Source organism: Burkholderia sp. AU30198 (genome assembly GCF_020419825.1).
Taxonomy (GTDB): Bacteria; Pseudomonadota; Gammaproteobacteria; order Burkholderiales; family Burkholderiaceae; genus Burkholderia.
The window spans coordinates 111,416-169,086 of sequence record NZ_JAIZSA010000014.1; the positions used below are offsets into that span (position 1 = coordinate 111,416).

The 57,671-nt window shown below is 66.2% G+C and carries 48 protein-coding genes (2 of these 48 running past the window's edge); 9 read left to right on the top strand and 39 right to left on the bottom strand.

Translation table 11 applies throughout. From position 1 onward, the window contains the following. The 4 genes from eutC to LGN19_RS27255 form a co-directional block, all read right to left on the bottom strand. A protein-coding gene (gene eutC / locus LGN19_RS27240) for an ethanolamine ammonia-lyase subunit EutC (protein ID WP_122944090.1) crosses the window boundary here: on the bottom strand, window positions 1–487 show its 5' portion. The gene continues 308 nt to the left of window position 1, outside the view; 487 of the gene's 795 nt are visible here — the first part of the coding sequence; the start codon lies at window positions 485–487; its stop codon lies beyond the left edge, outside the window. Continuing rightward, entirely contained in the window at window positions 484–1,881 is a 1,398-nt protein-coding gene (locus LGN19_RS27245; RefSeq protein WP_226218137.1) for an ethanolamine ammonia-lyase subunit EutB, read from the bottom strand. The genes eutC and LGN19_RS27245 overlap by 4 nt, the downstream gene beginning before the upstream one ends. A 100-nt stretch (window positions 1,882–1,981) precedes the next feature. Beyond that, complete coding sequence (eat, locus tag LGN19_RS27250; protein ID WP_174960120.1) at window positions 1,982–3,394, bottom strand: ethanolamine permease; 1,413 nt, start codon at window positions 3,392–3,394, stop codon at window positions 1,982–1,984. A 347-nt stretch (window positions 3,395–3,741) separates the two neighbouring features. Then, window positions 3,742–5,205 carry a mechanosensitive ion channel gene (locus LGN19_RS27255; RefSeq protein WP_089449663.1) on the bottom strand — a complete coding sequence of 488 codons (1,464 nt, stop codon included), beginning with the start codon at window positions 5,203–5,205 and terminating at the stop codon, window positions 3,742–3,744. Window positions 5,206–5,479: 274 nt separating this feature from the next. Between LGN19_RS27255 and LGN19_RS27260 the strand changes: the two genes are divergently transcribed. Further along, entirely contained in the window at window positions 5,480–6,358 is an 879-nt protein-coding gene (locus LGN19_RS27260; RefSeq protein ID WP_226218140.1) for an AraC family transcriptional regulator, read from the top strand. Between the two features lie 84 nt (window positions 6,359–6,442). On the opposite strand, the gene LGN19_RS27265 is transcribed toward LGN19_RS27260, so the two are convergent. Together LGN19_RS27265 and LGN19_RS27270 are read right to left on the bottom strand one after the other, a co-directional pair. Further along, a complete protein-coding gene (locus tag LGN19_RS27265; protein ID WP_174960114.1) occupies window positions 6,443–6,808 on the bottom strand; it encodes a zinc ribbon domain-containing protein in 366 nt (121 codons plus the stop codon). A gap of 10 nt (window positions 6,809–6,818) precedes the next feature. After that, window positions 6,819–8,927, bottom strand: coding sequence for a heavy metal translocating P-type ATPase (locus LGN19_RS27270; RefSeq protein WP_226218142.1), 2,109 nt, complete (start codon window positions 8,925–8,927; stop codon window positions 6,819–6,821). Window positions 8,928–8,931: 4 nt separating this feature from the next. Between LGN19_RS27270 and LGN19_RS27275 the strand changes: the two genes are divergently transcribed. The 4 genes from LGN19_RS27275 (at window position 8,932) to LGN19_RS27290 (ending at window position 10,642) form a co-directional block, all read left to right on the top strand. Further along, on the top strand, window positions 8,932–9,084 hold the full coding sequence (locus tag LGN19_RS27275; protein ID WP_226218144.1) for a hypothetical protein: 153 nt from the start codon (window positions 8,932–8,934) through the stop codon (window positions 9,082–9,084). Further along, on the top strand, window positions 9,039–9,509 hold the full coding sequence (locus tag LGN19_RS27280; RefSeq protein WP_226218145.1) for a hypothetical protein: 471 nt from the start codon (window positions 9,039–9,041) through the stop codon (window positions 9,507–9,509). Before LGN19_RS27275 ends, LGN19_RS27280 begins: the two co-directional genes overlap by 46 nt. Before the next feature lie 60 nt (window positions 9,510–9,569). Next, complete coding sequence (gene cadR / locus LGN19_RS27285; protein ID WP_011350541.1) at window positions 9,570–10,001, top strand: Cd(II)/Pb(II)-responsive transcriptional regulator; 432 nt, start codon at window positions 9,570–9,572, stop codon at window positions 9,999–10,001. 68 nt (window positions 10,002–10,069) lie between these two features. Next, window positions 10,070–10,642 carry a PadR family transcriptional regulator gene (locus LGN19_RS27290; protein WP_122944084.1) on the top strand — a complete coding sequence of 191 codons (573 nt, stop codon included), beginning with the start codon at window positions 10,070–10,072 and terminating at the stop codon, window positions 10,640–10,642. Between the two features lie 45 nt (window positions 10,643–10,687). Here LGN19_RS27290 and LGN19_RS27295 read toward each other — a convergent pair whose 3' ends face one another. The 4 genes from LGN19_RS27295 to LGN19_RS27310 all read right to left on the bottom strand — a co-directional run bounded on the left by LGN19_RS27295 (window position 10,688) and on the right by LGN19_RS27310 (window position 15,039). Continuing rightward, window positions 10,688–12,130 carry an FAD-binding oxidoreductase gene (locus LGN19_RS27295; protein ID WP_226218146.1) on the bottom strand — a complete coding sequence of 481 codons (1,443 nt, stop codon included), beginning with the start codon at window positions 12,128–12,130 and terminating at the stop codon, window positions 10,688–10,690. 15 nt (window positions 12,131–12,145) lie between these two features. After that, window positions 12,146–12,934, bottom strand: coding sequence for an ABC transporter substrate-binding protein (locus tag LGN19_RS27300; RefSeq protein WP_122946576.1), 789 nt, complete (start codon window positions 12,932–12,934; stop codon window positions 12,146–12,148). A 71-nt stretch (window positions 12,935–13,005) separates the two neighbouring features. Next, the gene (locus LGN19_RS27305) at window positions 13,006–14,160 is read right to left on the bottom strand and encodes a pyridoxal phosphate-dependent aminotransferase (RefSeq protein ID WP_226218148.1); all 1,155 of its coding nucleotides are present in this window, start codon (window positions 14,158–14,160) and stop codon (window positions 13,006–13,008) included. Window positions 14,161–14,370: 210 nt separating this feature from the next. Further along, window positions 14,371–15,039 carry a TetR/AcrR family transcriptional regulator gene (locus LGN19_RS27310; RefSeq protein ID WP_226218150.1) on the bottom strand — a complete coding sequence of 223 codons (669 nt, stop codon included), beginning with the start codon at window positions 15,037–15,039 and terminating at the stop codon, window positions 14,371–14,373. Between the two features lie 121 nt (window positions 15,040–15,160). Between LGN19_RS27310 and LGN19_RS27315 the strand changes: the two genes are divergently transcribed. Both LGN19_RS27315 and LGN19_RS27320 read left to right on the top strand, forming a co-directional pair. Then, the gene (locus LGN19_RS27315; protein ID WP_226218153.1) at window positions 15,161–16,813 is read left to right on the top strand and encodes an acyl-CoA dehydrogenase family protein; all 1,653 of its coding nucleotides are present in this window, start codon (window positions 15,161–15,163) and stop codon (window positions 16,811–16,813) included. 63 nt (window positions 16,814–16,876) lie between these two features. Continuing rightward, window positions 16,877–18,385, top strand: a complete 1,509-nt coding sequence (locus LGN19_RS27320; RefSeq protein WP_226218262.1) for a class I adenylate-forming enzyme family protein — start codon at window positions 16,877–16,879, stop codon at window positions 18,383–18,385. Between the two features lie 118 nt (window positions 18,386–18,503). Here the strand turns inward: LGN19_RS27320 and LGN19_RS27325 are convergent, their stop codons facing one another. From LGN19_RS27325 to hemE, 4 genes are all read right to left on the bottom strand, one after another. Further along, window positions 18,504–19,643, bottom strand: a complete 1,140-nt coding sequence (locus LGN19_RS27325; protein WP_122944079.1) for a branched-chain amino acid ABC transporter substrate-binding protein — start codon at window positions 19,641–19,643, stop codon at window positions 18,504–18,506. 84 nt (window positions 19,644–19,727) lie between these two features. Beyond that, window positions 19,728–23,660, bottom strand: coding sequence for a trifunctional transcriptional regulator/proline dehydrogenase/L-glutamate gamma-semialdehyde dehydrogenase (putA, locus tag LGN19_RS27330; protein ID WP_226218155.1), 3,933 nt, complete (start codon window positions 23,658–23,660; stop codon window positions 19,728–19,730). Window positions 23,661–24,043: 383 nt separating this feature from the next. Continuing rightward, the gene (locus LGN19_RS27335; protein ID WP_226218157.1) at window positions 24,044–26,305 is read right to left on the bottom strand and encodes a primosomal protein N'; all 2,262 of its coding nucleotides are present in this window, start codon (window positions 26,303–26,305) and stop codon (window positions 24,044–24,046) included. 454 nt (window positions 26,306–26,759) lie between these two features. Continuing rightward, window positions 26,760–27,854 (bottom strand): uroporphyrinogen decarboxylase, encoded by a 1,095-nt coding sequence (gene hemE, locus LGN19_RS27340; protein ID WP_319000663.1) that lies wholly within the window; start codon window positions 27,852–27,854, stop codon window positions 26,760–26,762. Window positions 27,855–28,003: 149 nt separating this feature from the next. Between hemE and LGN19_RS27345 the strand changes: the two genes are divergently transcribed. Next, window positions 28,004–28,783 (top strand): transporter substrate-binding domain-containing protein, encoded by a 780-nt coding sequence (locus LGN19_RS27345; RefSeq protein ID WP_226218163.1) that lies wholly within the window; start codon window positions 28,004–28,006, stop codon window positions 28,781–28,783. A gap of 722 nt (window positions 28,784–29,505) precedes the next feature. On the opposite strand, the gene LGN19_RS27350 is transcribed toward LGN19_RS27345, so the two are convergent. The 19 genes from LGN19_RS27350 to LGN19_RS27440 all read right to left on the bottom strand — a co-directional run bounded on the left by LGN19_RS27350 (window position 29,506) and on the right by LGN19_RS27440 (window position 50,733). Next, complete coding sequence (locus LGN19_RS27350) at window positions 29,506–31,233, bottom strand: AMP-binding protein (RefSeq protein WP_174960093.1); 1,728 nt, start codon at window positions 31,231–31,233, stop codon at window positions 29,506–29,508. 252 nt (window positions 31,234–31,485) lie between these two features. Further along, on the bottom strand, window positions 31,486–31,911 hold the full coding sequence (locus LGN19_RS27355; protein ID WP_006477288.1) for a F0F1 ATP synthase subunit epsilon: 426 nt from the start codon (window positions 31,909–31,911) through the stop codon (window positions 31,486–31,488). Between the two features lie 156 nt (window positions 31,912–32,067). After that, the gene (gene atpD / locus LGN19_RS27360; protein WP_226218165.1) at window positions 32,068–33,462 is read right to left on the bottom strand and encodes a F0F1 ATP synthase subunit beta; all 1,395 of its coding nucleotides are present in this window, start codon (window positions 33,460–33,462) and stop codon (window positions 32,068–32,070) included. A 66-nt stretch (window positions 33,463–33,528) separates the two neighbouring features. Next, window positions 33,529–34,404, bottom strand: a complete 876-nt coding sequence (gene atpG / locus LGN19_RS27365; RefSeq protein ID WP_011350526.1) for a F0F1 ATP synthase subunit gamma — start codon at window positions 34,402–34,404, stop codon at window positions 33,529–33,531. Between the two features lie 69 nt (window positions 34,405–34,473). Beyond that, on the bottom strand, window positions 34,474–36,015 hold the full coding sequence (atpA, locus tag LGN19_RS27370; RefSeq protein WP_011350525.1) for a F0F1 ATP synthase subunit alpha: 1,542 nt from the start codon (window positions 36,013–36,015) through the stop codon (window positions 34,474–34,476). A 44-nt stretch (window positions 36,016–36,059) separates the two neighbouring features. Beyond that, the gene (locus tag LGN19_RS27375) at window positions 36,060–36,599 is read right to left on the bottom strand and encodes a F0F1 ATP synthase subunit delta (RefSeq protein WP_174960091.1); all 540 of its coding nucleotides are present in this window, start codon (window positions 36,597–36,599) and stop codon (window positions 36,060–36,062) included. Between the two features lie 2 nt (window positions 36,600–36,601). Further along, window positions 36,602–37,072, bottom strand: a complete 471-nt coding sequence (locus LGN19_RS27380; protein WP_011350523.1) for a F0F1 ATP synthase subunit B — start codon at window positions 37,070–37,072, stop codon at window positions 36,602–36,604. Between the two features lie 129 nt (window positions 37,073–37,201). After that, window positions 37,202–37,474, bottom strand: coding sequence for a F0F1 ATP synthase subunit C (gene atpE / locus LGN19_RS27385; protein ID WP_021160442.1), 273 nt, complete (start codon window positions 37,472–37,474; stop codon window positions 37,202–37,204). Window positions 37,475–37,549: 75 nt separating this feature from the next. Beyond that, on the bottom strand, window positions 37,550–38,401 hold the full coding sequence (atpB, locus tag LGN19_RS27390; protein ID WP_226218168.1) for a F0F1 ATP synthase subunit A: 852 nt from the start codon (window positions 38,399–38,401) through the stop codon (window positions 37,550–37,552). Window positions 38,402–38,510: 109 nt separating this feature from the next. Further along, window positions 38,511–39,035, bottom strand: a complete 525-nt coding sequence (locus tag LGN19_RS27395) for an ATP synthase subunit I (RefSeq protein ID WP_174960087.1) — start codon at window positions 39,033–39,035, stop codon at window positions 38,511–38,513. Window positions 39,036–39,604: 569 nt separating this feature from the next. Then, on the bottom strand, window positions 39,605–40,735 hold the full coding sequence (locus LGN19_RS27400) for an SLC13 family permease (protein ID WP_226218171.1): 1,131 nt from the start codon (window positions 40,733–40,735) through the stop codon (window positions 39,605–39,607). A gap of 12 nt (window positions 40,736–40,747) precedes the next feature. After that, window positions 40,748–41,641: a ParB/RepB/Spo0J family partition protein gene (locus LGN19_RS27405; RefSeq protein WP_226218172.1), complete on the bottom strand. Its 894-nt coding sequence runs from the start codon at window positions 41,639–41,641 to the stop codon at window positions 40,748–40,750. Window positions 41,642–41,672: 31 nt separating this feature from the next. Beyond that, window positions 41,673–42,452, bottom strand: a complete 780-nt coding sequence (locus LGN19_RS27410; RefSeq protein ID WP_226218174.1) for a ParA family protein — start codon at window positions 42,450–42,452, stop codon at window positions 41,673–41,675. Between the two features lie 56 nt (window positions 42,453–42,508). Beyond that, entirely contained in the window at window positions 42,509–43,195 is a 687-nt protein-coding gene (gene rsmG, locus LGN19_RS27415; RefSeq protein ID WP_226218176.1) for a 16S rRNA (guanine(527)-N(7))-methyltransferase RsmG, read from the bottom strand. Continuing rightward, window positions 43,192–45,162, bottom strand: a complete 1,971-nt coding sequence (gene mnmG / locus LGN19_RS27420) for a tRNA uridine-5-carboxymethylaminomethyl(34) synthesis enzyme MnmG (RefSeq protein ID WP_226218179.1) — start codon at window positions 45,160–45,162, stop codon at window positions 43,192–43,194. Before mnmG ends, rsmG begins: the two co-directional genes overlap by 4 nt. A gap of 600 nt (window positions 45,163–45,762) precedes the next feature. Further along, window positions 45,763–46,518 (bottom strand): ABC transporter ATP-binding protein, encoded by a 756-nt coding sequence (locus LGN19_RS27425; protein WP_122944067.1) that lies wholly within the window; start codon window positions 46,516–46,518, stop codon window positions 45,763–45,765. Continuing rightward, window positions 46,518–48,302 (bottom strand): ABC transporter permease subunit, encoded by a 1,785-nt coding sequence (locus LGN19_RS27430; protein ID WP_226218182.1) that lies wholly within the window; start codon window positions 48,300–48,302, stop codon window positions 46,518–46,520. The genes LGN19_RS27425 and LGN19_RS27430 overlap by 1 nt, the downstream gene beginning before the upstream one ends. A 4-nt stretch (window positions 48,303–48,306) precedes the next feature. Further along, complete coding sequence (locus tag LGN19_RS27435) at window positions 48,307–49,362, bottom strand: branched-chain amino acid ABC transporter permease (protein WP_043184875.1); 1,056 nt, start codon at window positions 49,360–49,362, stop codon at window positions 48,307–48,309. A gap of 213 nt (window positions 49,363–49,575) precedes the next feature. Beyond that, entirely contained in the window at window positions 49,576–50,733 is a 1,158-nt protein-coding gene (locus LGN19_RS27440) for an ABC transporter substrate-binding protein (RefSeq protein WP_122944063.1), read from the bottom strand. 118 nt (window positions 50,734–50,851) lie between these two features. On the opposite strand from LGN19_RS27440, the gene LGN19_RS27445 reads away from it, so the two are divergent. Then, on the top strand, window positions 50,852–51,046 hold the full coding sequence (locus LGN19_RS27445) for a hypothetical protein (protein WP_226218183.1): 195 nt from the start codon (window positions 50,852–50,854) through the stop codon (window positions 51,044–51,046). Window positions 51,047–51,862: 816 nt separating this feature from the next. On the opposite strand, the gene LGN19_RS27450 is transcribed toward LGN19_RS27445, so the two are convergent. The 6 genes from LGN19_RS27450 to LGN19_RS27475 form a co-directional block, all read right to left on the bottom strand. Further along, window positions 51,863–52,837, bottom strand: coding sequence for a branched-chain amino acid ABC transporter permease (locus tag LGN19_RS27450; protein ID WP_039351467.1), 975 nt, complete (start codon window positions 52,835–52,837; stop codon window positions 51,863–51,865). After that, window positions 52,837–53,721: a branched-chain amino acid ABC transporter permease gene (locus LGN19_RS27455; RefSeq protein ID WP_122944059.1), complete on the bottom strand. Its 885-nt coding sequence runs from the start codon at window positions 53,719–53,721 to the stop codon at window positions 52,837–52,839. Before LGN19_RS27455 ends, LGN19_RS27450 begins: the two co-directional genes overlap by 1 nt. Window positions 53,722–53,849: 128 nt before the next feature. Continuing rightward, on the bottom strand, window positions 53,850–55,049 hold the full coding sequence (locus tag LGN19_RS27460) for an ABC transporter substrate-binding protein (protein WP_226218186.1): 1,200 nt from the start codon (window positions 55,047–55,049) through the stop codon (window positions 53,850–53,852). A 76-nt stretch (window positions 55,050–55,125) separates the two neighbouring features. Beyond that, a complete protein-coding gene (locus tag LGN19_RS27465) occupies window positions 55,126–55,881 on the bottom strand; it encodes an ABC transporter ATP-binding protein (protein ID WP_122944057.1) in 756 nt (251 codons plus the stop codon). Beyond that, the gene (locus LGN19_RS27470) at window positions 55,878–56,657 is read right to left on the bottom strand and encodes an ABC transporter ATP-binding protein (protein ID WP_021160426.1); all 780 of its coding nucleotides are present in this window, start codon (window positions 56,655–56,657) and stop codon (window positions 55,878–55,880) included. Before LGN19_RS27470 ends, LGN19_RS27465 begins: the two co-directional genes overlap by 4 nt. A 458-nt stretch (window positions 56,658–57,115) precedes the next feature. Further along, window positions 57,116–57,671: the final stretch of a GMC family oxidoreductase gene (locus LGN19_RS27475; RefSeq protein WP_226218189.1), read on the bottom strand. The gene runs 1,130 nt beyond the window's last position; 556 of the gene's 1,686 nt are visible here — the last part of the coding sequence; the start codon falls outside the window, past its right edge; its stop codon occupies window positions 57,116–57,118.

The window sequence follows — 57,671 nt, forward strand, 5'->3', positions numbered from 1 at the left end:
CGAGCGCGACGCGTGCCTGCGTCGCGACCACCACCGGGCCGATCCGCCAGCCGTCCGCGTCGAGCCGCGGCCGCACGGCCTGCAGCAACGGCAGCGCCTGCTTCGCGGCCGCGAACGCCGACAGCCCGTCACCGATCACGAACACGACGTCGGGTGCGTCGTCGAGCGCCGCGCCGTAGCCGGCCAGCAGCCCGCGGCTGTCATCCGACAGCTTGCGGCCAAGGTCGGGCCGGCGCAGATAGTGGTCGCGGTCTGGCGCGGCGCTCTGCACGCCGAGCGTCGGCAGCAGGCCCGCCGCCTCGATCTCGCGCCGCAGCGCGTCCGCGTCGAGCGGCTGGTGCACCGCGTCGCGCGCCTGTGCATGCGACAGGTTGAACGCGAGCAGCGGCGCGGTCGGCAGGCTGTTGCCCGCGCGGCCGAGCGCGATTCGCGCATTCGTGAACGACTTCAGCTGCGCCCACGGGTTCTTCTCGACGGCGTCGCTCATGACGAAATCCCCATCCAGTCGTTCGCGCCCGCGAGCAGCGGCACGCGTGACGTCGCGGCGCGCAATGCGCCGTGCGCATCGGCGATCTCCATCGTCTCCAGCCACTCCTCGAATTCCGGTGCGCGGCGCAGGCCGAGCACCTCGCGCACGTAGAGCTGGTCGTGGAACGACGTGCTCTGGTAGTTCAGCATCACGTCGTCCGCGCCCGGAATCCCCATGATGAAGTTGATGCCGGCCGCACCCAGCAGCGTGAGCAGCGTGTCCATGTCGTCCTGGTCGGCTTCCGCGTGGTTCGTGTAGCAGATGTCGCAGCCCATCGGCACGCCGAGCAGCTTCCCGCAGAAGTGATCCTCGAGCCCCGCGCGGATGATCTGCTTGCCGTCGTACAGGTATTCGGGGCCGATGAAGCCGACCACCGTGTTCACGAGGAACGGCTCGAACTTGCGCGCGACCGCATACGCGCGCACTTCGCAGGTCTGCTGGTCGACGCCGAAATGCGCGTTCGCCGACAACGCGCTGCCCTGGCCCGTCTCGAAGTACATGAGATTGTTGCCGACCGTGCCGCGCTTGAGCGACAGCGCCGCCTCGCGCGCCTCGCCGAGCAGTGCGAGCGAGATCCCGAAGCTCGCGTTCGCCTTCTCGGTGCCCGCGATCGACTGGAACACGAGATCCACCGGCGCGCCCTTCTCGATCGCCGCGATCGTGTTGGTCACGTGCGTGAGCACGCACGACTGCGTCGGCACGCCGTAGCGTTCGCGGAAGCCGTCGATCATCGCGAGCAGCTTCACGATCGCCGCGAGGCTGTCGGTGGCCGGGTTGATGCCGATCATCGCGTCGCCGCAGCCGTACATCAGCCCGTCGAGCATCGACGCGGCGATCCCCTTCACGTCGTCGGTCGGGTGGTTCGGCTGCAGCCGCACCGACATCCGGCCCGGCAGCCCGACCGTGTTGCGAAAGCGCGTGACCACGCGGCGCTTCCTCGCCGCCGCGATCAGGTCCTGGTTGCGCATCAGCTTCGACACGGCCGCGACCATCTCGGGCGTGAGGCCCGCCGCGATCCGTTCGAGCGCCGCGCCGTCGGCCGCCGGCGACAGCAGCCAGTTGCGGAAATCGCCGACGGTGAGGTGCGAGATTTCCGCGAATGCCTGCGCGTCGTGATCGTCGACGATGAGGCGCGTGACCTCGTCGTCTTCATACGGGATCACCGCTTCGTTCAGGAATGCCTTCAGCGGCACGCCCGCGAGCGCGATCTTCGCGGCGACGCGCTCCTCCTCGCTCGCCGCCGCGACACCGGCGAGCTGGTCGCCGGAACGCAGCGGGCTCGCCTTCGCGAGCAGCGTCTTCAGGTCCGCGAAACGGTACGTGCGCGGACCGATCGTCTCCGTATAGGACATCTGCGAGTCTCCTTGCCCATCCTTGCCAAAAGCCGACGGCGCGCCCGTTCGACGGGGCGCGCCGGATGCCGTCAGGAACGGCCGTTCACCTTCACCCTGCTCATTCTTCCAGCAGCACGTCGCCCGGCGCACTCGCACGCTGCGAACGCGTCGCGAGGAAGTACGCGTAGCCGAACGCGAGGAAGCCGAGGAACACCAGCGCGACCAGCCCGTTGAAGTACACCATCGTCCCGAGACAAATAAGTGCTGCCAGGATCGCGAACGCCGGGAAGATCGGGTACAGCGGTGCGCGGAACGGCCGTTCGAGATTCGGCTGCGAGCGGCGCAGCTTGAACAGCGACGCCATGCTCACGATATACATCACGATCGCACCGAATACCGACATCGTCACGATGTTCGCGGTCAGCGTCTGCCCGCCGAACTGGATCAGCTCGTCGCTGTAGATCGCCGCGATGCCGACCACGCCGCCCGCGAGGATCGCGCGGTAAGGCGTCTTGAAGCGCGGATGCACCTTCGCGAGCCATTCGGGCAGGTAGCCTTCGCGGGCCAGCGCGAAGATCTGGCGCGAATAGCCGAGGATGATCCCGTGGAACGACGCGACCAGCCCGAACAGCCCGAGCCACACCAGCATGTGCATCCAGCCGCTGTTCGCGCCGACGATGTACTTCATCGCCTGCGGCAGCGGGTCGTTGATGTTCGCGAGCTTGGTCCAGTCGCCCGCGCCGCCGGCGAACACCATCACGCCGACCGCAAGCGCCACGAGGGTCAGGATCCCGGCCACGTACGCGATCGGAATCGAGCGCTTCGGGTTCTTCGCCTCCTCGGCGGCCATCGCAACCCCTTCGATCGCGAGGAAGAACCAGATCGCGAACGGGATCGCCGCGAACATCCCGTGGAACGCGCCGAGGCTGAAATGATCGGCGCCCGACCAGCCGCCCTTCATGAAGTTGCTCCACGCAAAGCCCGGCGACACGACGCCCATGAACACCAGCAGCTCGAAGATCGCGAACAGCGTAACGACGAGCTCGAAGGTCGCCGCGATCTGCACGCCGACGATGTTCAGCGCCATGAACACGAGATACGCGCCCATCGCCGCATGTTTCGGCTCCAGCCCCGGAAACTGCACGTGCAGGTATGCGCCGATCGCAAGCGCGATCGCGGGCGGCGCGAACACGAACTCGACGAGCGTCGCGGCACCGGCGAGATAGCCGCCGGTCGGGCCGAACGCTCGACGCGCATACGCAAACGGGCCGCCCGCATGCGGGATCGACGTCGTCAGCTCGGTGAAACTGAAGATGAAGGTGGTGTACATCGCCGCGACGAACAGCGCGGTGACGACGAAACCCAGCGTGCCGGCGCTCGCCCAGCCGTAACTCCAGCCGAAGTATTCGCCGGAAATCACGAGGCCGACCGCGATGCCCCACAGTTGCCAGGTCCCGAGCGTCTGCTGCAGCGCGGGCTGGCCGGACGACTTGGCGCCGGCGGCGGGCCGGCCATTCGACTCTGCTTTCATCGGACTCTCTCCTCAAAGGCGCCGGGCCTGCCGGCCTGCGCGACTGAGAATCGATGCTAGAGAGTCATTAAACGACGTGTTATCGAAATTCGGCAAAGATCGCGGCTGACATTTCGCTGACGGAAACGCGGACGCGGCGCGACGGCCGACGCCGATCGGCAAGGGGCCGGCGCGCAGCGGAAGACACCGTTGCGGCCTTGGCCGGTTCCGGCGTAGTGGTCGTACGCGCGAGACGACACGCGAACGGACGCTGTCGCGTGCCATTCGCGCGCCATCGGATGCAAGCGCTCGCGCGTACAACACCCTCCGGCCGCACGACGCGACCGGACGGCTGCGCGAGCGTGGCGTTACTGCCCGCCGCTGCGCTGGTTGAACCAGCGGTCGAGCAGCTTGCCGGCAGCTTCGCGGCCGCCGAGGCCGAACGACAGCGCCACCGCCACCGCGATCGCGCCGAGCACGAGGCCGAATGCGAGCTGGACGATCTCGTTCGCGATGCCCATCGCGCGCAGCCCCATCGCGAACACGAGGCCCAGGATCGCGAATTGCGCGATGCGCGCGAACAGCACGCTGTGCTCGCGGTCGGCCTGCTCGATCACGCGGCGCGCGAGGCCCGCGAGCCACACGCCGATCACGAGGATCACGCCGCCCATCAGCACGTGGCCGCCGAATTCGATGAACAGCGTGACGACGTCGCGCACCTGCGAGAAGCCGAGCCGGTTCGCCGCTTCGACCGATGCGAACAGCATCGCGAAGAACACGATCAGCCGCGCGACCAGCACCGACGGCTGCAGGATCCCCGAGAACACGCGCTCGACGCCGAGCACGGCCGGCAGCCCGTCGGCGCCCGCGGCTTCCAGCAGCTTCTGCGCGAGCGACGCGACGAAGCGCGCGAAGTAGAACGTCACCAGCACGATCACGATCGCCGCGACGATGTCCGGCACCGCGCCGAGGAACTGGTTCAGCATGTTGGTGGCCGGCACCGAGATCGCGTCGATCTTCAGCGCGTCGAGCGCGGAGATCAGCGTCGGCACGAACACGAACACGTAGACGATCGTGCCGATCAGGCTCGACACGCGCACGGGCGTCGGGCTGTCGAGGCGCTGCGTGAGGCGATCGGCGCCGGCCGCGACCAGCAGGTTCGTCACGAGGCCGCGCAGCACGCGCGCGACGATCCAGCCGACGATGCCGATCACCGCGGCCGCGAACAGGTTCGGCACGATCGCGAGCAGCTTGTCGACCATCCCCTGCACCGGCGACAGCAGCCCCGACAGCGCGAACGACGCGAGGATCGCCGGCAGGAACATCAGGATCACGAGCCAGAACAGCACGTCGCCGAGATAGCCGCTCATCGGCTGCATGCCGGCGCCTTCGGACAGTTTGTCGTCGATCTTGCTCGCCTTCAGCGCGCGGTTCGCGAGGCTGCGCAACAGCGACGCGATGAGCCACGCGATCAGCGTCAGCGCCGCGCCGCCGATCAGGTTCGGCAGGTAGTTGACGATGTGCGTGACGAGCAACGAGAACGGGTTGGAGACCGCGTACAGGTTGAGCACGTTGAAGATGCCCACCGCGGTGACGAGCAGTACGAGCCAGAACAGCCCGCCCGCGATGATGCGTTCGACGTACGCGCCCTGGCCAGTGCTTTCGTTGATCCGCTGATCGACCTTCAGCGCGCCGAGCAGGCGCATCGCGCCGGCCCGCACCACGACGGCGATCAGCCAGCCGATCACCAGGATGCCGATCGCGCCGGCGATCTTTGGCAGATACCCCCCTAGCGTGGTCTGCAGCGACGTGATGAAGCTGGAAGCATCCATTTCTTCTTCTCCCGAAAACGTGGTGTTGCGATTGAACATCGACGAACTACCTGCGTACTTCGAAAAGCGTGCTGCCCCGACGGAGCAACTTACCCGAGAAAAATGACGCGATCACCCGATTTCACCGTCTTTAACTTTAGACATAGATCGCGGAGGGGCAAGACCCCATTTCGTCAAAATTAAAAAGGGGCGGATGGATAGCCCTACGCATTTCCGCAAGATTTGTCCATTCGGGCCGTGCTACCGTGGCGTCGGTTCCTGCCCGTACACGCCGATGACCGTCGAAACGAAAACCGACCAACCCGCGTGGATCCGCTATGCGGCGAGCGTGGCTCGCGTCCACGAATACATCCGCACGCACCTCGACGGCCCGCTCGACCTGAACCGGCTCGCCGAAGTCGCGTGCCTGTCGCCGTATCACTGGCAGCGCGTCTATCGCGCGCTGTATGGCGAGTCGATCGTGCTGACGGTGCGGCGGATGCGGATCGTGCGCGCGTCCGAGGATCTCGTGTGCACGGCGCGGCCGATCGACGAGATCGCGCGGCGCGCGGGCTACGGTTCGACGCACGCGTTCGCGCGGGCGTTTCGCGACGCATACGGCGTGCCGCCCGCGCAGCACCGGCGCACCGGCAGCCACCGACCCATCTATCCGCTACAACGAGGAGAAGGAGACATGTTCAAGCATGAAGTCGAAATCCGGCGATTGCCGGATCTGCACGGCTATGCCGTGACGCACACCGGGCCGTACATGAAGGTCAGCGACGCATTCATGCGAATCGGCGCGTGGGTCGGGCAACACGGGCTGATCGGCCCGGGCGCGAAGGTAATCGGCATCTTCTACGACGATCCGGACACGACGCCCGAAGCGCAGTTGCGTGCAAAAGCCTGCATCATGCCGGCCGACGGCGCGCCGGACGTCGAACCCGCGCCGCCAGTGGAGCGCGCGACGGTGGCAGGCGGCGAATACGCGGTGCTGTTGCATACGGGGCCGTATGCGGACCTGAAGACGGCCTACCAGTGGCTCTACGGCGACTGGCTGCGCCATTCGGGCCGCGAAGCCGCCAACGCGCCGCCGTTCGAGCTGTATCTCAATTCGCCGATGGATACCGCGCCGGCCGATCTGCGCACCGAGCTCTACCTGCCGCTGCGCTGATCGAAGGGCCGTGCGCCGGCCCTGAAACGAAGCGCGCCGGCCGGCGTTCACACGCCGCCGGCGCGAATGCGCGGACAAACTTGCTTATGCAGCCTGCGTCCCGCACCCGGGGCAAAACCGCGCGTCGTCCGCCAGCGCCGAGTGGCAGCGGCTGCAGGACTTGCCGCGTTGCGCGGCACCGCACTGCGCGCAGAAACGCGCATCCGTCGCATTGAGTGCGCCGCAGCCCGCACAGGCAAGCTGGCTCAGCGGCACGTTCCCGCCCTGCCCGCTTCGACTGTCGGCCGGCGCCTGCCAGCCCCAGCCGTGGCGATCGCGGCCGCGCGCATCGTGGCCGCCATGCCCGTCCTGGCGCTGCCCGCCATGATGCCCGCCACCGTGGCCGCTGTTGCCGTGCCCGCCGCCATGGCCACCTCCGTGGCCGCCCAGGATTCGTTTCAGAAAGCTCATCGCCTGCTCCTCAACGCTTGGCCTGCGCGCTGCCGAACGCCCCCGAGGACGACAACAGCCGCAAACCGTTGGCCACGACGATCAGGCTTGCGCCCGCGTCCGCGAAGACCGCCATCCACATCGTGCCGAGCCCCGCGACCGTGAGGCCGAGGAACACGATCTTCACGCCGAGCGCGAAGCCGATGTTCTGCACCAGGACGCGATGCGTCGCGCGCGACAGCCGCACGAACGCGGGAATCTTGCGCAGGTCGTCGTCCATCAGCGCGACGTCGGCCGTCTCGATTGCCGTGTCGGTGCCCATCGCGCCCATCGCGAAGCCGATATCGGCGCGCGCGAGCGCCGGCGCATCGTTGATCCCGTCGCCGACCATCCCGACCGCACCCGCGCCGCCGGCCGCCAGTTCCTCGACCGCCGCGAGCTTGTCTTCCGGCAACTGGTTGCCGCGTGCGTCGTCGATGCCGGCCTGCTGCGCGATCGCCTGCGCGGTATGCGGGTTGTCGCCCGTCAGCATCGCGGTGCGGATGCCAAGCGCATGCAGATCCGCGATCGCCTCGCGGCTCGTGTCCTTGATCGTGTCGGCCACCGCGAAGATGCCGAGCACGCGCGCTTCGTCGACCAGCACCACAACGCTCTTGCCCTGCCGTTCGAGCGCATCGAGCTTCGCTTCGAGGGCCGTCGAGCAGCGCTCGAGTTCCTCGACGAGGCGGTGATTGCCGAGCCAGTAGCGCGTGCCGTCGATCGTGCCCTGCACGCCGCGCCCGACGATCGCTTCGAAGTCCTGCACATCGTCAAAGGCCGTCGTGCCGGCATCGCGCGCTGCAGTTGCGATCGCCTGCGACACCGGGTGATCGGAACGCGCCGCGAGGCTCGCGCCGAGGTGCCGCACACGTGCCTCGTCGGCATCGGCCGCATGCAGGTCGAAGTCGGTCTGCACCGGCTTGCCATGCGTGATCGTGCCGGTCTTGTCGAGCGCGAGCCACACGAGCTTGCGCCCTTCTTCCAGATAGACGCCGCCCTTCACGAGAATCCCGCGCCGCGCCGCGGCCGCGAGCCCCGACACGATCGTCACCGGCGTCGAGATCACCAGTGCGCACGGGCACGCGATCACGAGCAGCACCAGCGCGCGGTAGATCCAGTCGTGCCACGCACCGCCCATCACGAGCGGCGGCACCACTGCCACCAGCAGCGCGACCGCGAACACGATCGGCGTGTAGACGCGTGCGAACTGGTCGACGAAGCGCTGCGTCGGCGCCTTCGCGCCCTGGGCTTCCTCAACCGCGTGGATGATCCGCGCCAGCGTCGAGTTGGCCGCGACGGCCGTCACGCGGTATTCGAACGAACCCGATTCGTTGATCGTGCCCGCGTACACGGCGTCGCCGGTCGTCTTTTCGACGGGCAGGCTCTCGCCGGTGATCGGCGCCTGGTTCACCGTCGAGCGGCCCGCGACGACTTCGCCGTCCAGCCCGATCCGCTCGCCCGGCTTCACGCGTACGACCGCGCCGAGCGCCACCTGCGCGGCCTCGATCGTGCGCCACGACCCATCGGCGTCCTGCACGGTCGCCGTATCCGGCGCGAGTTGCATCAGGCCCTGGATCGCATTGCGCGCCCGGTCGAGCGACTTCGCCTCGATCAACTCGGCAATCGTAAACAGCACCATCACCATCGCGGCTTCCGGCCACTGGCCGATCGCCATCGCGCCCGTCACCGCGATGCTCATCAACGCGTTGATGTTCAGGTTGCCGTTGCGAATCGCGATCCAGCCCTTCTTGTACGTGGTGAGCCCGCACGCAAGCACCGCAGCGAGCGCGAGCGCCGCCGCGAGCCACACCGGCAGGCCGGCCCAGGTCGCGCCCTCGGACGCGATCGCGGCGACGCCGGCCAGCGCCAGCGGCCACCACGGCTTCGCGGGCGCGTCGGCGACGCGCGCAGCCGGCGCGCCGGGCGCTGCTGCCTCGGGCGTCATCCCGAGCGAGCGGATCGCGCTTTCGATCGCCGGCTGGGCGTTCGGCACGTGCTCGACCGTCAGCATCCGCTGCATCAGGTTGAACTCGAGCGCCGACACTTCGCTCATCCCGCCGAGCTTCTTGCGGATCAGCGTTTCCTCGGTCGGGCAGTCCATCTGCATGATCCGGAACGCGGAACGCACGTGGCCCGACGCAGTCGCCTGGGCGACCGGCAGCGGCGCGAGCGTCAGCGCGGCAGGCGCGCAGCAATCGCCGGCCGCGTGGTCGTGGTCGTGGTCGTGGTCGTGGTCGTGGTCGTGGTCGTGGTCGTGACCGGCATGGTCGTGCGCGGCGCTGCCGTGTGCACAGGCGGCGCCGTGGACATGCCCGTCGCCGTCCTCGTGCTCGTGCTCGTGCTCGTGCTCGTGCGCATGGTCATGACCATGGTCGTGGTCGTGTTCCTTGCCGCTGCCGTGGCTGCAACCGGCGCCGTGGACGTGACCATCTTCACGACCCGCGTGCCCGTGATCATGTTCATGTTCATGATCGTGGTCGTGGCTATCGGCGCGCGACTGCGCGCCGCGCGCTGCGGCGACCTCGCCGTGCGCGTGCTCGCCGGCCGCCGGCGCCGCATCGGCGACGGTGGCCGTATCCGTATCGTGCGCGTCGGCGCAGCACGGAGCGGCGCCGCCGGCATGACGGTGTCGTGGGTCGTGGGTACGCTGGGCGTCGGTCATGACAACCTCCTCAATGGCTAACGGTGTAGAGTTAACACCCTGAAGCCACTACAAGGTCAACCCCTTACAGGGAGAAAGGTCATGAAGATCGGCGAACTGGCCAAAGCGGCCCGCTGCACGCCCGAGACGATCCGTTTCTATGAGAAAGAGGGTCTGATGCCGGATGCGGAGCGCACCGACTCGAACTACCGCAACTACACCGACGTGCACGTCGAACGGCTGCGCTTTATCCGCAACTGCCGCGCGCTCGACATGGCGCACGACGAAATCCGCGCGCTGTTGCAGCTCACCGACACGCCGGCCGATCCGTGCGATTCGATCAATTCGCTGCTCGACGAACACATCGGGCACGTCGATGCGCGCCTCGCGGAACTCACGCATCTACGCGACCAGCTCACCGAATTGCGCCGCCAGTGCGTCGGCGAGCATTCGGTCGAGGATTGCGGCATCGTGCACGGTCTCGCGACGATGGAAACCGTCGCGCCGGCCGCGAAGCGCTCGCACCTCGGCTGAAACCCTTGTGAAATATGATAGTCTGGTTGAGAATAGTTATATTATTACTAGATACATCATAACTATTCATGTCAGCTAGTCGCCCATCCCCGCTCGCGCTGGCCGTCCTCGCGACGCTCACCGAAACGCCGATGCATCCATACGGGATGCTGCAGCAACTGAAGGCTCGCGGGTACGACGAAGTCGTCAACGTGCGGCAACGCACGAGCCTCTATCAGACGATCGACCGGCTGCTGCGCGACGGGATGATCGCCGTGCACGACACCGAGCGCGACGGCGCGTTTCCGGAGCGCACGCTGTATGCGCTGACCGAGGCCGGGCACACGGCCGGGCAGGCGTGGCTGCATACGCTGCTCGCGGAGCCCGCGCGCGAATTCCCGGCGTTCGGCGCCGGTCTCGCGTTCCTGCCGCTGCTCGACGCCGAAGATGCACGCCACCAGCTCGAGCTTCGGATCGCGCGGCTCGACGCCGAGCGCGAGCGCCTCGAAACGCTGCGCGCCAACGCGCAGGCCGATCAGGTGCCGCGCCTGTTCCTGCTGCAGAACGAGCACGCGCTCGTCCTGCTCAATGCCGAACTCGAATGGGCACGCAGCGTCGTCGAACACCTGAAGATCGGCGCGCTGCGCTGGGTGAACGGCTGACGCGTGATGCGGGCCGGCTCCCGCCGGCAACGCGCATCGGCCCGATCAAAGCACCTTGCCGGGATTCAGGATGCCGAGCGGATCCAGCGCGGCCTTCAGGCGTCGCATCAGCCCGATTTCCGCGTCGCTGCGCGTATGCGCGAGATAAGCGCGCTTGAGCACGCCGATCCCGTGCTCAGCCGACACCGAGCCGCCCATGTCCCGCACCACCGCGTACACGCAGTGATCGAGCGCGTCGAGCTCCGCGTCGGTCATCCCGGCCAGCGACACGCCGATATGCGCGTTGCCGTCGCCGACATGGCCGAAGAACAGGCACGTGACGTCCGGCCAGTGCGCCCGCAGCGCCGCCTCGCAGCGCTCGGCGAATTCGCCGAGTTCGCCCGTCGGCAGACTCACGTCGAAGTTGACGAGATGCGGCAACGCATCGATCGCGAGACCTTCGCGCAACGTCCACAGGTCGCGCGCCTGCCGCTCCGATGTCGCGAGCACCGCATCCTCCACGAGCCCTGTGTCGAACCCCGCCGCGAGACCGGTTTCCAGCGCCTGGTGCGCGTCGCCGCCCGGTGCGCTCGTCGCGCATTCGATCAGTACCGTGAAACCATCGTCGCCGACAAACGGCGCTGAAACACCCGGCGTATGACGCGCAACGTAATCGTAGAACGCCGGCCACATCGCCTCGAAGCTGACGACCTCCGGCAGCATGCGCACGCGGTTCCACAGCGCGACCACCGCGTCGTAGTCGCGCACGCGGCAGAGCGCCGTGGCCGGCGCGGCGAGCAACGGGTGCAGTCGCAGCACGGCGCGCGTGATGACGCCAAGTGTTCCCTCGCTGCCGATGAACAGTTGCTTCAGGTCGTAACCCGCGTTGTTCTTCAGCATCCGGTTCATCGACGACACCACCGTGCCGTCCGCGAGCACGGCCTCGAGCCCGAGCACCTGCTCGCGCATCATCCCGTAGCGGATCGCGCGCGTGCCGCCCGCATTGGTCGCGAGCATGCCGCCGATCTGGCATGAGCCACGCGCGCCGAGATCGACGCCGAACGTGAAACCGGCCGCTTCCGCGGCTTCCTGCACCGTCTGCAGCGGCGTTCCCGCGCGTACCGTCATCGTGCCGGCCGCCGCGTCGAGCGCTTCGATGCCTGCGAAGCGCTCCATCGACAGCACGACCTCACCACCGAGCGCGACGCCGCCACGTGCGAGCCCCGTCAAACCACCCTGCGGCACGACCGGCTGGCCGAGCCGCGCGCACAGCGCGAGCGTGCGCGACACGTCGTCGACACTGCGCGGGCGCACCAGCGCGCGCGGCCGCACGCCGGCCGGCTCGTTGTACGCGGTGAAGTAACGCGGATCGATGTCGGCCGGGCGCGTGACGAGCGCCTCGCCCAGTTCCGCGGCGAGCGCGGCTTCGAGCGCGGCTTCGAGTGCGTCACCCGACAGCGATGCGCCGCCCTGTTCGCCGCCCGTGGCGGCCGTGTTCCGGTTCTGCATCGCGCGCGGCCCCGCTTACTTCGCCGAGATGTCGATATCGCCGAAATACTTCAGGCCGAGCGACTTCACCGTGCCGTCCGCCTTCAGCTTGTCGATCGCCGCATCGAGTTTCGCCTTCAGCGCGCTGTCGCCTTTACGCAGCCCGAATGCGATGCCGCTGCCGAGGATCTTGTCGTCGTGCACCGGCTGGCCGACGAACGAGAAGCCCTTGCCGTCCGGACGCGACAGGAAGCCACGCTGGCCGGACGGCGCGAGCACGAGCGACGCGTCGAGACGGCCCGACACGAGATCCGCGTACGCCTGGTTCTGGTCCTGGTACGCGACGATCGCGACGCCGGCCGGCTCCCAGTGCGCCTTCGCGAAGGTTTCCTGGATCGACGCCTGCAGCACGCCGACGCGCTTGCCCTTCAGCGATTCCGGCGTCGGCAGCAGGCCGCTGCCGGTGCGCGCGATCAACTGGGTCGGCACGCGATAGATGATCGTCGTGAAATCGATCGCCTGGCGGCGCTGCTCGGTCGCGTTCATCGCCGAATTGATCACGTCGAACTTGCGGCCCTTCAGCGCGGGAATCAGGCCGTCGAACGACGTCTCGACCCATTTGCACGACAGCTTCGCCGTCTGGCAGACGGCATTGCCGACGTCGATGTCGAAGCCCTGCAGGTCGCCGTTCGGCGCCTTCGATTCGAACGGCGGATATTGCGCCTCGAGGCCAAAGCGCAGCGTCTGCGCATCGGCGAGCGCCGCGCCCGAGCCGATGGCGCACGCGAGTGCGAACGCGAGTTTCAGAGTGGCCGTGTGCTTCATCGTGATCTCCTGTGTCTGGTCGGTGCGACGCTCCCGTCGCCGGATGCCCGTCGCCAATTTCCGTACGGGCCTTACAGCGAACGCAGCCGCCGCGCGCCTTCAACCAGCGTCGCGTCGTCCTTCGAAAAACTGAGCCGGATCACGCCGGCATCGGTGCCGTCGGTATAGAACGCCGACAGCGGAATCGTCGCGACGCGCGCGTCGCGGATCAGGCGCAGCACGAAATCGCTGTCGCTTTCATCCGAGAAGTGCCGGAAGCGCGCGAGCATGAAGAACGAGCCTTCGCTCGGCAGCAGCTCGAAACGGGAATCGGCCAGCTCGCGCGCGAGCAGGTCGCGCTTGGCCTGGTAGAACGCCGACAGGCCGAGATAGCTGTCCGGCCGCGCGAGGATTTCCGCGAACGCGACCTGCATCGGCGTGTCGGCCGCGAACACCATGAACTGGTGCACCTTGCGGATCTCGTCCATCAGCTCGGCCGGCGCGAGGCAATGCCCGACCCGCCAGCCCGTCACGTGGAACGACTTGCCGAACGACGACACGATCACGCTGCGCTCGACCAGCTCGCGATGGCGCGCCACGCTCTGGTGCTGCGCGCCGTCGAACACGACGTGCTCGTAGACCTCGTCGGACAGCACCACGATGCCGGTGTCGCACGTGAGCTGCGCGAGCCGTTCGAGATCGTCGGCGGAAAACACGGTCGCGGTCGGGTTGTGCGGTGTGTTGACGATGATCATCCGCGTGCGCGGGTTGATCGCCGCGGCGACTTCGTCCCAGTTCACGCGGAAATGTTCGGGCGACAGCTTGATCGCCACCGGCGTCGCGCCCTGCAGCCGCACGATCGGCGCATAGCTGTCGAACGACGGCTCGAAGTAGATCACCTCGTCGCCCGGATGCACGAGCGCGCTGATCGCCGCGTAGAGCCCTTCGCTCGCGCTCGCGATCACCGTGATCTCGGTGGCCGGGTCGTAGCGCGCGCCGTACAGCGCCTCGGTCTTCTCGGCGAGCCGCTCGCGCAGCGCCATGACACCGGCCATCGGCGCGTACTGGTTGTGCCCGTCGCGCATCGCGCGCGTGACGCCTTCGACGAGCGCCGGATCGGGCGCGAAATTCGGCGCGCCCTGCGACAGGTTCAACGCATCGTGCTGAGCAGCCAGTTGGCCGATCACCGTGAAGATCGTCGTCCCGACGTCGGGCAGTTTCGAACGGGGCGCGGTGGCGCTTCGCATGACTCCTCCTTCTGATGTCCTTCGGGCAGCCCCGCGCGACGCGCGCGGCCTGCATCTGCCGCATGATTTAGCCCGAGCCAATATCGGCGAACAATCGAAAGTTCGTCATGGCGGCCATGCATTTTTCTCATGGCTCGTGAAGAGGAGCATGCAACGGCAAGGCTCGCCTGCCAGGCTGACATGCGAATCCGGCATTTCCCCTAGGGGATGTTACTGACCGGCCGCCGTCAGGTAGGCGAGCAGCACCGCCCGCAGTTCGCCGCGCAACGCGGCGAGGTCGAACGCGGGCCCGAGCGTCAGCAACGCCTGCGAGAGACCGCCGTAGCAGATCGTGTGAGCCATCCGCGCGAGCCCGTCGAGCCGTGCGGCGGGCGGCGGATCGGCCGCGTGCGCGAGCGCGTCGCGCCACAGCGCGACATACGCGTCGTAATGCCGGCGGTAGGCGGTGAGCGGCGACACCTGCCGCTCCAGCGCGAAGAGCGCGCCCCACAACGCCGCGTCGGCGCCGATCGCCTCGACCTGCAGGTCGACGAACGTGGCGGCGAGTTCGGCCCGTGGCGCACCGCGCAGTCGCGTCGCGGCATCGCGCAGCCGGTCGGCCAACGCCAGCACGTGCCGGTGGATGCAGAGCGCCGCGAGGCTCTGCTTGTCGCCGAAATACTCGTAGAAGGTGCCGATGCTGACGCCCGCGACGGCCGCGATCTCGCGGATCGTCGCTTTCGCGTAGCCGCGTTCGAGCAAAAGCTGAACGAACGCCTGCTGCAGCGCGTCGGAACTCGCCTGCGCGCGCGACTGGCGCGGCCGGCGGCGCAACGCTGGCGCGGGTTGCGCCGCCGGCTGGCCGGGCGGCGCCGGAACCTGAACATGTCGCGGCGGCATATTTGCTACTCTGGAAATCAGCAGGGAATGCGTTTTACCGGGGGCCGGAACCGGCGCCGCAGCGCCATCCGTGCGGCATGGCGCCGGCCGCCCGCGCAGCATGAGACCGGAGACAACCTCGATGACCGAATCGACTCACGCCGTCACGAACCAGTTCGACGAACTGGTCGACTATAACCTCTTCGCGACGGACATCGCGCTGCGCGACGCGCTCACCCGCGCGGGCGCCGACTGGGCCATGCCGCAGCTCGATGCGTACGGCGCGCGGCTCGGCAGCGCCGACACCGCGCGGCTCGCCGACGAAGCGAACCGCCACACGCCGGAACTGAACACGTTCGACCGGCGCGGCCGGCGCATCGACCTCGTCGAATTCCACCCGGCCTGGCACGCGCTGCTCGGCCAGTACCGCAACGAAGGCTTCGTGTCGCTCGCGTTCCGCGAGTCGCGCCGCGGCCGCTGGGCCGCAACCGCGGCCGGCTTCTACCTGCATGGCCAGATCGAGGCCGGCTCGCTGTGCCCGGCGACGATGACGCAGGCCGCGATCCCGGTGCTGCAGAAGGAGCCCGCGCTGTGGGAACTGCTGCGCGACAAGCTCTACAGCAACGATTACGATCCGCGCGACGTACCGGTCGCCGACAAGCGCTCGATCTGGTTCGGCATGGGCATGACCGAGAAACAGGGCGGCTCCGACGTGCGCGCGAACACGACGCTCGCGACCGCGGTCGGCGCGGGCGGACGCGGTGGCGAATACCGGCTGCGCGGCCACAAGTGGTTTTTCTCGGCGCCGATGTGCGACGCGCATCTCGTCGTCGCGCGCACCGAAGCCGGCAGCCCGTCGTGCTTCTACGTGCCGCGCTGGCGCCCGGACGGCACGAAGAACGCGGTCGAGATCCAGCGGCTGAAGGACAAGGTCGGCAACCGCAGCAACTCGAGCAGCGAGATCGAGCTGAACGACGCGTGGGGCATCATGCTCGGCGATGAAGGCCGCGGCATTCCGACCATCATCGAGATGGCCACCTACACGCGGCTGAATTGCGTGCTCGGCAGCGCGGCGATGCTGCGCCAGGGTGTCGTGCAGGCGATCGCGTACACGCGCCAGCGCCATGCGTTCGGCCGCGCGCTCGCCGAGCAGCCGCTGATGCGCACCGTGCTCGCCGATCTCGCGCTCGAAAGCGAAGCGGCGCTGTCACTGTCGATGCGTCTCGCCGACGCGTTCGAGCGCGACGACTCGCCGCGCGAACGCGCGTGGAAACGCATCGTCACGCCCGCCGCGAAATTCTGGGTGTGCAAGCGCGCGGTCGAACTGACCGGCGAGGTGATGGAAGTGTTCGGCGGCAACGGCTATGTCGACGACGGCCCGATCGCGCGGCTGTTCCGCGAGGCGCCCGTCAACTCGATCTGGGAAGGCTCGGGCAACGTGATGTGTCTCGACGTGCTGCGCGCGATATCGCGCGAGCCCGACGCGGCCGCCGCGCTGTTCGCCGAGCTCGCCGACCTCGGCGCGGGCGAACCGCGCATCCGCGCGGCGCTCGATACGCTGCGCGCGATGCTCGCGGCGCCGGCCGACACGCTCGAGGCGTCCGGCCGCGTGTTCGCGCAGCGGCTCGCGGTGGTCGCGCAGGCGTGCCTGCTGCGCCGCGACGCGCCGGCGGCCGTCGCCGACGCATTCGTCGCGACGCGGCTCGCCGCGCCTGACTGGGGCCGCATCGCGGGCGGCTTCGACCCGCACGCGATCGACGTCGCCGCGCTGCTGCAGCGCGCATACCCGGCCTGATGCCCTTTTGGATCGCTTGACAAGGCCCAGTTCGCCTTCGTTCGCCTGCCCGGAGCACCGATGATGAACCTCGTCGCCGCCCTCGACCGCGCCGCCCGTGCGACGCCCGACAAGCCGTTCCTCGTCAGCGAATCTGCGACGATCACCTATGCCGCCGCGCGCGAGCGCTCGCACCGCACGGCGGCCGTGCTGAGCGCACTCGGCATCGCGGCCGGCGACCGCGTCGCCGCGATGTGCTTCAACACGCCGGCCTTCGTCGACCTGATGTTCGGCGCGTGGCGGCTCGGTGCGACGTTCGTGCCGATCAACCACAAGCTGCAGGCGCCGGAAGTCGACTACGTGCTCGAACACAGCCGCAGCAAGGTGCTGCTGTTCGACGTGGCGCTCGCGCCGGTGGTCGAACGCCTCGTGCATCCCGCGCGGCGGCTCGTGACCGAAGGCGAGCTCGACGGCGTGCCGTGCTTCGACACGCTGTGCGCAACAAGGGATGGCCTCGCGGGCATCGAGCCGGCCGACGGCGACATCGCGCAGATCCTCTATACGTCCGGCACCACCGGCCACCCGAAAGGCTGCGTGCACAGCCACCGCACCGTGACGCTCGCGGCGATGCAGGCGGCACTCGCGATCGGCATCGGCCGCAACGAGCGCACGCTGATGGCGATGCCGATCTGGCATTCGTCGCCGCTCAACAACTGGTTCGGCGGCACGCTGTATGCGGGCGGCACCGTCGTGCTGCTGCGCGAATACCATCCGCTGCGGTTCCTGCAGGCGATCGAACGCGAGCGCGTGACGCTGTATTTCGGCGCACCTGTGTCGTACCTGCTGCCGCTCGACACGATCGACGGCTTCGCGGCGTTCGACCTGTCGAGCGTGCGCACATGGCTGTACGGCGGCGGCCCGATCGGCCCCGCGCAGGCCCAGCGGCTCGCGCGCGCGTATCGCAGCGACGCGTTCTTCCAGGTGTACGGCATGACGGAGGCGGGCCCGGCCGGCACGACGCTGTATCCGGACGAGCAGGTCTCGAAGGCCGGTTCGATCGGCCGCACGGGCGGCCCGGGCGTCGACCTGCGCGTCGTGCGGATGGACGGCATCGACGCGCAGCCGGGCGAGACCGGCGAGATCTGGCTGAAGACCGACAGCATGATGCTCGGCTATCTCGACGATGCAGCCGCGACACGCGCCGCGTTCGCACCGGACGGCTGGTATCGCACCGGCGACATCGCGCGGATCGATCAGGATGGCTACCTGTTCATCGTCGACCGGCTGAAGGACATGATCGTGACCGGCGGCGAAAACGTCTATTCGAAGGAAGTGGAGGACGTGCTCGGCGCGCACCCGGACATCGCCGAGGCGGCCGTCGTCGGCGTCCCGCATCCCGACTGGGGCGAGACGGTCGTCGCGCACGTGGTGCTGCGCGCGGGCAGCGTGCCCGACGCGGACGCGCTGCGCGCGTTCTGCGGCGCACGGCTCGCCGCGTACAAGATTCCGCGCGAATTCATGTTCGCGCAGGCGCTGCCGCGCACGCCGACGGGCAAGCTGCAGAAGTTCCTGCTGCGCGTGCGCCGCGAATAGCCGCTTGCCCGGCCACGGAAAAAGAAAAAGCCACCCGGCCCGACGGCCCGGTGGCTTTTTCGCATGATCGGCCGGGCAGCGACATGTGCCGCCGCCCGCGCGTCACGTCATCGGCTGCTTACTTGCCGCCGATGCTCTTCAGCGGCTTCCACTCGCCCTTCTCGACCTTGTACATCGTGATGCCGCCGTTCTTCAGGTCGCCCTTCGCGTCATACGCGACGTGCGTCGACGTCACGCCGGCCATGTCGGTCTTCGCGAGCAGAGGCAGGTACTTCGCCGGATCGGTCGAATCGGCCTTCTTCATCGCGTTGAACATCGCCATCGCGCCGTCGTATGCATACGGCGAGTACGTCTGCACTTCTTCGCCGAAGCGCTTCTTGTACTTGTCAGCGTACGTCTTGCCGCCCGGCATTTCTTCCAGCGGGAGGCCGGCCAACGAAGCGATCGTGCCGTCGGCCGCGTTGCCCGCGATCTTCAGGAACGTCGGCGTCTTCACCATTTCGCCGCTCATCAGCGGAGCGGTGATGCCGAGCGTCTTCATCTGCTTGACCATCGGTGCAGCCTGCGAATCCGCGCCGCCGTAGTAGACGAGGTCCGGCTTCCCGGCCTTCAGCTTGGTCAGAATTGCCTTGAAGTCGACAGCCTTGTCGTTCGTGAATTCGCGGTCGACGATCGTCGCGCCGCCGGCCTTGGCGGCCTTCTCGAACTGGTCGGCGAGACCCTGGCCGTAGGCCGTGCGGTCGTCGACGATCGCGATCTTCTTCATGCCGAGATCCTTCGACGCGAACGTGCCGGCCACCGAGCCTTGCTGCGTGTCGGACGTCATCATGCGGAAGGTCGTCTTGTAACCCTGCTGCGTGTATTCCGGTGCCGTCGCCATCGCGATTTCCGGGATGCCCGCGTTCGCGTAGATGCGCGAGGCCGGGATCGTCGTGCCCGAGTTGAAGTGGCCGAGCATGCCCTTGATGCCGTCGTCGACGAGCTTCTGCGCAACCGTCGTGCCGGTGCGCGGGTCAGCCTGGTCGTCCTGCGTGTCGAGTGCGAACTTCACCGGCTTGCCGCCGATCTTCGGGTTCGTCGCGTTGAAATCCTCGATCGCGAGCACGATCCCGTTCTGCATATCCTTGCCGTAGTGCGCCTGCGCACCCGTCATCGGCCCTGCGTAACCGATCTTCACGTCATCCGCATGGGCCGTCCCCGCCAGCGACATGACGGCGACAAACGTCGCGCCTGCCAGCTTTTTCATCGTGTGTTGCATAGCATCTCCTTGGTACCAGGGTAAATGGAGCGGCTTCGGGATCGCCTTGCCGCTTCCTTTGTTTGATCCGAACGGCAAGGATGATCAGCCGATCGTCATCAAATTCGCATTGCCGCCCGCCGCGGCCGTGTTCACGCTCACCGAGCGCTCCGTCAGCAGCCGTTCCAGCGCGTAATCTTCCGCGTCGCCGTTCTCGAACGCGCCCACCGACACGCCCTGCACCGACACGATCGGGCCCGGCCGCTGCGCGACGTCCTTCACGAGGGTCTGCAGTTCGTCGCTGTCGCCTTCGAACAGCACCGCGTCGAACGGCACGTCGACCTGCTTGCGCACGGCCGCGTGCACCTTCAGCGACGCCGGCAGCGCGGCGACCAGCGCCTCGCCGGCCGCACCCGCGAACAGCGCGCGGTTACCGGTCGCCAGCACCGCCGCGAACTGCGCACGCGCACCGCCCGGCGTTGCCGCGACGCACAACACCGTGCCGCGCGGGCCGAGTGTATACGTGTTTCGCTCGCCGGTCGGGCCGCTCAGCACCGCGGTCGCACCGGCCGGCACCTGGGCCAGATAGCCGTCGCAACGCGCGGCCAGCGCCGGCTCGCGCTGCTCGATCAGCCAGTCGCGCAGCGTGGTCAGCGCCGCCGCCGGGTTGCCGCGTGCATCGCCTTCCACCGCGCCGTCCGCCACCAGCGACTGCGCGAGCGAACGCGGCAGGCCCGACGGACGCGTCGCGAGCAGGCGCTGCAGGTACAGCGCGCCGCCGGCCTTCGGGCCCGTGCCCGACAGCCCTTCGCCGCCGAACGGCTGCACGCCGACCACCGCGCCGATCACGTTGCGGTTCACGTAGATGTTGCCCACGTGCGCATTCGAGATCACATGCGCGATCGTCTCGTCGATCCGCGTGTGGATGCCGAGCGTCAGGCCGTAGCCGGTCGCGCGGATCTGCTCCAGCAGCTTGTCGAGCTGGCTGCGGCGGTAACGCACCACGTGCAGCACGGGGCCGAACACCTCGCGCTTCAGCTCGTCGATGCTGCCGATCTCGATCAGCGTCGGCGGCACGAACGTACCGTGCGCACAGGCCTCGGGCGCCGGCAGCTGCGTGACGCCGTGACCCTTGTCCTTCATCGCCGCGACGTGCGTGTCGATCGTCTGCTTCGCTTCGCCGTCGATCACCGGGCCGACGTCCGTCGACAGCCGGTCGGGGTTGCCGAGCGCCAGCTCGTGCATTGCGCCCTTCAGCATCGTCAGCGTGCGGTCCGCAACATCGTCCTGCAGACACAGAACGCGCAACGCCGAACACCGTTGACCGGCCGAGTCGAAAGACGACTGCATCACGTCCGCGACGACCTGCTCCGCGAGCGCCGACGAGTCGACGATCATCGCGTTCTGGCCGCCCGTTTCCGCGATCAGCGGGATCGGCTTGCCGTCCGGATCGAGGCGCGAAGACAGCGTCTTGTTGATCAGGCGCGCGACTTCGGTCGAGCCGGTGAACATCACCGCGCGGGTGCGCGGATCGGCCACCAGCGCCGCGCCGACGGTCTCGCCGGTACCCGGCAGCAGTTGCACCGCACCGGCCGGCACGCCGGCCTCGCGCAGCAGGCGCACGGCCTGCGCGGCGATCAGCGGCGTCTGTTCGGCCGGCTTCGCGAGCACCGTGTTGCCGGCCGCGAGGGCCGCGGCAACCTGGCCCATGAAGATCGCGAGCGGGAAGTTCCACGGGCTGATACAGACCACGGGGCCCAGCGGACGGTGCGTGTCGTTCGAGAATTCGTCGCGGATCTGCGCGGCGTAGTAGCGCAGGAAGTCGACCGCTTCGCGGATCTCGGCGATCGCGTTCGGCAGCGATTTGCCGGCTTCGCGCACGATCAGACCCATCAGCGTGTGCATCTGCGCTTCGAGCAGGTCGGCCGCGCGCACCAGGCAATCGGCACGTGCATCGACCGGCGTCGCCTGCCAGATCGGCGCGGCGGCCACCGCGTGCGCGAGCGCCGCGCTCACGTGTTCGGCCGTCGCTTCGCTGACCGTGCCGACCAGGTCGCGCTGGTCGGCCGGGTTGCGCACGTCGCGGGCCGGCGCGTCGACGAGCGTGTCGTCGTCGAGCATCGGCGCCGCGCGCCACGGGAAATGCGCGCTCGCGAGCAGCGCGGACGACAGCGACGCGAGACGGTGTTCGTTCGACAGGTCGAGGCCCATCGAGTTGGGACGCTCGTCGCCGTACAGGTGGCGCGGCAGCGGGATCTTCGCGTGCGGCGCGCCGAGCGGCACGACCTTCGACGCCTCGTCGACCGGATCGGCGACCAGTTCCTTCACCGCCACGGTTTTATCCGCGATGCGGTTCACGAACGACGTGTTCGCGCCGTTCTCGAGCAGGCGGCGCACCAGGTACGCGAGCAGCGTCTCGTGCGTGCCGACCGGTGCGTACACGCGGCACGGACGGTTCAGCTTGTCGCGGCCCGTGACTTCCTCGTACAGCGGCTCGCCCATCCCGTGCAGGCACTGGAATTCGTACTGGCCCGGGTAGTAGTTCTGGCCCGCGAGCTGGTAGATCGCGGCAAGCGTGTGCGCGTTGTGCGTCGCGAACTGCGGGTAGACGGCATCCGGCGCCGCGAGCAGCTTCTTCGCGCACGCGAGGTACGACACGTCGGTGTAGATCTTGCGCGTGTAGACCGGATAGCCTTCGAGGCCGTCGACCTGCGCACGCTTGATCTCGGTATCCCAGTACGCGCCCTTCACGAGGCGGATCATCAGGCGGTGACGGCTGCGGCGCGCGAGATCGATCAGGTAGTCGATCACGAACGGGCAGCGCTTCTGGTAGCCCTGCACGACGAAGCCGATGCCGTTCCAGCCCGCGAGCTCCGGGTCGAAGCACAGCGCTTCCAGCAGGTCGAGCGACAGCTCGAGGCGGTCGGCCTCTTCCGCGTCAATGTTCAGGCCGATGTCGTAGCGGCGTGCGAGCAGCGCGAGCGCGCGCACGCGCGGCAGCAGTTCGCTCATCGTGCGGTCCTGCTGCGAGCGCGAGTAGCGCGCGTGCAGCGCCGACAGCTTGATCGAGATGCCCGGGCCTTCGTAGATGCCGCGGCCGCCGGCCGCCTTGCCGATCGCGTGGATCGCCTGTTCGTACGACGCGTAGTAGCGCTGCGCGTCCTCTTCGGTCGTCGCCGCTTCGCCGAGCATGTCGTACGAGTAGCGGAAGCCGCGCGCTTCGTACTTGCGGCTGTTCGCGAGCGCTTCGGAAATCGTCTCGCCGGTGACGAACTGCTCGCCCATCAGGCGCATCGCCATGTCGACGCCCTTGCGGATCAGCGGCTCACCGCCGCGGCCGATCAGGCGCGTCAGCGCCGACGACAGCCCCGCCTCGCTGTTGGTCGTCACGAGCTTGCCGGTGATCATCAGCCCCCAGGTCGCCGCGTTCACGAACAGCGACGGCGCGTGGCCGACGTGCGAACGCCAGTCGCCCTTGCTGATCTTGTCGCGAATCAGCGCATCGCGCGTCGCGCGATCGGGAATGCGCAGCAGCGCTTCAGCGAGGCACATCAGCGCGACGCCTTCCTGGCTCGACAGCGAGAACTCGTGGATCAGCCCTTCGACGCCGCCGCCCGAGCTCTTCTCGCGCAGCGCCTCGACGAGCTTCGTCGCGAGCGCCTGCACGTCCGCCTGCAGGTTCGCGGGCAGGCGCGCCTGGCCGAGCAGGAACGGCACGCATTCCGGCTCGGGGCGGCGGTACGCGGCCGTGATCGCCGCGCGCAGCACCGATTGCGGCTGCACGTTCTGCGCGAACTCGAGGAACGGATGCGGCGAGTTGTCGTCGTCGCCATCCGTGGACTGACCGTCGGCGAGCTCCGTCACGCCGCTGTGGCCCGACAGCTCGGGCGGCAACTGGCCGTGCTCGATCCGCTCGAGGTACGCGAAGATCGCCTGCTTGATCAGCCAGTGGGGAGTGCGCTCGAGACGCGCGGCGGCGTCCTTGAGGCGCGAGCGGAGAAGGTCGTCGACTTTGACGCCGAGAGTCGTGCTTGCCATGGTGGGTTCGTGCGCCGGTGCGAGCCCGGCAATGTGGTGTGAGAGGATGCGCGAAATCCTACGGCACGCAATAAAAAGGTGCAACCAAATTGCGAGATAGGTTGCACCCACAAGTTACTCAATATAATCAGCCACTTATGCGGTTGCAACCTAGGGGTTGCCCGTGGTCGGGGGATCGGTGTTTTCCCTGAGCGGGCCGGTTTGACATGCGTGCGCAACCTTCCGCGGGCCTGGCGGCGCACGAAAACCGGTTGCACTGGGTGTGATGGCGGACGGGGCGCCCGGGTGCGGCCGTGCGGCAACAGACGGTTCGGGGGTGCCCGGCGCGGCGGCCCGGGCTTCAACGCAGCGCCACGCAGCACGACGGCCGCATGGCGCGCGGCTCAGATATCCAGCGGATCGACTTCGACGCTCCACCGCAGCACGCCCTTCAGCGCGCGCAACTCCGGCTGCCACGCACGCAGCGCATGCTGCAGCGCCGCCCGCGACGCGCTTTCGAGCAGCAACTGCGCGCGGTGGACGTTCGCGACCTTGACGATCGTCATCGGCACCGCGTCGTACACGGTCACGCGATCGGCGCCCGGCAGCCCCGGCAACGCGGCCGCGGCTTGCAGCAGGAAGGCGAGCGCCGCGTCGAGCGTGCGCCCTTCGGCGCGCAGCAGCGCCTGGTAGACGAACGGCGGCAGGTGCGCGTCGCGGCGCTCGCCGAGCGTCGAATTCGCGAAGCCGACGTAATCCTGCCGCCCGAGCGCGTGGTACAGCGCATGACGCGGGTAACGCGTCTGCACGAGCACCTCGCCCGGCAGCCCGGCGCGCCCCGCGCGGCCGCTCACCTGCATCAGCTGCGCGAACAGCCGTTCGCTCGCGCGGAAGTCGTGCGAGAACAGCGCGGTATCGGCATTGAGCACGCCGACGAGCGACACGCGCTGGAAGTCGTGCCCCTTCGCGATCATCTGCGTGCCGACGAGGATATCGACCTCGCCCGCATGCACGTCGGAAAAGAGCGCCTGCGCGCTGCCCTTGCGGCGCGTGCTGTCCGCATCGATCCGCAGCACGCGTGCGCCCGGCACGGCCTCGGCGAGCGCCTCCTCGATGCGTTGCGTGCCGCGCCCGAGCGGCGCGATGTCGACGTTCCCGCACTCGGGGCACGATCGCGGAATGCGCGATTCCCAGCCGCAGTGATGGCAGCGCAACGCATGCTCGGGCTTGTGCAGCACGACGTACGCGCTGCAGCGCGGGCAGCCTGCGACCCAGCCGCAGGCGTCGCAGGCAAGCTGCGGCGCGTAGCCACGCCGGTTCAGGAACACGAGGCTCTGCTCGCCGCGTTCGAGCCGCGCCTTCAGCGCCGCGACGAGCGGCCCCGACAGCCCGCCCATCGACGCGCGCCCGCGCCGCCGCTCCTCTTCGAGGTCGATCAGCCGCACGGTCGGCAGCGTCGCGTCGGCCACTGCGCGGCGCGACAGCGTGAGCCGCGTGTAGCGGCCCTGCTCGGCCTGCCACCAGCTTTCGAGCGATGGCGTCGCCGAGCCGAGCACGACCGTGATGCCGAGCTGTTTCGCGCGCCACACGGCGAGATCGCGTGCCGAGTAGCGCAGCCCTTCCTGCTGCTTGTACGCGGGCTCGTGCTCCTCGTCGACGACGACCAGCGCGAGCGTCGGCATCGACGCGAGCACCGCGAGGCGCGTGCCGAGCACGATCCGCGCGCGGCCCGTATGCGCGGCGAGCCAGTTGCGCGCTCGCTCGCCCTCGGCGAGCCCGCTGTGCAGCGTGACGATCGCGTCGTCGGCGAGCGCGCCCGCGAAGCGCGCACGAAACGCGGCCTCGAACTGCGGCGTCAGGTTGATTTCGGGGACGAGCACGAGCGCCTGCGCGTCCGGCCGCGCGTCGAGCAGCGACGCGAGCGCATGCAGATAGACCTCGGTCTTGCCGCTGCCCGTCACACCGTGCAGCAGGAACGGCGCGAAGCCCTGCGCGGCGCGGATCGCGTCGAGCGCCTCGGCCTGCTGGTCCGTGAGCGCCGGCGGCACAGTTCGTCCACCGGCTGCCAACAGGTTATCCACAGCTTTGGGCACAGGCACATCGGCCCAGCCGATCTCCTCGACGTCGACCCAGCCGCGCGCCGCCCAGTCGTCGAACGTCGCGACCGCCTTCGGATGCAGCGCGCGCGCATCGGGCAACGCCAGCGAACCGGTGTCGACCAGCGCCTGCGCGAGCCGCCGCAGCGCGGCCCCGCGCGCGGGCAACGCATCGGGCAGCGCCGCGCGGCCGGCTTCCGTCGGCCGGTAACGCACCTCGGGCGCGAGCAGCCGCCCCCAGCGCCCGGCATCGCGCAGCGCCTGCGGCAGCGCCGGCAGCGCGACCTCGCCACGCCCGCGCTGGTAGTAGTCGGCGGCGAACGATACGAGCGCGAGCCAGTCCGGCGACAACGGCGGCAGGTCGGTGCAGATCGCGTCGATCGCGCGCAGCCGGGACGGCGGCACGTCGGTGTGAGTCGTCACTTCGCAGACCAGCCCGACGGCCTGCCGCTTGCCGAACGGCACCTGCACGAGCGTGCCGGGCCCGGGCGCCGGTTGCGCGTCGCAGCGGTAATCGAACAGGGTGGCGAGCGGATGGTCGAGCGCGACGCGCAGATAGGTACCGCTCATTACGGCGCTCCGGCGGCGGCACGCGCCGCATGGCCATGGACAGCCGGCATCCGCGCCCGCATCGAGGCGACGGACTTAAAGTAAAACTTCAGATTCGGCGCTAAGTTTTGGATTCGCATTAGGAATCGCCGTATACCCTGCCCAGCCTGTGGATAACTTTGTTGAGAACTCGTTGCTCACTGGCCGCAACGCGCGCGGGGCCGCGCTTTCCGCTGATTTTCCGCGCTTGTCGCGGTGCCCCGCAGAGCCTTATTCCATAAGGCTGCTATTCAAATTACCGAACCATAGCGAGACAAATTGACCGATACAGGGCTCTACCGCGCTGCAACGAGGAAAATGTGTATAAGTCAAGTCTTGACAAGCACTGAATCGGCAACCGGTGCGGGGTTGCGCCCTGTTTAGCGCCAACAGCGAAACGCTGTCACCCCGCAGTGCAGCATGACAGCGCTTGCGTTCAGCCGGCGGCTCCGCTACGGATCGCGCGGCTGTGGCGATGCACTTCGTCGACGAGTTCGGCGACGTGATCGGGCGACGTGAATTGCGAAATGCCGTGCCCGAGGTTGAACACATGGCCCGGATGGTTGCCGTAGCTGTCGAGCACCGCGCGCGCCTGCTCACGTACCGCGGCGGGCGGCGCGAACAGGATCGTCGGGTCGAGATTGCCTTGCAGCGCGACCTTGCCCGCGACGCGCTCGCGCGCGGCGCCAAGGTTGACCGTCCAGTCGAGGCCGACCGCGTCGACGCCGGTCGCCGCGATCTCCTCGAGCCACAGCCCGCCGCCCTTCGTGAACGTGATCACCGGCACGCGCTCGCCGTCGTGCTCGCGCTTGAGCTGCGCAACCACGCGGCGGATGTAGTCCAGCGAGAAGCGCTGGTACGCACCGTCCGCCAGCGCGCCGCCCCACGTATCGAAGATCATCACGGCCTGGGCGCCCGCTTCGATCTGCGCGTTCAGGTACGCGGCCACCGCCTGCGCGTTCACGTCGAGGATCCGGTGCATCAGGTCGGGGCGCGAATACGCCATCGACTTCACCGTGCGGAAATCGTCCGATCCGCCGCCTTCGACCATGTAGCACGCGAGCGTCCACGGGCTGCCCGAGAAGCCGATCAGCGGCACGCGCTGGCGGCCCTGGCCGTCGGTGAGCGCGCGGCGGATCTCGCGCACGGCGCCCGTCACGTAGCCGAGCGTCTCTTCGATGTCCGGTACCGCGAGCTTCGCGACGTCGGCCTCGGTGCGCACCGGATGCGCGAACTTCGGCCCTTCGCCGACCTGGAAGTCGAGGCCGAGCCCCATCGCGTCCGGAATCGTCAGGATGTCCGAGAACAGGATCGCGGCGTCGAGCGGAAAGCGCTCGAGCGGCTGCAGCGTCACTTCGGTCGCGTAGTCGGGATTCTTCGCGAGCCCAAGGAAGCTGCCGGCGCGCGCGCGCGTCGCGTTGTATTCGGGCAGGTAGCGGCCGGCCTGGCGCATCAGCCAGATCGGCGTGTAGTCGGTCGGCTCGCGCAGAAGCGCACGCAGGAAGGTGTCGTTGAGCAGGGTATGGGCCACGGTAGGAGCGACGATGCGAGGGCAAACCGGCATTTTACCGGACAGCCGCCACAAGGCTGCGCATGCCGACGCGATGGCGGCCATATGACGCGCGCGATGGCTCCGTTATGATCGGACGCTCATATCGAACGAAACCAGGGAGGAGACCGATGAAGACATTCGCCACGCTCGCCGCGGCCGCGCTGCTTTGCTGCGCCGCCGCGCACGCGCAGACCGGCGCGGGCGCCGGCTCGCGGCTCGACGACGTGCTCGCGCGCGGCACGCTGCGGGTGTGCACGACGGGCGACTACAAGCCGTATTCGTACTACCGTGCAGACGGCCGCTTCGAGGGCATCGACATCGACATGGCCGAGTCGCTCGCGAAGTCGCTGGGCGTGAAGACCGACTACGTGAAGACAAGCTGGCCGAACCTGACCGGCGACTTCGTCGCGAAATGCGACATCGCGGTGGGCGGCGTCTCGACGACGCTCGAGCGCCAGAAGCGCGCGTTCTTCACGCAGCCGTACGTCGTGGACGGCAAGACGCCGATCGTACGCTGCGCGGACGCCGACAAATACCAGACCGTCGCGCAGATCGACCGGCCCGAGACGCGCGTGATCGTGAACCCGGGCGGCACCAACGAGCGTTTCGCGAAGCAGTATTTCACGCACGCGAACCTCACCGTCTATCCGGACAACGTAACGATCTTCAAACAAATCCTCGCGGGCAAGGCGGACGTGATGGTGACGGATGCGTCCGAGACGCTGCTGCAGCAAAAGCTGAATCCGGGCCTGTGCTCGGTGCATCCGGACAAGCCGTTCCAGTTCGGCGAGAAGGCGTACATGGTGCCGCGCGGCGACGTCGCGTTCCAGCAGTACGTCGATCAATGGCTGCATCTCGCGCTGTCGACCGGCGAATACCAGGCGATTTCGGACAAATGGCTGAAGTAAGCGGGTGCGCGCGCGGTAGTCGATAGCGGGCACCGACCCCGCGGCTGACGCCCGCGAAAGTCGCTGCGCGGCGGCGGCCGAAGCGCCGCCGTTACACTTCGACGCAGCGTGCCGGCGCCGGCAAAATCGGCCGGCAGCCCCCGAATTGGCCGAACGGCCGACTTCCGCGCAGGCCAATCACGTTTCAAAATCTTTCTGACGAATGACTCGTCATGCGCGGTATCGGCCGAACCGCGCATTTTCTCGCGTGTAAATCGGCAGTTCGTCGAGCCTGATACGCACGAAAAACGCATCGTGCGCATGCGCTGAAAACGCTGCGGAAAATATGGGTAAAAATGACCTTTTTCAGACCCTCAAAAACAGAAAAAAATCCCGGAAAGCCTTATCTGGCGGGCGTTACAACCTGAAACACTTTGTTACCGCGAGGGGTCATTAATTCGCCCACAATGGCCTCAACGGTTTCAACACGGATGCGGTCTCGTGTGCCAAGTGTGAGCGGACGCGAAGCGCTGCGAGCCAGTCGGTCACGTACCGAAGCCCTTCCAAGGGGCATCCCTGTTGGAGTCGTTTCCGGCCCCCCGCCGGACTCGGTTTCATCTTTGGTCTCCTCGCGCTAACCCCGTAGCGTGTGGTTTTTAGCGGGCTAATAAGCCCGCTTTTTTTCGTCCATCGAAAACGCAACGGCCCGCAGGCCGCCGCGTTTTTCCCGCCTCCATGCCCCGCTACGCGGTCTTCTGCACGTCGAGCTTCAACTCCTCGATCATCCGGTCGCGCATCACGAACTTCTGCACCTTGCCCGTCACCGTCATCGGCAACTCGTCGACGAAGCGGATGTAGCGCGGGATCTTGTAGTGCGCGATCTGCCCTTGGCAGAAGGCACGCACGTCGTCCTCGGTCATCTGCTCGTCCGCGCGCAGCACGATCCACGCGCACAGCTCCTCGCCGTACTTCGCATCGGGCACGCCGAACACCTGCGCGCTCTGAATCTTCGGATGCCGAAACAGGAATTCCTCGATCTCGCGTGGATAGACGTTCTCGCCGCCGCGGATCACCATGTCCTTCAGCCGGCCGACGATGTTGCAGTAGCCGTCCGCATCGAGCGTCGCCAGGTCGCCCGTGTGCATCCAGCCGTCCACCAGCACCTCGCGCGTCTTCGCGTCGTCGTCCCAGTAGCCGAGCATCACCGAATAGCCCTTCGTGCACAGCTCGCCCGTCGCGCCGACCGGCACGATGGCGCCGCTCGGATCGACGACCTTCACCTCCAGATGCGGCTGGATGCGCCCCACCGTGGTCGTGCGCTTCTCGAGCGGATCGTCGGTCGAGCTCTGGAACGACACGGGGCTCGTCTCCGTCATCCCGTACGCGATCGTGATCTCCGACAGGTGCATCTGCGACACGACGCGTTTCATCGTCTCGATCGGGCACGGCGAACCGGCCATGATCCCGGTGCGCAGCGTCGACAGGTCGAAGTTCGGGAACGCGGGGTGATCGAGCTCGGCGATGAACATCGTCGGCACGCCGTGCAGCGCGGTGCAGCGTTCGTCGGCCACCGCCGCGAGCGTCGCGACCGGATCGAATGCTTCGCCCGGGAACACCATCGCCGCGCCCTTCGACACGCATGCGAGCACCGCGAGCACCATCCCGAAGCAGTGATACAGCGGCACCGGGATGCACAGCGTGTCCTGCTCGGTGAAACGCATCGCCGTCGCGATCGAGCGCCCGTTGTTGACGACGTTGCGATGCGTGAGCGTCGCGCCCTTCGGGCTACCCGTCGTACCGCTCGTGAACTGGATGTTGATCGGCTCGTTGGCCGTGAGCGTCGCACCGATCGCATCGAGCAACGCGGGATCGACGGCCTGGCGGCCGCGCGCCATCAGGTCCGCGAAGCGGAACATGCCGGCCGGCGCGACGTCGCCCATCGACACGACCGTGCGCAGGCTCGGCACGCGCGCCGCATGCAGCTCGCCCGGCGTCGCGGTCGCGAGCTCCGGCGCGATGGTCTGCAGCATCTCGACGTACGCGGATGTCTTGAAGCGCTCGGCGGCGATCACGGCCTTGCAGCCGACCTTGTTGAGCGCGTATTCGAGCTCCGACAGCCGGTAGGCCGGATTGATGTTGACGAGCACCGCGCCGATCCGCGCGGTCGCGAACTGCGTGAGCAGCCATTCGCTGCGGTTCGGCGACCAGATGCCGACGCGGTCGCCCTTCACGATGCCGAGCGACGCGAGGCCGGCCGCCAGCACGTCGACCTCGTTCGCGAACTCGCGCCAGGTCCAGCGCACCTGCTGCTCGCGGAACACGACGGCCGGACGATCGGGAAAGCGGCCGGCCGTGTCGAGCAGGAACCGGCCGAGCGTCGCTTCCGAGAGCGGCACGTCGGTCGTGCCGCGCACGTACGACAATCCGTTTTCGGGCGCGATCAGCGCCCCCACGCCAAGGTCTGCTGCCATGAATGTCTCCGTCCTTTTTGTCTGATCGGCCTGCGCGCTTCCACCGCCCGCCTCCGCCGCGCATTCGCGACGGAAAGCCTCAACACGGATGATGACGCGCGCGGCTGACGATACTCTGACAGCAAATCGCGGCGGACGGATGAAATAGCACGACCGGACGATATGATCCGGCCCGCAAAAAACAGACGAAAACGACGGACGAAAAAAAAGCAGCCCGAAGGCTGCTTTCTTTCGCGGGATACGCGGCGCGGCTCAGTGCCGGCTGCGAATCTTCGCCAGACGCTGGATCGCCTCGAGCTGCGCCATCGCGGTCGCGAGCTCGGATTGCGCCTTCGCGAGGTCGAGATCCGACTTCGCGTTCTGCAGCGTTTCCTCGGCACGCTTGCGTGCTTCCTCGGCTTTCGCCGCGTCGAGGTCCTTGCCGCGGATCGCGGTATCGGCGAGCACCGTCACGGCACCCGGCTGCACTTCGAGAATGCCGCCCGCGACGAACACGAATTCGTCGTTGCCGCCCTCGACTTCGATGCGCACCGCACCCGGACGAATCCGCGTGATCAGCGGCGTGTGACCCGGCAGAATGCCCAGCTCACCCGTTTCGCCCGGCAGCGCGACGAATTTCGCCTCGCCCGAGAAGATCTGCTCTTCCGCGCTGACGACGTCTACTTTGATGGTTGCCATATGGACTCCTGTCGACGAGTGCGAACGCCTCGCGGCGCCTGCCCTCGTCCCATGCACGGCGGATTGAGCGTGTTGCGGTCGGCGCGACCGGCCTGACTGTCGATCAATGAAGACCGACACCCCGACCCGCACGCGCCGTGCGACTCACTCGAATCCTTACGAGATCTTCTTGGCCTTTTCGAAGGCTTCGTCGATCGTGCCGACCATGTAGAACGCCTGTTCCGGCAGGTGGTCGCACTCGCCGTCGACGATCATCTTGAAGCCGCGGATCGTTTCCTTCAGCGGCACGTACTTGCCCGGCGAGCCCGTGAACACTTCAGCAACGTGGAACGGCTGCGACAGGAAACGCTGGATCTTACGAGCGCGCGCGACCGACTGCTTGTCTTCCGGCGACAGTTCGTCCATACCCAGAATCGCGATGATGTCGCGCAGTTCCTTGTAGCGCTGCAGCGTCTGCTGAACACGACGGGTGATCGAGTAGTGCTCTTCACCAATCACGTTCGGGTCGATCTGGCGCGACGTCGAGTCGAGCGGGTCGACCGCCGGGTAGATACCCAGCGAAGCGATGTCACGCGACAGAACGACGGTTGCGTCCAAGTGGCCGAAGGTCGTAGCCGGCGACGGGTCGGTCAAGTCATCCGCAGGGACGTACACGGCCTGGACCGACGTAATCGAGCCCTTCTTGGTCGACGTGATGCGCTCTTGCAGCTTGCCCATTTCTTCAGCCAGCGTCGGCTGATAGCCCACTGCCGACGGCATACGGCCGAGCAGTGCCGACACTTCGGTACCGGCCAGCGTGAAACGGTAGATGTTGTCGACGAAGAACAGCACGTCGAGGCCTTCGTCACGGAAGTGCTCGGCCATCGTCAGGCCGGTCAGCGCAACGCGCAGACGGTTGCCCGGCGGCTCGTTCATCTGGCCGTACACCAGCGCGACCTTGTCGAGAACGTTCGAGTCCTTCATTTCGTGGTAGAAGTCGTTCCCTTCACGGGTACGCTCGCCCACGCCCGCGAACACGGAGTAACCGCCGTGTTCCTTCGCGATGTTGTTGATGAGCTCCATCATGTTGACGGTCTTGCCCACGCCAGCACCGCCGAACAGGCCAACCTTGCCGCCCTTTGCGAACGGGCAGATCAGGTCGATAACCTTGATACCCGTTTCGAGCAGTTCGGTCGACGGCGACAGTTCGTCGAACGCCGGAGCCTTCTGGTGGATCGAACGCGTCGTTTCGCTTTCGATCGGGCCCGCTTCGTCGATCGGACGGCCAAGCACGTCCATGATTCGCCCGAGGGTCGGCTTGCCGACCGGCACCGAGATCGGCTTCGCCGTGTTCTTCACGGTCAGGCCGCGGCGCAGGCCGTCGGATGCACCCAGACAGATGGTACGGACAACGCCGTCGCCCAGCTGCTGCTGGACTTCGAGCGTCAGTTCCGAGCCATCGAGAATGAGCGCGTCGTAGATCTTCGGCATGCTGTCGCGCGGGAATTCCACGTCGATAACGGCGCCGATGCACTGTACGATCTTGCCTTCTACCAAAGCAGCAGTACTCATCGCTTTTCCTTTAAATACCTGATTCTTTACTCGCGCAAAGGCGCAGTTGTCGTCCCGGGCGCGCGCTTAAACAGCGGCTGCGCCGCCGACGATCTCCGACAGTTCTTTCGTGATCGCGGCCTGACGGCTCTTGTTGTACACGAGCTGCAGTTCGCTGATCACCGTCTTCGCGTTGTCGGACGCGGCCTTCATCGCGACCATGCGCGCCGATTGCTCGGACGCCATGTTTTCCGCGACGGCCTGGTACACCAGCGCCTCGACGTAACGCACGAGCAGTTCGTCGACGACTGCCTGCGCGTCCGGCTCGTAGATGTAGTCCCACGACGTGGCCGGCGTACCGTCATCGGCTTCGAAGTGCTCCGACGACAGCGGCAGCAACTGCTCGATCACGGCTTCCTGCTTCATCGTGTTGACGAAGCGCGTGTAAGCGATATAAACCGCCGACAGCTTGCCTTCCGAGTACAGATCGAGCTGCGTCTTCACGGCGCCGATCAGCTTGTCCAGATGCGGGGTGTCGCCGAGGTGCACGACCTGCGACAGCACCTTCGCGCCGAAGCGGTTCAGGAACCCGAGGCCCTTGCTACCGATCGCGGTGGCTTCGACCTTCTGGCCCTTCTCTTCCAGCTCCTTGAACTTCTGCACCGTCGCACGCAGCACGTTGGTGTTCAGACCACCGCACAGACCCTTGTCCGTCGTGACGAGGATGATGCCGGCCGTCTTCGCGCCTTCGTTCGCCACCATGAACGGGTGGCGGTACTCCGGGTTCGCGCGGCTCATGTGCGCAGCGATGGCACGGACCTTGTCCGCATACGGACGAGCGGCGCGCATGCGTTCCTGCGCGCGGCGCATCTTCGATGCGGCCACCATCTCCATCGCCTTCGTGATCTTGCGCGTGTTCTGCACGCTCTTGATCTTGCCGCGAATTTCCTTCATTCCAGCCATAGCTTGCTCCTTGACCGAAGCGGCGCGGGCGCATCAGCACCCGCGCGGCCTCAGTGTGTCACTCGCGGATCAATAGGCACCGGACTTCTTGAAGGATTCGATCGCCGAGCGCAGTGCGCCTTCGTCGTCCTTCGAGAGATCCTTGGTGTCTTCGATGCGCTTGATGAGGTCAGCGTTGCTGGTCTTCAGGCTTTCGCGCAGGCCCTTCTCGAACGACAGCACTTGCTTGACGTCGAGGTCGTCGAGGTAGCCGTTGTTTGCGGCGTACAGCGACACGGCCAGTTCCCACACCTGCAGCGGCTGGTACTGCGGCTGCTTCAGCAGTTCCGTCACGCGGCGGCCGCGCTCGAGCTGCTTGCGGGTCGCTTCGTCGAGGTCCGATGCGAACTGGGCGAATGCTGCCAGTTCACGATACTGCGCGAGGTCGGTACGGATACCGCCCGACAGCTTCTTCACGACCTTCGTCTGAGCGGCGCCACCGACTCGCGACACCGACACGCCGGCGTTGATTGCCGGGCGGATGCCTGCGTTGAACAGGTCGGTTTCCAGGAAGATCTGGCCGTCGGTAATCGAGATCACGTTCGTCGGAACGAACGCGGTCACGTCGCCAGCCTGCGTTTCGATGACCGGCAGTGCCGTCAGCGAGCCGCTCTTGCCCTTCACTTCGCCGTTCGTGAACTTCTCGACGTACTCTTCCGACACGCGAGCAGCACGCTCGAGCAGACGCGAGTGGAGATAGAACACGTCGCCCGGGTATGCTTCACGGCCCGGCGGGCGGCGCAGCAGCAGCGAGATCTGACGGTATGCCCAAGCTTGCTTGGTCAAGTCGTCATAAATGATCAGCGCGTCTTGGCCGCGGTCGCGGAAGTATTCGCCCATCGTGCAGCCGGCGTACGGTGCGAGGTACTGCATCGCTGCCGAATCCGAAGCCGAAGCGGCGACGACGATCGTGTATTCCATCGCGCCCGTTTCTTCGAGCTTGCGAACCACGTTCATGATCGACGAAGCCTTCTGGCCGATCGCGACGTAGATACAGATCAGGTCCTTGCCCTTCTGGTTGATGATCGCGTCGAGCGCCACTGCGGTCTTGCCGCACTGACGGTCGCCGATGATCAGCTCACGCTGGCCACGGCCGATCGGCACCATTGCGTCGATCGACTTGATGCCCGTCTGCACCGGCTGCGACACCGACTTACGCCAGATCACGCCCGGGGCGATCTTTTCGATCGCGTCGGTCAGCTTTGCGTTGACCGGGCCCTTGCCGTCGATCGGGTTGCCGAGCGCATCGACCACGCGGCCGACGAGTTCCGGACCAACCGGGACTTCGAGAATGCGGCCCGTCGTCTTGACGATGTCGCCTTCCGAGATGTGTTCGTATTCGCCGAGAATCACCGCGCCGACCGAGTCGCGCTCGAGGTTCAGCGCGAGGCCGAACGTGTTGCCCGGAAACTCGAGCATTTCGCCCTGCATCACGTCCGACAGGCCGTGGATACGCACGATACCGTCGGTCACGGAGATCACGGTGCCCTGGTTGCGAACGTCTGCGCTCGCTTCAAGGCCCTGGATCCGGCTCTTGATCAGCTCGCTGATCTCAGAGGGATTGAGTTGCATTATTCGCTCCTGATAGTCAATTCTGTTGCGTGCCGGCGTGGCGCTCAGGCGGTCAACGCAGCCTGCATCGATGCGAGGCGCGCGCGAACCGAGGTGTCGAGCACTTCGTCGCCGACCGTCACGCGCACGCCGCCGATCAGCGACGAATCGACTTCGACCGTCGGTTTCAGCTTGCGCTTGAACTTGCGTTCGAGGCCCGAGATGAGACTCTCGAGATCCGCGCCGTTCAGCGGGAACGCGCTCACGATCTCGGCGTCGGCTGCACCTTCACGTTCGTTCTTGAGCGCCTCGAACTGCTCTGCGATTTCCGGCAGCAGCGCGATGCGATGATTGTCGACCAGCATCTGCACGAAGTTCTTCGCTTCGGCGCCAGCACCGAGCGGCGACTTCACCGCAGCAAGCAGCAACTCGGCTACTTGCGTGCGCGTCACCTTCGGGCTCGACGCGACCGACAGCACTTCCGGCAGACGCGCAACCTGGGCCAGCTCTTGCACGAGCGTGGACCAGGCGGCGATGTCACCGCCCTCGGCCACGCGGAACAGCGCTTCTGCGTAAGGGCGGGCGATGGTTGCAAGTTCGGCCATGATCAGAGCTCGGCTTTCAGTTGATTCAGCAGTTGGGCGTGGGCCGTTTGATCGACTTCGCGCTTCAGGATCTGCTCGGCGCCCTTCACGGCCAGCGTAGCGACTTCGCCACGCAGCGCTTCGCGCGCCTTCACGATTTGCTGTTCTGCTTCCGCCTTCGCCTGGGCGATGATGCGGGCGGCTTCAGCCTGGGCGTTGGACTTGATTTCCTCGGCGACCGCCTGGGCACGCTTTTCAGCGTCGGCGATGCGCTGCTGGCCGTCATTGCGGGCCTGCGCGAGTTCCTGGTCCACGCGCTTGTGCGCTGCGTCGAGTTCTGCCTTGCCCTTCTCGGCGGCGGCGAGGCCGTCGGCGATCTTCTTCGAACGTTCGTCGAGGGCGTTGATCAACGGCGGCCACACGAATTTCATCGTGAACCACGCGAGGACCAGGAACACGACCATTTGCGCAAACAGAGTTGCGTTGAGATTCACGGTGTTTCCTTATCTGCTATTCCGGAAAAATGAAACGGTAAGGCGCTCATCGAGTTGCATTCGATCAGCGCCCCAAGTCTCCGTTCCGCCCTGCGCCGGCTTGCGCCGGACGCATGTTTCCGAGAAACCTTAGCCTGCGACGAGCTTCGACAGGAGCGGGTTCGCGAACGCGAACAGCATTGCAACACCCACGCCGATCAGGAATGCCGCGTCGATCAGACCAGCCAGCAGGAACATCTTCGTTTGCAGCGGGTTGATGAGTTCCGGCTGACGTGCGCAGGCTTCGATGTACTTACCACCCATCAGTGCGATACCGATACAGGCGCCGATTGCACCCAGGCCGATGATGATGCCGATACCGATGGCGGTCAGACCCTGGATGTTGGCGATGTAAGCTTGCATGATCACTCCTTTGTGAAAAGACTTGGAACTGAGATTTAAAAAACTAAAACGGAAACTCTTTCTTGCACGCCGCGCTTAGTGCTTGTCGTGCGCCTGGCCGAGATACACCAGCGTCAGCATCATGAAAATGAATGCCTGCAACAGAACAATCAGGATGTGGAAGATTGCCCAGACGCTGCCCGCGATCACGTGGCCAACGAAGCCGAGGAACGTTGCGTCGCCACCGAAGCTCCACATGCTGCCGAGCAGGGCGATCAACAGGAACAACAGCTCACCCGCGTACATGTTGCCGAACAGCCGCATACCGAGGGAGACGGTCTTCGCGAGATATTCGACGATGTTGAGCGCGAGGTTCGGGATCCACAGCAGCGGGTGGGCGCCAAACGGTGCCGACAGCAGCTCATGCACAAAGCCGCCCGCGCCCTTGATCTTGATGCTGTAGTAGATCATCAGGACGAACACGCCGAGCGCGATGCCGAGCGTGCCGTTCAGGTCGGCCGTCGGGACGATGCGATGGTGGGAAATTACATTCGACAGACCGAGCAGCTCGATCACGCGGCCCGGCAGGTCGACCGGCAGGAAGTCGAGGGAGTTCATCAGCGTGACCCACACGAACACCGTGAGCGCGAGCGGAGCGATGAAGGTACGATTGCCGTGAACGATGGCCTTCGATTGGTCTTCGACCATCTCGACGAGCATCTCGATCGCGCACTGGAAACGGCCCGGCACGCCCGACGTCGCCTTGCGGGCGGCCAGACGCAGTACGAGGATCGTCACGATGCCGCAAACGATCGACCAGAACAGCGTGTCGAGATTCCAGACGTGGATGTCGAAAATCGACGTCTGATGCGAGGTGGAGAAATTCTGCAAGTGGTGCGCAATGTACTCGGACGGATCCGGACCGCGCGTGCCTTCGCTAGCTGCCATATCGTTAATGCCACCCAAATTGTCGAAAATCGTTTTGCCAGTTCCGCAACACGCTATTGCGGGAACGGGCCGGTGCGGTTCGTTGTCGAAACCGCACGCTGCTTGTTCCTTACCGCCAGGCCAGCGCGATCCAGTACGTCTTCAGCACGACGAGGTACGTGACGAGGAACGGTACCCAGTGCACGCCGGACCAGCCGAACGCCACTGCAGTGAACATCCCGATCGTCAGAGCGAGCTTCAGGGCTTCGCCCATCACCCAGCTCATCACGGTGGCCGAGCCACCTGCCTTCAGTCGTGCCACGAACACCGCACTGGGCACCCAGCCGATCGCTCCGCCCAGAAACGCGGATTGCGCAGCGGCGCCCGGCGACTTCGAAAACAGCCACCACGCCAGCGTTGCAACCAGGGACAGAACCACTTGCGCGAATACCACCTTATAGGGGGTCACGCGCGAGGGCTTGCTCACGTCCGGGCCGAACAGCTTTTCGGCTTCTACCCGTGTGAGCGGAACGATATTGTTTTCTTGCTGCTCGGCATCCCAGTCATCATCGAATTCGCGCCGCTCGCCGGCCGCTGAAGCGGTGCGTTGCGTGCGCTGATCATCGTGCCTGTCGTCCGGCGCCTGACCCGCCATCGCAATCTTCCGCAAAATCCTTGAACCCGGCCCCAAGCTTTCTGAAAGCTTTCAGGGGTGCCTAGCTAACAAATCCGGGCGATTGTAAGCGATAGTTGCAAGTGATTCAAGGCTTTAGACGCGACAAAAACCAGCGTAAAACGTCACCTCATGATGTGAAAAAACATGCGATTCGACGATGTACGATGACAGTTGTAAGGTCGCTTTTTTGCACCGGTATTTCTTGCTCGAAATAATCCGGCGTCGATGAAATGGCGAGGAAGCGATGCCCGGCGCGGGCGCTGGCGGGACGGCACGATCGGCACCCAATAACCACGCTGTGACGCGGCCCCGGGCTCGCGCTCCGCGCGAAACGCCGAGCAGACAAAACACTGTGGCCACCCACGCGCATCTGATGCGCGAAACCCGGGCCGACGCTGGCGCGCCGAATTATCCAATCAGTTGTCATGCCACCACAGTCGATCGACTGTGGATCGCCACACTTATCAACAGCCCCGCAACCAGCGCGAATGCTGTGCGCCCTCCCCGCCACCCGAATGGCACGCCTGTGCCGCATGAACCGGCATCGTTCAACCGTGAACGAGCAGCCACGCGCCGAGTGCCGCGCTCGCGAGCGCGAACGGAATCGAGACCAGGTGGAACGGTAGCCACATGCGCGGCTCCTTCGCGAGACGCACCGCGATCAGGTTCGCAAGCGAACCGATCGCGAAACCGAAACCGCCGACCGATACGCCGAATGCAAGCGCGCGCCAGTCACGCGTGAACTCCGACAGCAGGATCGCGGCCGGCACGTTGCTGATGCCCTGCGACAGCACGGCACCGGCCGCGAAGATGCGCAGCGGCGAGTCGAGACGTGCATGCGCAATCGCGTCATGGATGACGGGCAGCGCCGCCGCGCTGCGCAGCACGACGAACATCAGCACGAAGATCAGCAGCAGCAGCCAGTCGATCTTGAGGACTGCGTCACGTTTTATGGCAAGCAGCACGATCGCGACGGCAAGCAGGCCCGGCAGCGGATGATGCGCATCGGCGAGCAGCACGAATGCCGCGAACAGCACCGCCGCGATCAGCGCGTGCATGCGCTGGACGGGAATGGCGACGACGTCGCCGGACAGATCGAGCGGCTTCGCGCGAAACGCGCACGCGGTCAGCACGAGCAGCAGCGCCATCAGTGCGATCGCGAGCGGCCCGAGCGTCACCACGAAGCGGCCGAACGACACGCCGCTCAATTGCCACAGGAACAGATTCTGGGGATTGCCGAGCGGCGTCGCGACGGACCCCGCATTGACGGCCAGCGCGACGACGATCACGAGCCGCCGGAACGGCAGCGGCGTCAGCGCACGCAGCGACACCATCAACGGCACGACGACGAACAGCGCGACGTCGTTGGTGAGCCACATCGACAGCAACGCGGCGAACCCGACCAGCAGCATCGCGAGCCCGCGCTCGGAATGCACGTGGTGCACGATCCGGTGCGCGAGCCACATCAGGCAGCCGGACAACTCGAGCGCCTTGGTCAGCATCAACAGGCCCGCGAGCGTCGCGACCGTCTGCCAATCAACCCGATCGGCCAACACGGAAAATGGTTGCGGACGCACCCATTGCAGCACAATCAGCCCAAGCGCGAGCACCGATAGCACGGGCTCCTGCGCAAGCCACCCCAACCACCGGCGCGGCGCCGGTGTGCGCGTCTCCTCCATGCGCCCCGCCCTTTACTCTTCGGTTGCGACGTTGCCGCGCAATCGCACGAGAATGCCTTCGAGTGCGTCGAGGTTGCCGAAGTCGATCGTCACCTGCCCTCGCCCGCGGCGGGCGAGCTTGATCTTCACCGTCGACGCGAGCAGGTCAGACAACTCCTCCTCGAGACGGCGCGTATCGCGGCCGCCGTCGTCCTTCGCGCGCGCCTTCACCGCCGGCACTTCCTTCGTCGTGTGCGTGACGAGCTTCTCGGTCTCGCGCACCGACATGCGCTTGTTGACGACCTGATGGGCAAGCGTGATCTGCGTGGCCGCATCGACGGCGAGCAGCGCGCGTGCGTGCCCCATGTCGAGATCACCGGCCAGCAACATCGTCTGCACCGGCGAAGCCAGGTTCAGCAGGCGCAGCAGGTTCGACACCGCGCTGCGCGAACGGCCGACCGATTCGGCCGCCTGTTCGTGCGTGAAACCGAACTCGTCGAGCAGACGCTGGATACCGTGCGCCTCTTCAAGCGGGTTCAGATCCTCGCGCTGGATGTTCTCGATCAGCGCCATCGCCGCGGCGGCCTGATCCGACACATCCTTCACGAGCACCGGCACTTCATCGAGGCCCGCCAGGCGCGCCGCGCGGAAACGGCGCTCGCCCGCAATGATCTCGTATTTATCTGACGAAATAGGCCGTACCAGGATCGGCTGCATCACGCCCTGTGCGCGAATGCTTGCCGCAAGCTCCTGCAGGCTGCCTTCGTCCATCCGCGTCCGCGGCTGGTACTTGCCGGCCTGCAGCTTGCCGAGCGCGAGCGTGTTCGGTGCCCCTTCGATCTTCACCGCTTCGGTGATATCGGCACTGCCGCCGAGCAGCGCTTCGAGGCCACGTCCCAAGCCCTTCTTCTTTGGTACCGCGTTCATGTCTTTCTTCCTCGCTTCGCTCATGTCCGGATCACGACACCTCGAACGCGCGAACGCGCTCGATCATCTCGGCACCGAACTGGAGATACGCTTGCGCACCGCGCGAGCTGCGGTCGAACACGACGCCCGGCAGCCCGTAACTCGGCGCTTCCGCCAGGCGCACGTTGCGCGGAATCACCGCGTCGAATACCTTGTCGCCGAAGTGCGCTTTCAGTTGATCGGAGACTTGCTGCTGCAGCGTGATGCGCGGATCGAACATCACGCGCAGCAAGCCGATGATCTTCAGGTCGCGATTCATGTTCGCGTGAACCTGCTTGATCGTGTTGACGAGATCCGACAAGCCCTCCAGTGCGAAGTACTCGCACTGCATCGGGATCACGACGCCATGCGCCGCACACAGCCCGTTCAGCGTCAGCAGCGACAGCGTCGGCGGACAGTCGATCAGCACGAAATCGTAATCCTCGGCCACGTGCTCGAGTGCGGCCTTCAGCCGGCGCTCGCGATTGTCGATGCTGATCAGTTCGATCTCGGCACCGGACAGCTCGCGGTTCGCGGGCAGCACGTCATAGGTGACGCCTTCCGGGCGGATGCGCGCGTCGGTCACCGACACGCCGTCGATCAGCACCTCGTACACGGTCGCTTCGCAAGCAGCCTTGTCGATCCCGCTGCCCATCGTCGCGTTACCCTGCGGGTCGAGATCGATCAGCAGGACTCGTTGCTCCTGCGCTGCAAGGCTTGCGGCGAGATTGACCGATGTCGTCGTCTTGCCGACGCCCCCCTTCTGGTTCGCAACGCAGAAGATCTTTGCCATCGTTGGTGTGTTCCCTTTACCTTCAAACAAACGGCGCGCTACCGCGCGCCCGCCCTTCAATTCGCCTCGTCGACGGCTACCTCGATCAGATGCCGTTCGGCATCGAGCATCGGTACCGCCAACCGTATCGTCTGCTTGACGCGGCTGCCTTCCGGCAACCGCGCAATCTCGTCATCCGGATGGACGCCCTTCATTGCCCAGATCGATCCGCCCGGCGCGACCAGATGTCGAGCAAGTTTAACGAAGTCGGATAGATCCGCGAAAGCGCGGGATACGATCATGTCGAATTTTTCCGGCACTTCGATACCCGGCTGCAGCGATTCGACCCGCCCCGTGACCACCGACAGGTTCGCGAGCTTCAGCTCCGCGCGCATCTGAGTCTGGAATGCAGACTTCTTTTGCACGATATCGTTCAGCGTGATCTGCCAGTCCGGCTCGACGATCGCCAGCACGATACCGGGCAACCCGCCGCCCGAGCCAACGTCGAGCACGCGGGCCGATGCACGGCCACGCAGATGCGAGACGATGGAAAGCGAATCGAGGATGTGCTGGATCAGCATCTGCTTCGGGTCGCGGATCGCAGTCAGGTTGTAGACCGCGTTCCACTTGCCGAGCAGCGCGACGTAGTCGAGCAGCTGGTTACGTTGTGCATCCGTCAGAGCAAGGTCGAGCGCGGTCGTGCCTTCGACGAGCATCTCTTCCAGTACGTCCCGATTAACCGCCGGCGCGCGACGCGCCGTCATTGTTGCGTCGGGACGGTGCCGTCCCCCTGCTCCGTTGCCGCTTCGGCAGTGCCATTACGGCGGCCCAGGCCGCGGCGCTTCAGGTGCACCATCAGCAGCGAGATCGCCGCCGGCGTGACACCCGAGATACGCGACGCCTGCCCGATCGTTTCCGGCCGGAACTCGTTGAGCTTCTGGCTCACCTCGAACGACAGGCCGCGGACTTCGCGGTAATCGATGCCGTCCGGCAGACGCGTGTTCTCGTTCGCATCGTTGCGCTCGATCTCCGATGCCTGACGCTCGATATAGCCCTGATACTTGATGCCGATCTCGACCTGCTCCTTGATCTGCTCCAGCAGCACCGGATCGTCGGCCAGCGGCTCTGCGGGGCCGCATTCGCCGCCCTTCAGGCCGCACACGCCGTCGTAGCTGATACCCGGACGGCGCAGCAGCTCGGCGAGGCTGTATTCGTGATCGATCGCCTTGCCGAGCAGCGCGGTCGCCTCTTCCACCGGCAACGTCTTCGGCGTGACCCACGTCGACTTCAGGCGTTCGGTTTCACGTGAAACAGCGTCGCGCTTCCGGCTGAATGCGTCCCAGCGCGCATCGTCGACGAGCCCCAGTTCGCGGCCGACCTCGGTCAGGCGCATGTCCGCATTGTCTTCACGCAGGCTCAGGCGATACTCGGCGCGGCTCGTGAACATCCGGTACGGCTCGGCCACACCGCGCGTCACGAGATCGTCGACCAGCACGCCCAGGTAGGCCTGGTCACGGCGCGGGCACCATGCGTCCTTCTCCTGCACGTAGCGGCCCGCATTGAGGCCGGCCAGCAGCCCCTGCGCGGCCGCTTCTTCATAGCCGGTCGTCCCGTTGATCTGGCCCGCAAAGAACAGCCCGTTGATCGCCTTCGTCTCGAGCGACGCCTTCAGCGCGCGCGGGTCGAAGTAGTCGTACTCGATCGCGTAGCCGGGGCGCAGGATATGCGCGTTCTCGAGGCCGAGCATCGAGTGCACGAGCTCGAGCTGGACGTCGAACGGCAGGCTCGTCGAGATCCCGTTCGGGTAGAACTCGTTGGTCGTCAGCCCTTCCGGTTCCAGGAAGATCTGGTGCGACTCCTTCGATGCGAACCGGTGAATCTTGTCCTCGATCGACGGGCAGTAGCGCGGCCCGACGCCTTCGATCACGCCTGTATACATAGGCGAACGGTCGAGACCGCCACGAATGATGTCGTGCGTACGCTCGTTCGTGTGCGTGACCCAGCACGGCAGCTGTTGCGGATGCTGCTCCGCGCGGCCCAGGAACGAGAAAACGGGAATCGGATCGAGATCGCCCGGCTGTTCGGTCAGCTTCGAGAAATCGATCGAACGACCATCGATACGCGGCGGCGTACCGGTCTTCAGGCGGCCCTGCGGCAGCTTCAGCTCCTTCAGGCGCGACGACAGCGACACGGCCGCCGGATCGCCCGCGCGGCCGCCCGTGTAGTTGTTCAGGCCGACGTGGATCTTGCCGTCGAGGAACGTCCCGGCGGTCAGCACGACCGCGCGCGCGCGGAAGCGGATGCCGATCTGCGTGACGGCGCCCACCACGCGGTCGCCTTCGACCATCAGGTCGTCGACGGCCTGTTGGAACAGCCAGAGGTTCGGCTGATTCTCGAGCCGGTGGCGGATCGCGGCCTTGTACAGGATGCGATCCGCCTGCGCGCGCGTCGCGCGCACGGCCGGACCCTTCGACGAATTGAGGATCCGAAACTGAATACCGCTCTCGTCGGTCGCGGCTGCCATTGCGCCACCTAGCGCATCGACTTCCTTGACCAGATGGCCCTTGCCAATGCCGCCGATCGACGGATTGCAGCTCATCTGCCCAAGCGTTTCGATGTTATGGGTCAGCAGCAGTGTCTTTGCGCCCATACGGGCGGACGCCAGCGCGGCTTCGGTGCCGGCATGACCGCCACCGACGACGATGACGTCAAATTCTGTGGGAAAAAGCATGGTGGATTCCGTACGCAGGACTGCGCACGAACCTATCTGAGAAATGTATGGGCCGAATTATAGCGGGTTCGCTTTTCACCCGAATGCCGTCCGATTGGTAGGGTCTGTGCAATTCCGCGATTTTTCGGCGATGGACCAATGAATCTGTGGCTCAGAGCCCACTCCGGCAATGCTTCCGGCCCGCCCGACGCACATCGTTGTGCCTGTGCAGCGATCCATTTGTCCGGCAATTTCACATGGAACATACAACCCGTTCGACGCCTGTGCCCCACCCAACACCCCGGACGAAATACTCTGTGCGACCACACCCACCCTCTTCCTCACAGAATTTCCGTCGGTTCGCTAGACAGTTATCCCCTGTGACGCGGCACATCGTCGGCCTGTGGAACGAGTAGCCAGCTCCGAACGATAAACCGGATCGCCATCTGCACTGTGGATACCTCCACCCACCGCCACTGCACAGATCTTTTGACTGTTCCTCCGGTACTTATCCCCTGGTTGTTAACCGTCGATGTATCGGAGTCAGACCTCAATCCAAAAACAAAAACGGCGTGTTTCACGTGAAACACGCCGCCCGCTTCTCGCCAACCGCGCCACCGATCAAGCCGTTTTCTTCGCCAACCCAAGATACGTTTCGATCACGCGCGGATTCTGCGCGAGTTCGGCCGCCGGCCCTTCCAGCGCAAACTCGCCCGTCTCCAGCACATAGCCGTAGTCGGAGATCTGCAGCGCAGCCCGCGCGTTCTGCTCGATCAGCAGCGTCGCCACGCCCGTACCGCGCAACGCACTGATGATATGAAAGATCTCCTTCACGATCAGCGGCGCCAGCCCGAGGCTCGGCTCGTCGAGCATCAGCAGGTCAGGCTTACCCATCAGCGCGCGGCCAACCGCGAGCATCTGCCGCTCGCCTCCGGACAGCGTGCCGGCTGCCTGCTTGCGCCGCTCCTTCAGCCGCGGAAACAGTGCGAACACGTGATCGAGCTGATCGAGGAAGTTCGCTTCGCCAGCCTGCTTGCGCCGATACGCACCCAGCACGAGGTTGTCTTCGACCGTCATCGTGCTGAACAGCTCACGCTTTTCCGGCACGAGGCACATCCCGCGTGCGACGCGCTGCTCGACCGGCAATGCGCCAACGTCGTGACCGCGATACACGACCGCGCCCGACGCATGCCCGCTCACCGGCAGCGCGCCCATGATCGCGTTCAGCAGCGTTGATTTGCCGGCACCATTCGGGCCGATCACGCTGACGATCTGTCCCGCACCAACCTTGATCGCCGCGCCGTGCAGCGCCTCCACCTTCCCGTACCGGACTGCCAGCCCGCGCACGTCGAGAATCGGCATCGTCGTGTCCGTCATCACTCCACCCCGCCCAGATACGCTTCGAGCACCGCCGGATCCTGCTGCACGTCCTGCGGCAGCCCTTCCGCGATCCGCGTGCCGAACTCCATCACCACCAGCCGGTCGGTGAGATTCATCACGAAATCCATGTCGTGTTCCACGAGCAACACGCTCATGCCCTCCGTCTTCAGCCGGCGCAGCAGATCGGCGAGTTGCTGCTTCTCCTGGTAGCGCAGCCCGGCGGCCGGCTCGTCGAGCAGCAGCAGCGTCGGATCGCAGCACAGCGCCCGCGCGATTTCGAGAATCCGCTGCTGGCCGAGCGCGAGGCTGCCTGCTTCGTCGTACATGTGCTTTTCGAGCCCGACGCGGCGGATCTGCTGTGCGGCCTCGGCCAGCAACTGCGCTTCCTCATGGGCATTGAGCCGCGCGACGCTGCGCCACACGCCGGTATGACCACGCAGGTGCGCACCGATCGCGACGTTCTCGAGCACCGTCATCGCCGGCAACAGCTTCACGTGCTGGAACGTCCGGCCGATGCCGCGGCGGACGATCTGCCGCGATGTGAGCCCGTCGATGCGCTCGCCACGGAACGTGATCGTGCCGCCCGTCGGCTTCAGCACGCCCGTCACGAGGTTGAACGTGGTCGACTTGCCGGCGCCGTTCGGGCCGATCAGCCCGATGATCTGCCCCGCTTTCACGTTGAAGCTGACGTCGTTGACGGCCACGAGCCCGCCGAACTGCTTGCGCGCGTTGTCGACGACGAGCAGCGGCTCGCCGGCCGCCGGCTTCGCACGCTGCGGCAATGGATCGGCGTGCTCGGGCACATGCGCACGCGGCCCGCGCGGGAACAGTCTCGCGACGAACGGCCACACGCCCTGGCGCGCGTACTGCAGCAGCAGCACCATCAGCACGCCGAACACGATGATCTCGAAGTTGCCTTCCGACCCAAGCAGCTTCGGCAGCAGCGTCTGCAGGTAGTCCTGCAGCACGGTCAGGATCGCCGCGCCGAGCACCGCGCCCCATACGTGCGACACACCGCCGACCACGGCCATGAACAGGAACTCGATCCCGTGGTTCAGCCCGAACGGCGTCGGGTTCACCGCGCGCTGCAGGTGCGCGTACAGGAAGCCCGAGACGGCTGCGAGCACGGCCGCATAGACGAAGATCACGACGCGCATCCACGCGGTGTTCACGCCCATCGCCTCGGCCATCACGCCGCCGCCGCGCAGCGCGCGGATCGCGCGGCCCGGGCGGCTGTTCAGCAGGTTCTGCACCGACACGATCGCGGCCAGCACGACGGCCCAGATCAGGAAGTACAGGCTGCGGCCGCTTTCGAGTTCGATGCCGAACAGGTTCAGCGCCGGAATCCCGTTGATCCCGTCGTACTTGCCGAGCAACTCGAGGTTGCCGAACAGGTAGAACAGCGCGAGGCCCCACGCGATCGTGCCGAGCGGCAGGAAGTGCCCCGACAGCCGCATCGTGACCGCGCCGAGCACGAGCGCGACGAGCGCCGTCAGCACGACACCGACGATCAGCGCGAGCCACGGCGACACGCCGTAGCGCGTCGTCAGGAGCGCGGTCGCATACGCGCCGATGCCGACGAACGCGGCCTGCCCGAAGCTCGTCATCCCGCCGACGCCCGTGAGCAGCACGAGCCCGATCGCGACGATCGCGTAGAGGCCGATGTAGTTCAGCAGCGTGATCCAGTATTCCGGCACCTGCAGCGCGCCCGGCAGCACCGGCAGCGCGAACAGCACCACGAGAAACACCCAGAAGGTCTTGTTGCGTACCATCGTCTTCATCGTGTCACTCCTCTTCCTCTTCCGCGTGCGGCGTCGCGAAGCTCCGCCACAGCAGCACCGGAATGATCAGCGTGAACACGATCACCTCCTTGTAGGCGCTCGCCCAGAACGACGAATACGATTCGAGCACGCCGACGAGCAGCGAGCCGGCGGCCGCGAGCGGATAGCTGACGAGCCCGCCGATGATCGCGCCGACGAACCCCTTCAGGCCGATCAGGAAGCCCGAGTCGTAGTAGATCGTCGTCAGCGGGCCGACGAGGATCCCGGACAGCACGCCGAGCCCCGCCGCGAACGTGAACGCGAGCCGCCCTGCCTCGGTCGTGCCGATGCCGACGAGCCGCGCGCCGAGCCGGTTCACCGACGTCGCGCGCAGCGCCTTGCCGGCGATCGTGCGGCCGAAGTACACGTAGAGCGCGCCGATCAGCACGAGCGCCGTCACGACCACCAGGATGCTCTGCACCGACACGGTCATGCTGCCGATCGACAGCGACGCATCCGAGAAGCCGTTGGTGCGCGAGCCTTCCGCGCCGAACATCACGAGCCCGAGGCCGACCATCGCGAAGTGGACGGCGACCGACACGATCAGCAGCAGCAGCGTCGTGCCTTCGGCGATCGGCTGGTACACGAGCCGGTAGACGAACGGCCCCATCGGCACGACGATCGCGAGCGTCAGTGCGATCTGTGCGAGCATCGGCAGCGGCTGCGCGGCAAAGCTGCGTGTGATCGCGAACACTGCCAGCGGCAGCAGGACGTAGCGGCTGCCGAGTGTCGCGAGCGTGCGGCCGAGCTGATGGCGCCGTTCGCGATGCCGGATCAGGCCGCCGACTTCGAGCAGGAAGCACGCGATGCCCATCACGAACAGCAGCCAGCAGGTGGCGGGAAATTTCTGCGCCTGCAACGCGGCAAGCGTCAGCGCACCGTAGGCGACGAATTCGCCCTGGGGAATGAAGATCACCCGCGTGACGGAAAACACCAGTACGAGCGCCAGCGACAGCAATGCATATATGGCGCCGGTCGTAATGCCGTCTTGCGCGAGGATCGCCGCAATCGAGAGATCCATACGTTTCGTGTATCGAGAATGCTGCGGAGAAACGGAAGACAGGAAAGGCCGGGGTGCACGGGCCGCAAGATCGGCGCGTCGGGCGCCACGCGGCGAGCCCCGGTGGTTCCACACGACATGGACATGGGCACGGGCGCGGCCTGTCAGGCCCAGCGCCCTGCCGACGGCATGCACGGCGCCATCCGCGCCGCGCACGCCGGTTTCACGTGATGCTTACTCGGCCTGCAGCTTCCACTTGCCGTCGACGATCTGCACCATCACGCGCGCACGCGTGTCGAAGCCGTTGTGGTCGGTCGGCGTCATGTTGATCACGCCGTGCGACACGGGCAGGTCCTTCACGTTCTCGATCGACGCGCGCAGCGCCTCGCGGAACGCCTCGGTGCCCGGCTGGCCCTTCTTCAGCGCTTCCGGAATCGCACGCTGCAGCAGCAGCCCCGCATCCCACGCATGGCCCCCGAACGTCGCCAGCGAGCCCGCGCCGTACGCCTTCTCGTACGCGGCCTTGTAGCCGAGCGCCGGCTTCTTCACCGGATTCGAATCGGGCAGCTGGTCGGTCACGAGCACGGGGCCGGCCGGCAGGATCTCGCCTTCGCAGTCCTTGCCGCACACGCGCAGGAAGTCGTTGTTCGCGACGCCGTGCGTCTGGTACACCTTGCCCTTGTAGCCGCGCTCCTTCAGCGTCTTCGCCGGCAGCGCCGCCGGCGTGCCCGAGCCGGCGATCAGCACCGCATCGGGATTCGAGCCCATCAGCTTCAGCACCTGCCCCATCACCGACGCGTCGGTGCGGTTGTAGCGCTCGTTCGACACGACCTTCAGGCCGTTCTTCGCGGCCGCCGCGTTGAACGTGTTGTACCAGCTGTCGCCGTACGCATCGGCAAAGCCGATGAAGCCGACCGTCTTCACGCCGTGCTTCGCCATGTAGCCGGCGATCGCGTCGGCCATCAGCTGGTCGTTCTGCGGCACCTTGAACATCCACGCGCGCTTCGCATCCATCGGCGCGATGATCTGCGCGCTCGCCGCGAGCGAGATCGTCGGCGTCTTGCCCTGCGACACAGGGTCGAGCATCGCGAGCGAGTTCGGCGTGACGGACGAGCCGATGATCGCGTCGACGTGATCTTCATCGATCAGCTTGCGCACGTTCTGCACCGCGCGGCTCGTGTCGGATGCGTCGTCGAGCACGATGTACTGCACGCTCTTGCCCGCGATTTCCTTCGGCAGCAGCGCGATCGTGTTCTTTTCCGGAATCCCGAGCGACGCGGCCGGCCCGGTGGCCGACAGCGTCACGCCGATCTTCACCTGTGCCGACGCCGTTGCCGCCGCACACACGAGGCCCGCGGCGAGCACGGCCTCCATCCATCGATTCATCTTCATTTACGTTGTCTCCAAACGCTGCTCGAAAAAGCCACGGGTCGCTCGGGCGGCTCCCGGTCCCCAAAAACAAGTTAATAATTTAACTATCTCGCCCGGCCACGCCTACGCTCGTTTTCCCGTGAAACGCCGCACCCGCGACGGCGCCCGGACGGCACCGCGCACGCATGCGCCGCCTGCCGGTCGAAACGGTCGTTCGACCGTCACGATGCGCAGCAGCGGTGTCGTCTGGATGAAGGAAGCGGAGAAAGGCGGAATCGTGCGGGCGCTCGATGCATGCGCAACGGTCAGGGAAACGCGCGTCGATCCGGCCTGATGCGGCCCGGCCCGCGACGGGCGCACGATCGGGAAGCCGGCCGCTCATGCGCGTGCAGAGGTGAAGTCCGATACGGATGCGCACGCAACGACCGGCGACGGCGCCGGAGCGCGTCTACAGCCCGCAGAACGGCTCGGAAAGGCCACGGCGACATTCGGCCCACCCCACGACGAACGAACGGCACCAGCCGCCCTTCCTGCCCCGATCCATCGTCCTGCGCTGCTCATCCAACCGTACTCCCTCTTCTGCATTCTGCTTGTAGGAGAACTGCCGACCGATTTTCCCGACCGTGCGGTCGGCGAAAGCTGAGTGTAACGGACGCGTTTTGCGCACGCCAACCGGGTTAGCCCGAACGGCCAGCGCACGGCTGCGTATCGTCTGCGAACGAATCGTGGGAAAGCGGAAAACGGGAAAAACGGGGGGACGCGGCGAAGCGTGAAAGAAGCGCGGTGCGAACGCAAGCGCGAAATGCGGCCACTGCGCCGGCCGATGCACCATCAACGCAAATCCGTGCACGCAAATGAAAAAGCGCTGTTGGATTCCGTCCAACAGCGCTTTGGGGTCCGGGCACTTTGTGCCTCGATTGTCTCCTCGTTCTCCACCTGCAAATTCGTTTCGCGGTGCATCAGAACTAGGACGAAGATTAAAGGACCTTTCACACTGCGACAACTTAGCATTTACCCCTATGGTGCATCGCCGCACGAAAATGGGGCACCAGCCGACCGCACGGCGCCGGCCCGAGCACGCTGCGACGCCCTTCCGGAACATGCCCGATGGTGCTTCGCATCAACGCCCGGTGACGCGCGCCGCACGCTTTCAGGACGCCCTGAGCGGCTTGATCCGCGCGACCATCTCGCCGACGATCCCGCGCCGGAACGCGAGCACGCACGCGATGAAGATCAGCCCCGTGACGATCGTCGCCGATTCGCCGAGTGAATGGAACCACGCGACGCCCGTGGTCGATGCAAGCCATTCGCCGATGTCGCCGAGCCGGTCTTCCAGCGCAACGATCAGCGCCGCGCCCAGCAGCGGGCCGAACAGCGTGCCCATCCCGCCGACGAGCGTCATCAGCACGACGAGGCCCGACATCGTCCAGTACGCGTCCGACAGCGTCTCGAAGCCGAGCACGAGCACCTTCAGCGAACCGGCCAGCCCCGCGATGCCCGCCGACAGGATGAACGCGAGCAGCTTGAAGCGGTCGGTGTCGTAGCCGAGCGAGATCGCGCGCGCTTCGTTCTCCTTGATCGCGACGAGCACCTGGCCGAACGGCGAATGCACAACCCGCACGATGAATGCGCACGCAGCCACCACCACGGCCAGCACGACGTAGTACAGCGCGACGTCGTTCGACAGGTCGAGCAGCCCGAACAGGTGGCCGCGCGGCACGCCCTGCAGGCCGTCCTCGCCGTGCGTGAACGGCGCCTGCAGGTAGATGAAGTAGACCATCTGCGCGAACGCGAGCGTGATCATCGCGAAATAGATGCCCTGCCGCCGGATCGCGAACAGCCCGACGACGAGCCCGAGCAGCGTCGCGGCAACGGTACCGACGAGCACGCCGAGCTCCGGCGTGAAACCGAGCGTCTGCATCGAATAACCGGTCGCATAGCCGGCGGTCGCGAGGAACATCGCATGGCCGAACGACAGCAGCCCCGTATAGCCGATCAGCAGGTTGAACGCCGCCGCGAACAGCGCGAACGTGAGCACCTTCATCACGAACACCGGGTACGCGCCGATGAACGGCGCGGCGAGCAGTGCGGCGAGCAGCACGCCGTAGAGCACTTTTCTCTGCATCATTTTTCCTTGCCGAAGAGGCCCGCCGGGCGGAACAGCAGCACGATCGCCATGATCACGAACACGACGGTGGCCGACGCTTCGGGGTAGAACACGCGCGTGAAACCCTCGATCACGCCGAGCAGCAGGCCCGTGACGATCGAGCCGAGGATCGAGCCCATCCCGCCGATCACGACCACCGCGAACACGGTGATGATCATCGGCTGGCCCATCAGCGGCGACACCTGGATCACCGGCGCGGCCAGCACGCCCGCGAACGCGGCGAGTGCGACGCCGAAGCCGTAGGTGAGCGTGATCATCATCGGCACGTTCACGCCGAACGCCTCGACGAGCTTCGGGTTCTCGGTGCCCGCGCGCAGGTAGGCGCCCAGGCGCGTCTTCTCGATCACGAACCAGGTCGCGAGACACACCGCGAGCGATGCGACGACCACCCACGCGCGGTAGTTCGGCAGGAACATGAAGCCGAGGTTGGTCGCGCCGGACAGCTGCGACGGCACGTCGTACGGCTGGCCCGACGATCCGTAGATCGACCGGAACACGCCTTCGACGACCAGCGTGAGCCCGAACGTGAGCAGCAGCCCGTACAGGTGATCGAGCTTGTACAGCCAGCGCAGCATCGAGCGCTCGATCACGATCCCGAACGCGCCGACCACCAGCGGCGCGATCACGAGCATCGCCCAGTATGGCAGCCCGAAATACGACAGGCCCATCCACGCGAGCATCGCGCCCAGCATGAACAACGCGCCGTGCGCGAAGTTGATCACGTTGAGCAGCCCGAAGATCACCGCGAGCCCGAGGCTCAGGATCGCGTAGAACGAGCCGTTGACGAGCCCGAGCAGCAACTGGCTCAGCATCGCCGGCAACGGAATGCCAAAGATTTCCATCGACTTAGCCGTCAGAATGAGTTTCGTTGCGTGCGCAACCTTCATGCGTTGCGTACGCGGGCGGCGCAGCGGGCACATCGCTGCAGCCGCCACCGAACGGCGCGCCCGCGCGCGCCGCTACGCCCTGCTTACTTCCACAACGCGCAGCGCGTCTCCTGCTTGGTCCCGAACGCCTGTTCGCCCGGAATCGTCGCGAGCACCTTGTAGTAATCCCACGGCTCCTTCGATTCCGACGGCTTCTTCACTTCCATCAGGTACATGTCGTGGATCATGCTGCCGTCCGTGCGGATGTAGCCCTTCGCGTAGAAGTCGTTGATCTTGATCTTCTTCAGCTCGGCCATCACCTTGTCGGAGTCGGTCGTGCCGGCGGCCTGCACGGCCTTCAGGTAGGTCGTCACCGACGAGTAGTCAGCTGCCTGCAGGCTCGACGGCATCTTCTTCATCTTGCCGAAGTAGCGCTGCGCCCACTGGCGCGACGCCGCGTCGCGGTTCCAGTACCAGCTGTCGGTCAGCACGAGGCCCTGCGTCGTCTCGAGGCCGAGGCTGTGCACGTCGTCGATGAACATCAGCAGCGCGGCGAGCTTCATCGACTTCGTGATGCCGAACTCCTTCGCGGCCTTGATCGCGTTGATCGTGTCGCCGCCCGCGTTCGCGAGGCCAAGGATCTGTGCCTTCGACGATTGCGCCTGCAACAGGAACGACGAGAAATCCGATGCCGACAGCGGGTGGCGCACCGCGCCGAGCACCTGGCCGCCGTTTGCCTTCACGACATCCGACGTGTTCTTCTCGAGCGCCTTGCCGAACGCGTAGTCGGCGGTCAGGAAGAACCACGTCTTGCCGCCCTGCTTCACCACCGCCGAACCGGTGCCCTTCGCGAGCGCCATCGTGTCGTACGCGTAGTGGACCGTGTACGGCGTGCACTGCTCGTTGGTCAGCGTGTCGGCGCCCGCGCCGATGTTGATGTAGACCTTCTTCTTCTCGCCCGCGACCTGGTTCATCGACAGCGCGGTGGCGGAGTTCGTGCCGCCGACCAGCAGGTCGAGCCCGCCGCGGTCCATCCATTCGCGTGCCTTCGACGCGGCGATGTCGGCCTTGTTCTGGTGATCGGCGTAGACGACCTCGATCGGCTTGCCGAGCACCTTGCCGCCGAAATCGGCAACTGCCATGCGGATCGCTTCGAGGCCGCCCTGCCCGTCGATATCCGCGTAAAGCCCCGACATGTCGGTGATGAAGCCGATCTTCACGGTATCCGCGGCCTGCGCGGCGCCGGCGGTGAACGCGGCAGTCGCGAGCGCGAGACAGGCGTGTGCGAGGGTCTTCATTTTCATTGACGTCTCCTGTTGTTCTGATGCGTTGTGGTTGTTCGAAGCCGCCACGGCTAGCGGCAAGAGAGACGGGGCGGCGTCACACCCCGAGCAGGTCGTGCAGGGTCGGCATCTTGCTTTCCAGTTCGGCCGCCTGGAAATGTTCGACGATGCTGCCGTGCTCCATCACGTAGAACCGGTCGGCGAGCGGCGCGGCGAAGCGGAAATTCTGTTCGACCATCACGATCGTGTAGCCGCGTGCCTTCAGCGCGACGATCATCCGCGCGAGCGTCTGCACGATCACCGGTGCGAGGCCTTCGGAGATCTCGTCGAGCAGCAGCAGGTTCGCGCCGGTGCGCAGGATCCGCGCGACCGCGAGCATCTGCTGCTCACCGCCGGACAATCGCGTGCCCTGGCTCTGCCGGCGCGACGCGAGGTTCGGGAACATCGTGTAGATCTCGTCGATCGACATCGCGTGGTCGCGCGGCCCGATCGGCGGCGGCAGCATCAGGTTCTCCTCGCACGACAGGCTCGAGAAGATCCCGCGCTCCTCCGGGCAGTAGCCGACGCCGAAATGCGCGATGCGGTGCGTCGCGAGGCCGATCGTCTCGTTGCCCGCGACCTTGATCGACCCGCTGCGGCGGCCCGTGAGGCCCATGATCGCGCGCAGCGTCGTCGTGCGGCCCGCGCCGTTGCGGCCGAGCAGCGTGACGACTTCACCGCGATGCACCGTCAGGTCGACACCGTGCAATATGTGGGATTCCCCGTACCAGGCCTCCAGGCCCGTGATCTCCAGCGCGGGCGTACCGCTTTCGACGCCGCTCAATTCGCGTTCCTCCCGTTCGCTGTGCTTCATGCGTGCGCCCCCGCGAGCGCCGCGTCGGCGCTGCCCATGTAGGCCTCGATGACGAGCGGATTCTTCGACACTTCCGCATACGAGCCTTCGGCCAGCACCTCGCCGCGTTGCAGGACGGTGATCGTGTCGGAGATGCCCGCGATCACGTTCATGTTGTGCTCCACCATCAGGATCGTGCGGCCGCTCGCGACCTTCTTGATCAGCGCGGTCACGCGGTCGACGTCCTCGTGGCCCATCCCCTGCGTGGGTTCGTCGAGCAGCATCAGTTCGGGCTCCATCGCAAGCGTGGTCGCAATCTCCAGCGCGCGCTTGCGGCCGTATGCGAGCTCGACGGTCGGCACCTGCGCGAAATCGGTGAGGCCGACCTGCGTGAGCAGATCCATCGCGCGGTCGTCGAGCCGCTTCAGCGTGCGTTCGCTGCGCCAGAAATGGAATTCGGTGCCAAGCGCGCGCTGCAGGCCGATGCGCACGTTCTGCAGCGCGGTCAGGTGCGGGAACACGGCCGAGATCTGGAACGAGCGGATGATGCCGCGCCGCGCCACCTGCGCGGGCCGCTCGTCGGTGATGTCGATCCCGTTGAAGACGATCTGGCCGGCCGTCGGCGTCAGGAACTTGGTGAGGAGGTTGAAGCAGGTGGTCTTGCCCGCGCCGTTCGGTCCGATCAACGCATGGATCGCACCGCGACGCACACGCAGGTTCACGCCGTTGACGGCCGTGAAGCCCCTGAATTCCTTGGTCAGTCCGCGTGTTTCCAGAATCGTGTCGCCGAGAATCATGTTCCCTTCCGTACGAAGTCAGGCGAAGCACCGGGAAAGTTCGCGAGAAGCGTCCGCGAAACAGGTCAGCGGATGAGCGGGCTGCCCCGGGCGCCGTGTTACGCCTCGAGGGTGGTCTCCCGCGCCGACGCGTATGCACACTGCGCCACATTGTCTCGCCGTTGGTGCAGTGCAATCATCGGGATTTGCACTTATAGGGCTGGCCGCCATGTCGCGCGCGGCTGTGCACGATTTTTCACCCCGTTTTTTTGACACGTGCATCATCATCCGTTGACCATTTGCACGGCCCGGCACGCACGCAACAAAAAAGCCGTGCGGCTGCACGGCTTGCATGGATCTTGCCGGCTAACCGATGCAATCGACGCCATCGGCACCGGTTCTGCAACGGCAGCTTGTTTCGCATAGCGAATCAGCGGGCGTCATCATGACGGCCCGCTGTCGTGCGTGCCAGCGTTCCGTCACGCGGCCGTCACTGCGGCCTCTGTGCGCACCGGCGTCGCTTCGCGCGCCGCGCGGCGATCGGCACGGATCATGTCGCTCGCGCGTTCGGCGATCATCAGCGTCGGCGAATTGGTATTGCCCGAGGTAATGAACGGCATCACCGACGCATCGACGATCCGCAGCCCGGCGATGCCGCGCACGCGCAACCGGCTGTCGACCACCGCGCGCTCATCGTCGGCACGCCCCATCCGGCAGGTGCCGACCGGGTGGAAGATCGTCGTGCCGACCGCGCCGGCCGCCTCGATCAGCTCGGCTTCGCTCCGATACTGCAGGCCCGGCAGGATTTCCTCGGGACGATAGCGTGCGAGCGCCGGCGCGGACGCTATCCGGCGCGTGAGGCGCAGCGCGTTCGCGGCGACGTGGCGATCGAGGTCGGTCGACAGATAGTTCGGCGCGATCGCGGGTGCTGCGCCCGGATCGGCGCTCGCGATATGCACGCTGCCGCGCGACGTCGGCCGCAGATGGCACACGGACGCCGTAAACGCATTGAAGCTGTGCAGCGGCTCGCCGAAG

Coding starts and splice junctions, on each gene's coding strand:
- LGN19_RS27245 (WP_226218137.1), bottom strand. CDS start 1,881: ATGTCCTATACGGAGACGATCGGTCCGCGCACGTACCGTTTCGCGGAC.
- eat (WP_174960120.1), bottom strand. CDS start 3,394: ATGAAAGCAGAGTCGAATGGCCGGCCCGCCGCCGGCGCCAAGTCGTCC.
- LGN19_RS27255 (WP_089449663.1), bottom strand. CDS start 5,205: ATGGATGCTTCCAGCTTCATCACGTCGCTGCAGACCACGCTAGGGGGG.
- LGN19_RS27260 (WP_226218140.1), top strand. CDS start 5,480: ATGACCGTCGAAACGAAAACCGACCAACCCGCGTGGATCCGCTATGCG.
- LGN19_RS27265 (WP_174960114.1), bottom strand. CDS start 6,808: ATGAGCTTTCTGAAACGAATCCTGGGCGGCCACGGAGGTGGCCATGGC.
- LGN19_RS27270 (WP_226218142.1), bottom strand. CDS start 8,927: ATGGACTGCCCGACCGAGGAAACGCTGATCCGCAAGAAGCTCGGCGGG.
- LGN19_RS27275 (WP_226218144.1), top strand. CDS start 8,932: ATGATCCGGAACGCGGAACGCACGTGGCCCGACGCAGTCGCCTGGGCG.
- cadR (WP_011350541.1), top strand. CDS start 9,570: ATGAAGATCGGCGAACTGGCCAAAGCGGCCCGCTGCACGCCCGAGACG.
- LGN19_RS27290 (WP_122944084.1), top strand. CDS start 10,070: ATGTCAGCTAGTCGCCCATCCCCGCTCGCGCTGGCCGTCCTCGCGACG.
- LGN19_RS27295 (WP_226218146.1), bottom strand. CDS start 12,130: ATGCAGAACCGGAACACGGCCGCCACGGGCGGCGAACAGGGCGGCGCA.
- LGN19_RS27300 (WP_122946576.1), bottom strand. CDS start 12,934: ATGAAGCACACGGCCACTCTGAAACTCGCGTTCGCACTCGCGTGCGCC.
- LGN19_RS27305 (WP_226218148.1), bottom strand. CDS start 14,160: ATGCGAAGCGCCACCGCGCCCCGTTCGAAACTGCCCGACGTCGGGACG.
- LGN19_RS27310 (WP_226218150.1), bottom strand. CDS start 15,039: ATGCCGCCGCGACATGTTCAGGTTCCGGCGCCGCCCGGCCAGCCGGCG.
- LGN19_RS27315 (WP_226218153.1), top strand. CDS start 15,161: ATGACCGAATCGACTCACGCCGTCACGAACCAGTTCGACGAACTGGTC.
- LGN19_RS27320 (WP_226218262.1), top strand. CDS start 16,877: ATGAACCTCGTCGCCGCCCTCGACCGCGCCGCCCGTGCGACGCCCGAC.
- LGN19_RS27325 (WP_122944079.1), bottom strand. CDS start 19,643: ATGCAACACACGATGAAAAAGCTGGCAGGCGCGACGTTTGTCGCCGTC.
- putA (WP_226218155.1), bottom strand. CDS start 23,660: ATGGCAAGCACGACTCTCGGCGTCAAAGTCGACGACCTTCTCCGCTCG.
- LGN19_RS27335 (WP_226218157.1), bottom strand. CDS start 26,305: ATGAGCGGTACCTATCTGCGCGTCGCGCTCGACCATCCGCTCGCCACC.
- LGN19_RS27345 (WP_226218163.1), top strand. CDS start 28,004: ATGAAGACATTCGCCACGCTCGCCGCGGCCGCGCTGCTTTGCTGCGCC.
- LGN19_RS27350 (WP_174960093.1), bottom strand. CDS start 31,233: ATGGCAGCAGACCTTGGCGTGGGGGCGCTGATCGCGCCCGAAAACGGA.
- LGN19_RS27355 (WP_006477288.1), bottom strand. CDS start 31,911: ATGGCAACCATCAAAGTAGACGTCGTCAGCGCGGAAGAGCAGATCTTC.
- atpD (WP_226218165.1), bottom strand. CDS start 33,462: ATGAGTACTGCTGCTTTGGTAGAAGGCAAGATCGTACAGTGCATCGGC.
- atpG (WP_011350526.1), bottom strand. CDS start 34,404: ATGGCTGGAATGAAGGAAATTCGCGGCAAGATCAAGAGCGTGCAGAAC.
- atpA (WP_011350525.1), bottom strand. CDS start 36,015: ATGCAACTCAATCCCTCTGAGATCAGCGAGCTGATCAAGAGCCGGATC.
- LGN19_RS27375 (WP_174960091.1), bottom strand. CDS start 36,599: ATGGCCGAACTTGCAACCATCGCCCGCCCTTACGCAGAAGCGCTGTTC.
- atpE (WP_021160442.1), bottom strand. CDS start 37,474: ATGCAAGCTTACATCGCCAACATCCAGGGTCTGACCGCCATCGGTATC.
- atpB (WP_226218168.1), bottom strand. CDS start 38,401: ATGGCAGCTAGCGAAGGCACGCGCGGTCCGGATCCGTCCGAGTACATT.
- LGN19_RS27395 (WP_174960087.1), bottom strand. CDS start 39,035: ATGGCGGGTCAGGCGCCGGACGACAGGCACGATGATCAGCGCACGCAA.
- LGN19_RS27400 (WP_226218171.1), bottom strand. CDS start 40,735: ATGGAGGAGACGCGCACACCGGCGCCGCGCCGGTGGTTGGGGTGGCTT.
- LGN19_RS27405 (WP_226218172.1), bottom strand. CDS start 41,641: ATGAACGCGGTACCAAAGAAGAAGGGCTTGGGACGTGGCCTCGAAGCG.
- LGN19_RS27410 (WP_226218174.1), bottom strand. CDS start 42,452: ATGGCAAAGATCTTCTGCGTTGCGAACCAGAAGGGGGGCGTCGGCAAG.
- rsmG (WP_226218176.1), bottom strand. CDS start 43,195: ATGACGGCGCGTCGCGCGCCGGCGGTTAATCGGGACGTACTGGAAGAG.
- mnmG (WP_226218179.1), bottom strand. CDS start 45,162: ATGCTTTTTCCCACAGAATTTGACGTCATCGTCGTCGGTGGCGGTCAT.
- LGN19_RS27425 (WP_122944067.1), bottom strand. CDS start 46,518: ATGACGGACACGACGATGCCGATTCTCGACGTGCGCGGGCTGGCAGTC.
- LGN19_RS27430 (WP_226218182.1), bottom strand. CDS start 48,302: ATGAAGACGATGGTACGCAACAAGACCTTCTGGGTGTTTCTCGTGGTG.
- LGN19_RS27435 (WP_043184875.1), bottom strand. CDS start 49,362: ATGGATCTCTCGATTGCGGCGATCCTCGCGCAAGACGGCATTACGACC.
- LGN19_RS27440 (WP_122944063.1), bottom strand. CDS start 50,733: ATGAAGATGAATCGATGGATGGAGGCCGTGCTCGCCGCGGGCCTCGTG.
- LGN19_RS27450 (WP_039351467.1), bottom strand. CDS start 52,837: ATGCAGAGAAAAGTGCTCTACGGCGTGCTGCTCGCCGCACTGCTCGCC.
- LGN19_RS27455 (WP_122944059.1), bottom strand. CDS start 53,721: ATGGAAATCTTTGGCATTCCGTTGCCGGCGATGCTGAGCCAGTTGCTG.
- LGN19_RS27460 (WP_226218186.1), bottom strand. CDS start 55,049: ATGAAAATGAAGACCCTCGCACACGCCTGTCTCGCGCTCGCGACTGCC.
- LGN19_RS27465 (WP_122944057.1), bottom strand. CDS start 55,881: ATGAAGCACAGCGAACGGGAGGAACGCGAATTGAGCGGCGTCGAAAGC.
- LGN19_RS27470 (WP_021160426.1), bottom strand. CDS start 56,657: ATGATTCTCGGCGACACGATTCTGGAAACACGCGGACTGACCAAGGAA.